Origin of the sequence: Puniceibacterium sediminis, from assembly GCF_900188035.1 — a bacterium.
In the GTDB taxonomy this organism is placed as follows: domain Bacteria; phylum Pseudomonadota; class Alphaproteobacteria; order Rhodobacterales; family Rhodobacteraceae; genus Puniceibacterium; species Puniceibacterium sediminis.
In genome coordinates, this window is the sequence record NZ_FZNN01000012.1 from 1 (window position 1) to 57,671 (window position 57,671).

The window sequence follows — 57,671 nt, forward strand, 5'->3', positions numbered from 1 at the left end:
GCCCTCATCATGGCGGCGTTGTGCGCTGCCTTCATCCCGAAACACAGGCCGTCAACTTCCCAAATCTTCGTCGGATCAGGTTGTTCAGCCTGAACCCATTAGCCGCAATCCTGAACACCGTTCTTGCGCGCGCATCACTCGCCAACTCAGGGGAATGTGATCCCGGTGCCGCCCACACCCCGGCATGGTATTACGCAGCATCGCCCGAGAGGGGCCCCCAGGTTCAACGGACCATCGGCACGGCGATGTAGTATCTGAACTGTAGCGCCCTCCGCCTCCGGCACAGGGTCGAATAATCGGGCAACGTACAGCCAAGGTTCGCCATCTCCAACAGGCTGGCCACCACGCCCGTCGTTTGCCGCAAGGCCAGTGCGAACAGGACCTGATCATCAGGCAAACCGGATCGCCGCATCGGGCTACACGTCGGGACGGCCAAGGCAACCACCAGCCGCCTCATTTCCTTGTCCCGCCCCCCTCTTAGCGCTGCAAAAGCGCCCACCGGGCGACGGATCAACAACGACCCGCGCGTCCTCAACGCCGAATTGTAACTGGACCAATTCGCCGCGAGATAGCGGACAGGTGGTACCTTCTTCATGCCCCCCATCCAAGCGCTCGAATTTACGACCTTTACGCGTCCCGGTCACAGTTTTGCAATAATTTCATTCCACAAAGGACAACAGTGTGTAGGAGAAACCACCACATCCGGGGCTATCCCGCTGCAATTCATTCCAATCCGCTATCTGAATACCGACATTAATTGCATCACCGTTTTATACTACCAGCCGCCTTGACGACTGCGGCGAGCAGTTCTGCGCGTTGAACCGGTTTCATCAATCGAATATCTTCAGGCCTTAGTCCGTTTCCATGAACTGTCGCCTCGCTTGCATAACCAGACATGAAAATGATCGGCAGGCTTGGCCAACGCTCTCTTAGCGCTTTGGCAAGCCCGGTACCCTGTAATTTCCCTGGCATAACGATATCGGTTAACAATAAATCAAAAGATGGGTTTGCCTCAAAAGCGGTAAAAGCCATGTCACCAGATACTGTCGCCGTCACGTGGTAGCCTGCAAGTTCCAAAATAGTCACTAGGGTTGCGCGAACAGCATCTTCGTCTTCCGCAACAAGTATTTTCTTCCCACGACCTGACGCTTGATTGTCATCAAGCAAAGGTTTGACAGGCTCTTCCAATTCCGATTTCGAAACCGGAAAATATAATTTGAATGTCGTTCCCTCCCCAGTCTCGGTATAGACCTGGACGGTTCCAGCCGATTGCTTCATGAAACCAACGGTCATTGACAAGCCAAGGCCTGACCCGACCCCGGGCGGCTTCGTCGTAAAGAATGGCTCGAAAATAGAGCCAATGACGTCGGCCGCTATACCCGGTCCGTTGTCGCTAACTGCCAGCATGACATATCGGCCTGGGGCCATCTCTTCTTGTCGCATGTCTAGATAGGTTTCATCGATCCGGACATTAGCCGTCTCGATTGTCAATTTTCCGTGCCCATTCATCGCGTCACGCGCATTCAAAGCCAAATTCAACAGAGCACTTTCCAACGAGGAACGGTCTGCTTCGATCGGCCATAATCCAGCAAGGAGCGACGTTTCGATCTCGACGCTTTCCGGCATCGCGCGGGCCATCCAGTTTTTAGCCTCACGAACAACATTGTTGAGATCAAGAACCACGGGTGTCAGAGGCGCTTGACGCGCAAAGGCCAACATATTTTTGGTTAGATCTGCTCCACGCAGTGTCGCCGAAATCGCCGCGTCGATCATGTCTTTTTGCGCCGAAGGTTTCTCATCGTCGCGAAGTAGTTCGAGATTTCCGAGGATCACAGCCAGCAGGTTGTTAAAGTCATGCGCCACGCCGCCAGTCAACTGACCTATGCTTTCGTTCTTCTGCGCTCTGCGTGATATTTCGCGTTCTTTTTCCATTTTTTGCTGCAATTGAACTTCGCGTGTTGCGTCCAAAACGATTGCTTTAACAAGGGTTCTACCGTCTTCAGTCGCGAAATCGCCGTGAAAGTCCAGCCAACGCGAATGCCCGTCGCGGCTCGTAATCATGTAGCGGTAATGGATCGGTGAAATGGTTTCGCTCGCTCGTTTCACGGCCTTCAGAAAAGGACCAAGATCTTTGGGGTCGTGCATTTGAGCAAGCAAGGAGGGATTGGCAAGAAGATCTTCGTCAGTATAGCCCCAAATATCCACGCATTTGGGACTGATGTACATGAGTTTAGGTTTGTCCCATTCCGTTATGTCATAATCGACGAATGCGCCTGGCAGCTTTTCTGCGATCAACGCCAAACGCTCTCGTGAGTTTCGGGCTTGATGCTCTGCGTCACGGATGTCTGTCATGTCAGAATTTATACCCGTGACACGCTTGACACTTCCCTTTGCATCCAGCTCTGTCACCCATGTCGTTCGGATAAATTGAAGTGTTCCGTCTTTCCGAATTGCGCGGAAATCTGATTTGCCTCGAAGCTGCCCTTCCGTCCAAGCGTTTCGCATCTCTTCTCGTACGCGTTTTAAATCATCCGGGTGGAATAGCGGTTCCAACTCCGAATAGGGAACCATACCTGGTTCCCGGTTCAGGCCGAGCATCGCGATCATTCCCGCATCATAGTAAGGTCCAGGTTCGCCTACCTCCTGAACGAACAAACCGACCCCAGACGCGCGCATGGCCAAGTCCAGCCTCCTCGCCATTTCGGCAGTTTGGTTGGTGTTATTTGCTGCGCGGATTGCGAAGTTCACGATCTGCCAGGTGACTAATATAGACAGAGCGCCACTGACGATGAAACCCAACGCGATCGGGGCGAACGTCGCATAAGGGTTTCCAGATTCAATCGTCCCGGCAAGAAATAGCAATGGCAATATATGTAGCACTGAAAAACCGGCCACAAGATAGCCAATCTCGGTCTTTGGTATATTCGGCCAATTCTGCAAAGGGCGGAGATAGCTAACGGCCAATCCAACGGCCGGAATGGCGAGGTTCATGAAGACGCCGATCATTGGCGCAGCCCCTCCGAACCATATCCTGTAAGCTGCCCCAGTAAGTCCAGCAATCAAAGCGCCTATTGGACCACCAAGATAACCCGCAAATATGAGCGGCCCAGATCTGGCATCAATCGGAGTCGTAAATGGCTCTATCAATATGTTACTCGAACCAAGTGAGACAACCGAAACCCCAAAAAATACGCCAATAAAAATCTGTTGTGTTCGTCTTCTGCTTTTGAGTCGATCATTGGTAAGGGTTACATAAATCAGCACACCCGCCAGCAACAACGACGTAAGGCTTTGCAATAGAAATGCGAACACTATTTCTCTCTTTCTGCGACTTTGTGGCACGAACCTGGTGACGCACGTGCTTGCCCTTCTCCGGGATGATTTTATCCTACGGCCTCTGTGACAGGTATGCCAAGAGCAGCGTAGCGATTGAGCACAGCGATGCAGAGGTGATTTCTGCGGCCTGGAGATCACAGACACGTGCCATGAGGCTTTGGCCCATGAGTGTCACGCAATGCATCTTAACGTCGACGCGGCTTCGGCCTTGGTATCCGGTCAGCTTTCGCCTCAGCCCCCCTGCTCAACGATATCAAAGCTACACACGCCGGGTCAGAACTGGTTTTCCCTTGCATATCAGGCGATAAACCGATCGTCGATCTCAAGAAATTCTGGGCATCAGTACTATTGCAGGCGGGTATCAGCGACTACCGTATTCACAACGACCGCCACACGCACGCCTCGCAACTTGTCTCCAGCGGGATGAGCCTAGCGATCATCGGGAGCCTCCTTGGTCACACGAACCCAATGACGACCCAGCGATGTGCGCATATGGCTGACGATCCCCTTCGGCAAGCAGCTGAGATCATGCTGAGAAGATGAAACCGAACGGCTAGAGTTTCCAGACTTGCCTAGAATCACCGCGCGAATGCCCTACCAAGGGGCGGAATCGCATCCGGTTCTTACCCGACTTTCGAACGGGAAGTGATCGATCCGGAACGCCGGTTGCTCGAGCGGCGCAGCTTGGAGGAGCGACAAAGACCTGCCATCTGTACATCGCTCAGTTAAACAGGTTACGCATGAATGGGAGCTCCTTGCGAAGTCTGAGTCACGCAAATAGCCTGAAATTAATGGGCCCGCAGTCTGGCAAATTTGCTAAACTCCTCCCAGAGTCGCAGTTCTGACTTTCGCAGATCAGGAAGGGAGGCAGCTGCAGATTTCTTTGGTATTTCCGCCTTGTTACAGGCGAGCATATTGGAACCACTGGCATTCAGGGGCTTCCTTGCGCGGCAGGTCAATCCGTAACGCATAACGTAGTCAAGAAGTGCTTCCTCAAGCTCCTGAAGATAATCGGCTTCGATGACTACGAATTCTGACTTTTCGCTCACAACGCAATTCCTTGCTGTCTTTCCACATTGTGGTGTGGAGGTGGTCAACTCACTTTGAGCCTTAGGCTCAGCACTCATACCCAAATGAAATCGACGGTCAGCAGGTCCCAAACCGAGGGGAAGCCGGTTCGATTACCACCGCTGAACCAGCGCCCACTTCGGATCGTTCGGCATCCGTTGTCTCTGGCTTCCAGTTTGGGAAAATGGCACGATCACAGGCCCGCCTGACGATGCGCTGCGCGGGATCTGCATTGTGTCGAATGTTACGCATTCAGGGCAGCCTTTATCCCGGCTACGTCACTCGAGCAGTTCCGTAAGTGGCAAATCCCAGCTAGCTTGGCCGTGTGGACAAACGATACCGCGTACCGACCGGTGGGATGATATTCCCATTGTTTGGCGTTGGTGTGTGCTGGCTAGAAACGCGACCAGAGAGAATGCCGAGTATCTGACCAGCCTTCATTTCATCAGATTCTCTCGCCGATAAACTGCTGAGAAAATGCCTGAACGCAGGCGAGCCCGTTGCGTTCCCAAACAAGCTTGCCCTGAGCAGTACTGAAGGCACCCGTCCTGACGCAGGCCACTTTTTCTTGGTGACCCCCCGTCGCATTATGATTGACGCCTTCCGGGATTCTAAACTGTGCGATCATTTCCCATCCTCCTGTTTGATGACTCAATAATTGCATTATTTTTTGACCTCCTCACGCTTTCGGTCGGGTATTCGATGTATTCTTTCGTATAGCGCCCCCGCCTTTCACCACGGGAAACGCAAATAGAGAAAGATCGACAGCCTCTGAGTTCATACTTCCCACACCTCGATCACCCGCTATGGCGGGGAAATATTTTCTTCATGTGCGTATCGAATTCATTCCAGGTGATAACGGCCCTATTTCCGGCGTGTCCGTGATAATAGGAGCGGCCGGTCGAAGTGGGAAAACCGGCCCAAATTCTTGCTAGGTTCTCCATGAACCGGTGGCGGCTGATCTGACCCGCCATAAAGCCGCTATACCCGGCATCTTCCAGCAGAATATCAGCGAGAAGATCCTGCACGTGGTCGGTGAATAGCGTGTCTCTGGTTAGCCCAAGTTCATGCACCAGACTTTTCAGGGTCGACGGAATGAACTGATAACGCCCAATGGCATGGGGCTGACCAGGAGTAGCTGAAATCCATTGGTAAATTTCACCAATCGTCATTTGCGTGGGGCGCTTTCCGGGGCGGACCCTGGCCCCATTCTGGACCGCGTCATAACCGCTGCGCCCCGACTCGGCCCAACCGATAAGATGTTTGAGATGTGCGGAGGATCCGGCACCCGCACCAATGGGAATATCCCGCCCGGGTTGACCCGAAGACTTCTTGATCATTGAGGAATTCAGATAGATCCGGCTCTGCGTTTCGGTCGTCGAAAGGGTGAATTCAATCCCACCGCCTTTCATCGATCGAAAATTAGTAAGCGTGGCTGTTTCTGCCTGTGCATTCTCTGTTGCAAACACCGCAACCAGAGAAAGAGCGACAACCGTTCCCTTCAAATTCATTTTCGTCTCCATTTCACACATCCAGTGATGAGGAGATTTTGACATTTTCGATAATTCAAATCATTCGCGCAAAAGATAATGCGCGCGGCAAAAGCATAGGTGCCCCCGCGCTATGTATATTGCCGTGCCCCAAAGGGCGGCGGGTCAGGGCCATATCTCACCATATCGACCGACCGTGCCCGTCATAAAATCTGGCCACGCCGCAGATGCGCTTGCGGCGTGGCCCTTCCTGGCAACTGGTGGATGTCTCAGTTGCCGAGGAATCCGTCGAGCTGATCCCAGAGGGAATTGTCGATCAGCAGGTTGAAGCGGAAGTAGAAGCCTTCTTGGTAGAGCGCGCTTTGCCCCGCCAGCCGCCCGTCCGCCTTGTTGTAGCCAATGGCCAGAAGCGTGCCCTTGGTCGGCACAAACCCGAATTCGGCACCCAGTCCGCTGCTCGTATTACCGGCATCGTCCCACAGTTGCGCCACGTTGGCACCGATCTGGAAGCGGTTCTCGCCGAATTCATAGCTCAGACCCGCCTGTACCAACTGCGTGGTGGCGCTGGCAGAGGTGCCGCCGGAGACGTCGATCTTTTGATGCTGACCAGCGTATTTGCCGTTCAAGCGCAGATCTGCATCGACCTCGTATGACGCATCAACCGACCACAGATGGCTTTCCGTCCGGTTGTGCTTTTCCTCCAGGCGATGCTCGTACCAGGCCAGAACTTCCAACCGTGGATCGCTTAGCGGGCGGTAGGCAACCCCGGCGCGGGTGCGCATGCGGCGGTGATCATTGCCATTGCGCTGGTCGACGGCAACCCGGGTGCGGCCCAACACAGTCAGATCGGGCGTGACCTTGCCCGCCAACCCAAGGCTGGCATAGTAGGTGTTGCCGGAGTTTTCGAAGGTCGTATCGAAATCCGCATCCCCTACCCAGTCGCCATCGCCTGATCCCCATTTCATGCCAACCGCTACACTGGTCAGTTCGGCTTCGTTGGCGTCCATCATGCGCGAATGTTCGATGCCAAGGTCGAGCGTCGTCGTCTCGTTCAGCTTGAAGTGCGCGTTCAGGCCCTGGTGCAGAGTTGTATCGATTTCGCCCGCGCCCCGGGTCAGCTCGGTGCGTCCGCTAAGCCATTCGTTCAGCTCGAAGGTAAAGCCAAGCGTTGCGCGGGACATCACGACGTCATCGGCAAAATGCACCTCAACCTCGTTATAGACGCGCCAGCCCTGCTTGGGTTCACGGTAAAGGCCAAGTGTCAGCTCGGTCGGCGCTTCGCGACCACTCAGCGGCTGATGCAGCTCTGCCTCGATCACGGTGTCGGGCCGGTTCAGCGGAGTCCAATGGGCACCAAGGGTAAGAGACGTTTCCGCATCGGTTACATTCTGGCGACGGTCCTGCCGGTATTCGAACCCTATGTCGCCGCGCAGCTGCTTGCTGATCCGACGCGAATAAAGCGCCTCAACCGTCAGCCTGTCGGTATCGTTGATCCGGTCGCGCACCATTTCTGCGCCAAGCGCGATGTCGCTTTTGCGGTCGATCTCGTAACCATAGCTCAACCGGACCTGAGTGGTGCCCGGACGGGCCAAACCGCCACGCGCCAGGAAGTTCTCGCCGGTGTGGATTGCCTCAAAGCTTAGCCACTGACTCTCTGTCTGCAACTCATAGGACAGCCGCGCGGCCCCATCGACTTCGCCACGCGAATCCTCGGATCTGGCCAACTCTGCCTCCCAGATGCCCCCGACCTTGTCCTCGCGGCGGATGTATCCGGATTGCAGCCGCTCCCGGGCCGGGTTGCCGATGGGGGCATCGGCATGCACCACGCGGGCACCGATGGTCGTCCGCTCGCCCACGGCATAATTTGCTTCGCCACCATAGAGCCAGTACGTCTCGGCGCCCTCGGCCTCCACTTCGTAGGTCACGCGGATCGACACCGGATTGCCATCCGGGTCGAACTGCCGGATGGGGGTATCAAAGGTGATCGTGTCGCGAAAGAAGTCGAGGATGTAGTCAGTGCCCCGGCGCATGGGTGTCGAGGTCAGGATATCGCCCCCCTGCTCGTCGCGAACCAGGATTTCGACCCGCTCGGAACCCTGAACATAGCCGCCAAGGTCGAGGTCATAGGGACCGGAAATGCCGCGGCCGCGTATTTCTTGCACCATTTGTTCCTGCGCGGTTCGCGCGCCAAAGACCGTGACAGACACCTTGTCGTTTTCCCAATGCGCTTTGGCACCGGTGGCGACGCGGCGCAGCCCGTCAAGCTTGAACGCGCTGGCCTCTGGTTCGATGGCGATATCGCCATAGAGGATGTAGGAACGGCCCTTTTCGACCTTTACGAACAGGTTTCCAGACGATTGCGCATCTTGACCGCGTTCGGAGTTGTCGCCGTAAACCGGGTAGTATTCGTCGCCGCGAATGTCGCGGAACAGACGGTCTTCGGTGTCGCGGTCCGAACTATAGCGCAGGGTCAGCAGCGCGTCGCCACGGATCGCCCCCTTGAGGTAGACCTCGCCGCGAACACCCGTTGCGGTATCCTCGAACGAGCTGAAACGATCCTTGTCCAGCAACGCCCCATTGTTCTTGCCCAGTGCCACCGCTCCTTCGATGACGCCGATCAGGATCCGTTCGTCCAGATCCGGGGTAAAGGTGATTGTCGCCTCGGCGCTGCCAAAGTTTCCGGTCACGGTGATGCGGTCCGGCCCGGCAACCTGCGGCGGGATCAGGCCGAACGTGGCCTCGCCATTATCAAGGTAAGCCTGCACGCCCGGGGTGCCGGGGCGAATGTCTGTCACATCCCACAAGGCACTGCGCGCGTGCAGTGTCACCGTGCTCGAGGCCGGAACCGGCAGCCCGCGCGCATCCAGCACACGTACCACAACCGGCACCACAGAGACGGGCGAGGCTGAGGCCGTTTCGGGCAGGATGATCTCGAACCTGGCGGGTTTCCCGGGGGCGATCAGGGTGATTTCCTTGCGGACACGTTCGATGCCGAAACCGTCCTTGCCGACCAAGCTCAGGGTGTTCTTGCCCGCGCCCAGTTTCACGGCGATGTATTCCAGCGCCTGGACGTTGTTCTTTTCCCAGTTGGTGCGTTCACCCACCCGGTCAGAGCCAAGCTCGCGACCGTTCAGCATCAGCGCCAGCGTCAGGTCAGCCTTGCCCTTGACCCGGATATTCTGGGTTGAGCGCACAACCGTCTGACCGTCCTCAAGGTCGACAAAGCCCGGCTTGGAATCGAGCGTCTTGATCATCGCATCCAGCGACTGGCGACGCGCCAAGGCCTGGGCCTTGGCGGCGACATCTTCGCCTGCGACCTGTTCATCGATCAGCATGCCGGGGGTCAGCTGGGTTGTCGTCGCGATCCCCTGGTCACCACGGGACGATCGGACCGGCGCACGCTGGCCTTCGATCGGCAGATCGGCGGCGGTCAGCGAATTTGCCTGCTGGTTCTCGTCAAAATGCGCGCGCCTCTTTGCAACCTCTGCCAGAGCTTCAGCCGTGCATTCGGCCACTGCAAAGTGTTCTGCGCGCATCTCACCCTTGCGCAGCGGGATCAGACGCGAGCCACCACGCTTTAGATCATTGGTACGGGTCACAGTCACTTCGGTGCCAGCGGGCAAGGTTTCGTTCTGCACCAGAAAGGCATGGGTCACCGGGCGCAGCCCATAAAGCGAATATTTGCCGTCGATATCGGTTACAACCGACAGACCTTCCTGCGTCACGATCCGCACACCCGGAATGCCGGGTTCGCTGATGTCGCCACGGATGCCGTTGGCGTCGCAGTCCATGAAAACGGACCCGATGACCGTCCCCTCGCGGGCAAAGACTCCGCCAGAATTGTCGAGCCGCACCATGGCGCGCGCAACGTTCGACTGGCGCGGCGTTCCTGTGCCTGCCTGACGCCCCGAAAGAACCGCGGTGTTTTCGTTGCGACCCTCGCGGGCGGCAGCGGTGAAATGCATCACATAGGTCAGCTCGTGATCCGACAACGGCGCAAGCATTCCAAGATCAAAGAGCATATCGCCACCCTGAGCATCCACCGGATCCGCAAGCGGTTCGCCATCCAACACAACAGAACCCGGAACCAGCGTGACGCCGCGGGACGGCCGGTCCAGAATTTCGGCGCCGATCAGCGCCTGGTTCATGTTGTTGGCGAATTCCAGCGTGTAGATCACGAACTCGCCATTTCCGACAGTCTCGCGGTCAGTGGTCTTTTGCAGCGACAGCGGCGCGCCGTAATGTGGGTCCACTGGAATGTCCGAAACATAGACCATCCCGCCCGCGTGATCGAAGGCAGCGCCATAGCCAGCTCTGGCCATCAGACGGCCAAAACCGGGGAAATCCATCCGGACCGAGGGGAATTCCCAGTCCGGTGCGTTGACAACCTCGTAGCGGTAGCTGCCCGCAGGCACGTCGCCAAAGGCAAAGAAGCCGCGCGGGTCTGTCACAGCGCGCGCCATCTCGGTACCCGAGGTCGCATTGACCAGTGCGATGTTTACGCCGTCGACAGGTGCGTTGGTCACGGAGTTGAACAGGAAATTACCCGGATTGATCAGCAGAGTATCTTCCAGCATGGCACCGCCGCACTGGGCTGTCGCAATCAGAGTATCACCGTCAGTGGTCGCCATCACCTGATCGCCAGAGACTGCATTGTCCATGCGGGCAAGCGGTACAACAGTGGTCAGGAACACCCCGGAATTGCTGGCGGATTCGGTTGCGGTCACGGTTTCCACGTCGCCGCTCGAAAGGCTGCGCAGCGTGACCGTGGTGGTGTCCACGCCAGTGGTCAGGTTACACGCGCCAGAGTTCAATCGCAGACGGGTATCACGACCCGGAGCCCCGAAGGCCTGCCCGTCCCCGGTTTCCGGATTTTCGAACCGTAGGACACCGGAACCCGCGTTGTTTCGGGTAAAGACGGTCGTGTTGGAAGTGAGGGCCGCGCTTCGTTCTTCGCCATCCAGATAAACAACAGCTGTATTCAGAATGTCCACGTCCCCCAGAACCTTCGGCACGCCGACTGAAAATGACGGATCGGTCGACAGACCGACGGCATATTCGCCTTCGAGGAAAAAGCCGATAGCATCGACCTCTTCTGCCTGCCGCGGCTGTTGGGTTAGGTAGTCATGTTTGGGATCGCCGCTGCGATGGAACAGCGCCACCATGCCGCCCGCGTTGGAAATGCCGCGGAAAACGGTGTTTAGCGGGATCATGTCGCGCACCAGAACACCGGTGCTCACAGCGCCATCGATGCGCAGCGGCTCGCCGTCGATGGCAGAGTAGCCTGCAACGGCAAGTTCGGAATTGTTGCGAACGTGCAGGGTGTAGTCGATTTCGGACGCCGTGTCGGTTTCGCGCACAGACTGATATTTTTCGATTTCAAGCGCACCACTTACGATCCGCGTCACGCCTTGCGCCTCTCCGCCAAGGCGCAGCCGCCGGTTGGCCCCACCGTCGACCAGCGCAGTCACGACAAGGGTCGAATCCAGCGTTTCGCCCGGTGTAACAGTGTGAGGAACCCGGAATTCATAGATTGTCTGGACACTTTCACCCATGAGCAAAGGAACCGGCGCGGAAAGATCAAAGGCACGCTCGTGGTCGTCTACGCGGCCGTTGCCGTTCAGATCTGCCACCAACTGGCCCCCAGTCATGCCGTTCTGCATCGTGAGCAATGCGCCAATCGGGACGTTGCCGTTGTTGCGCACCTCGAAATAGTATTGCGCCATCGCGCCACGGCTCAGCAGCAGATCGGAGTAGCCGGTAACCTCGACATTCGGGACCGAAAAAACCTGCGCCTCGACCGGGTTGGAAACCACCGTTTCCATGATCCCCAGGGCGTTGTTGAAATACGTCGCTTGGGCGATGTTGCGGATAAGGGTGCCACCGGGGGCCGGGTCGGCCATCGAGGTCTGGGGAAGAAGAGCAAGCATCAACACGACGGTCTGGATCAATGTCGCAGCGCAAAGGCCTGCTGTCCGAAGAAAACTGCGCATCAGCCTGCTCCTTGAAAAACGGATTTGGGGGGATTGAGAGGAAAAAGGCGCCCCCGGTCAGGGGGAGGGCCGAGGGCGCCTGGGTCCGCTTAGTTGCTCACCTGAACGGTGAACTCCAGCCGGGCGAACCCACCGGGCAGGACCGAGCCATGGTCGCTCGATACGCTGGTCGAAGTGACCGTTGCGGTGCTGCCTGCCGGGAACAGGCTCTCTGCACAAAGGCCGCCACAGTTCGTAACCGTGGTGTAGGCTGGTGCAGCGTCAGAGATGGTCACGTCAGCCGCCGCGGAAGAGCCCGTGTTTTCGGCCTCGATCATGTAGCGGATGCACTGGCCAGGTTCGACGTCCTGACGGGTCTTGGTGAAGGTGCCGACGGTGCCGTCACAACCCGCATCGACATACTGATACTTGCTCAGCGTCACGTCGCCCGAGATGATGGTGATCCGGTCCTCAGCCGTGTTGTCAGTCGTGTCGCCATCGGTTGCCGTGCCACCATTCAGCGCCGTCCCAAGGCTGAGCGTGCCGATTTCTGTCACACCCGACGTCGCCGTCGACGGGGTCTGCACACGGTAGATCAGCGAGATGCTGTCGCCCGGAGCAAGCCCGTTGACACCAGCCGACACACCATCGGTCAAGTCGTCGAAGTTGTCGATCACCGGCTCGGAGGGATCAATCACGCCATTGCCGTTCATGTCCCAGAAGATCGCGCCGGAAAAGTTGCTCAAACCGCTCTCCAGGATCGCGCCTTCGGTGATGGCCACGTTGCCTTCGTTGGTGACAGTGTGGGTCATTTCCACGATGCCACCGGGTGCGGCCTGTGCGGTCTGGTCGTCGATGATCTGCACGTCGTAGATCTCGTTGACTGTGACCTGGTTGACGATGCGGTCACCCTGCCCCGAAACCGACGAAACCAGCGCGATATCGACCAGCGTGTCGCCCGGAAGCGCGTCGTCGGTCGGTGTCACGATAACCTGGAAGGTCGTGCTGCCACCGGCGGGAATGGTGCCGGTGTTGGAGGCAACGCTGCCATCGGCTGCGCGGAATTCGACCGTCCAGCCTGCGGGAAGTGCCTGAGCCAGCGACAGGTTGAAGCTGTCCGAGACGGGGCCTTCGTTCTGCACCGTCATGTCAAAGGTCACCGGCTGACCGGGGTCGGTCGCAGTGGTGATCCACGGCGCTCCGGCATTGGTTGGCGCAGCACCGTCGCCTTCGAAACCTGCCACAGCGTTCTCAAGATCGACCGAAGACGCAAGAACCGCGCCAGTGAATTCGGCTGTCGACACGTCCGAAACCCCGGAACCGTCGGAAGTTGTGGTAACTGTCGCTGTGTAGTTGGTGGTCGCGGTCGGTGTGAGGTCGGTCGGCAGCGTCGCGATCAGGGTTACCTTGGCGCTTTCGCCGATGGCCAGCGGGCCAACCGATCCGACAACCGGGGTTACACCGTCAGCGCCGACAAAGCGGAAGGTCGTGCCAGCCGGGTAGTCGACGTTGGCAACCTGCAGCGACAGGCTGTCTGACTGGTTGGACAGGTTCGTCAGCACGAATTCCTGACGGATCACGCCGCCCTGATAGACATCGCCGCTTTCGGTCACGACATCGTTGTTTGCCGCATCGTCATCGGTTGCCGATGCGATGGCACCGTTTGCCGACCCGTCAGCGTTGATCGCCGTATCAGCGACCGAAACCGCGTACTGGTTATCGACGACGATGGACGCTGTGTTCGACGGCGGGAATGAAACGCCGTCCACGTCCTGACTGGCAACGTTGGTAATGACACCTGCATTGGCTGTGTCGGCAACGACTGCCTGGAAGGTCACGCTGCCCGAGCGGCCCGAACCGACCGAAGACAGGTTGAAGTTGACCGTCTGACCGTCGTCATAATCCCAGGCGATGGTTTCGCCCGATCCGTTGGTGCCGTCGACAAGTGTCGAAGCATTGTCGTCATCCAGCGGCGCTGCCGCGTCGGACCAGCGCGCCGAACCCGGCACATAGGACAGGTTGCCGTCCAGAACGTCCTGCACAACATAGTTGTTGGCAGCCGCCAGGCCCGTGCTCGAATAGGTCAGTGTGATGGTGACTGTGTCGCCTGCGTCGATGATGCCCGGATTGCCGCCCGATGCGGCGTCGGCGACCATGGACTTCACCAGTTCCACAATGGCGTCATTCGAAATCGTCAGCGTGTCGGTGTTTGTGCTCAGCTCAGTGCCATCAAGCGCCGAAATCGCGGTGATGGTGATCGTGTCCGTGCCGGTCGCATTGGACGGAACCGACGCTTCGATCACGACGCCGAATTGTTCGCCGGGGGCTAGGGTCGGGGTTTCGGTCAGCGGTGTGGCGCTGTCGGCAACACCGTCCATGTTGGCGTCCGGGTAGAACACCAGTTGCGAGGTGTCGAGCGTGCCGGTGTTGTCCTCGACCGCGGTCAAAAGGAAGCTGTCCGACCCGTTACCTTCGTTGGTGATGATGTGCGGCAGGAACGCCTTGCCACCCGGCGCGATGGTTTCAGTGTTGTCCGAGGTCAGCGTGACGCCTGCAACCTGCTGCACGATGGTTTCGACCGTGTTCGAGGTCACGGTGATCGTGTCACCGGCCGAGTTGGTATAGGTCGCAACGGCCTGGTTGCCGATGACCGACCCTGCTTCGGGCGCGGCGCCAAAGGCTGCGGTCCCGAAGACAGCGCCGATTGCCGCCGCACTTGCGGAACGCATGAAGATGGAATGATACGTCATTGTTGGATTTCCTGGTTCTGGAGGTTTGATTTAAAGGGGGAAGTATCAGTGGCGTTGGATCACTCGACGCGAACGCGGTAGCTGTTGAAGGCCGTTTCACCGGCTTCGAGTGGTTCGGAGAATGTCCAGCGGACAGCAGCCACCTCTTCTTCAGGCAGCGGTTCCTGTTGCAGGACGCCATCGGCATCGGCGACCATGCGCATCGCGGGCAGCGTCGACCACTCAAGGCCTTCCTGCTCGGGATCAAGTTCGGCCTGAACTTCGAACACAGCCTCGATCGAAGTGGTTTCGCCACCCAGGGTCAGTGAGACGCCTTCGGGCACCGGTGCCGCGATGACGATGCCCGCCATCGCGTCATCGGTCATGTTCTCGTGGCTCAGTTGGTAGTGGATGACTTCGCCAGGGCGCACCGAAGCGCGCTCGACAAGTTTCTCCTGCCCGCTTTCGTCCTTCTCGACGATCAGGAAAGAGAAGTTACTGGAAAGGGCGTCTGCAGAGGCAGAAACACCGACCATCGACAGCGCCATCCCGATTAATGCAGCTCGGGATATATGGGGGATATGACTGAACATTTATGTTTCCCATGTAGGCCGAATTTATATCCGGCAATTGCAATGAACGGGCTCAGCACAAGCGCCGTTGTTTGCAATATTCAGGGAGTTAAAAAATAATGCACTTGCCTAGAAAGGTAGGAAATCGATCTAAAATAGACCGCGCTATACCTTGGAATACACTCGATAGACATACGTACCGAAAATGGCTAAGGCAGGCACCCAAAACACCTCACCATTATCCACAATAATATAAAAAAATCAAATACATAACAAACTCACGCCAACGGCGCACCCATTAACCCCGCTCTTTATATTCTTGCGCACCACATGTAATAGGATTGGCATTTAACCAAAAATCTGACCTTTGGTACATACGAAATATACTTTCACTTTGCCCCCTAACCCAATAGCGGAAAAACAATACGGCCGATGCCTTTATTTCCACGGCGCATACTATTTATTCGCCTGAGTAACAATGCATCCTCAAAGGCAGATAAAAATGAATAACGGCATACTGGTTATAGACGATTCCGAATCGTCGCGAAAAAACCTCAAAGCGATTCTTGCGGGGCTGGGGTTCAATAACGTCATGACCTCTGGCGACGCGTCAGAAGCAATGTCCATTATCCAAAAGGATGCCACCACAGCCGATCTCATTCTTATGGATCTCGATCTGTCCGGCGGGATTGAATTCTGTGCGAGCGTCAAGTCGCTGTCGGACTGGCAGGATGTTCCGATCCTTGTCATGCAGGGCACCGGGAGCAAGGCATCGCTGTCAGAGGCTCTTTTTGCAGGCGCGAACGATTATGTTGGAAAGCCATTTGACCGGACAGAATTGCGTGTGCGCATCAACAATTATCTGCTGCTGCGATCCGAGGTCAGCCGCCGCTGCGCCACTGAACGTGATCGGCGGCTCAAACCGGCGCCCAGGAACCTGATAGGGTCCCCTGAAATGCCCGGGCTGATGTTGGGAAAACACGGTTTCCTTGCCGCCCTGAAGGGGCTGTCGCAACGGGCACTTCCAAAGCTTGGGTATTTTGCCCTGCGCCTGAACCCGAATGTGGCCGCAGCTGTAGGGATAAGCGAATTTGAAACAGAGGCGCTGATCGGCTATCTGGGCGAACAGATCGCGACCTTCCCCCTTCCCGGCGCAGATCTGGTGGCCCATTGGCAGGACGGAACATTCATCTGCGCAAGCCTCACGCAGGACCAGCCCGAACTCGCGCGGCATGCGGCCCTTCTGAACAGGGCTTTGACGGACAGTCTGAACCTGTTTCCAACGATGGAGGAGGTTTCCGACAAGATCGCCAGCGCGACTGCCGCCCCCGGCAGCTTTGAAACTGTCGCCGACGGGATCGGCAACGTCATGCGCGCGCTTGAACTGGACGGACTGCAAACAGGGCAGATGGCCGCATATCAACTACAGGCTGCGAACATCCCTGTACCGCCAAGGCACTGAAGGGACGCTGGCAAGCGCCCCCCCCAAGTCCCAAAATTCGATTGTCCGTTGCCCATAGACACACTTAGAACGCAAAGCCTTCCGAAGGACCGCGTGCGAGGTCAGGCAAATCCGGCGTTGCGGGCAATCATCGCGGCATCTGTGCGGTTTCTTGCATCGAGCTTACGGCACAGCGTCTTGACATGCAGCTTGATCGTCACTTCCTGAAGTTCAAGGTCGCGGGCGATTTCCTTGTTGGATTTCGCGCCCATCAATCCGCGCAGGACCTGTCTTTCCCTTTGGGATAGATCCTTTTCGAAATCTGTCTCGTCGGGATCGTCCTTGCCTGACATGAAATTCACCGGCGCATAGGTTTCCCCCGCCGCCATGAACCGCACGGCATTGACCAGAGATTTGGCGGGCAGCGTCTTGGGCAAAAAACCAATTGCCCCCATGGCCAGCGCCTGCTCCGCAATTAGCCGCGTCGCCGTGCCGGAAATAAGACCGACAGGTTTGCCGCCATTGGCGTTCAGGGCGATCTGCAATCCCTCAAGCCCCTTCATTCCGGGCATGGTATAGTCAAGGAGTACCAAATCAAACGGGCCGTCCGAGCGGATCTTCTTCAGCGCTTCCTGCAAATTGCTCGCCGAAACGGTCTGTGTCTGACCGTCCGCATCCAGAAACATTGCGATGGTCTCTCGAACCATGTCGTGATCATCAGCAATCAGAATTTTCAAAATCATTAAAAGTCTCCTCCGGGCGACCATCTGGCCACTGTCAGGATAGAGATAAGACAAAATAATCGCAAAGAACACATGCGCCGCGCCTCCAGACGGCGCTCCTATCCAGCGTTTCCGCCGACTATACCTTCGTATAGGAGGTATAGTCTTATCCTCACTCGTTCGCTGTCCGGAACTACCATAAGGTCATCCCCAATATCGGATGGATAGTTAGGAGATACGAAATGGCAGGCCAACGGTTATTCACGAAGATCTTTGCGCTGATCTGCAGCGTGACATTTGCAACCGCCGCCAGTGCGCAGGATGTTGTCCTGAACGTGGCGGTGGGAGAGGAACTCCACCAGCTCAGCCTTGAAGACCTGCAGGCGCTTCCAGTTTCATCGTTCCAAACCACGACAATCTGGACAGAAGAGCCGCAGGCGTTCAAGGGCGTCTCGCTCAAAGCGCTGCTGGATTCGTTTGACGTCGTTGATGGTACGATAGAGGCGACGGCGATCAACGACTATTCAGTGACAATCCCCATGTCAGACGCCACCGCTGACGGCCCGATCATCGCCTATCTTGCGAATGGTGAACCAATGTCGCGCCGCGGAAAGGGGCCGCTGTGGATCGTCTATCCTTATGATAGCGACCTGAAATATCAGACCGAGTCGGTTTATAGCAGGTCGATCTGGCAGCTCGATAGGCTTACAATCAAGTAAGCTCGTGCCAAGGGAGCATTGATGAACGACAACAAGCAGGGTGGCCGGGACCGCCCATGGGCCAGATACCTGTTGGTTCTGGCCCTCTTTGCCGGGATACTGATCGCGGGTTATATCGCGTTCAATGTGTGGAACAGGATCCGGGCGCTTGATAGCGCGCAGAAGGATCACGCCGAATGGGTGTTTTCCCAGCTTGAAGTCGAATATCTGAAGCTTGACCGCGCCCTTGATGGCGCGCGCTCCGGGGACGCTGCGGATATCGAGAACCTGCGCAAACGCTTCGACATTTTCTACAGCCGCGCCGAGATCGCCGCGCGCGTGCAGAACATCGGCGATGCCACGCCCGAGATTGACCGCCTGCGCCGCCTGCTGGATGCGCAGACAGGATTGATTGATGATGACGACACCCGGCTTTTCAACGGGCTCGATGATCTGCAAAGCACTCTGCAAGAAATAGAAGATGTCCCCCGGCAGATTGCCCTGACCTCGATTTCAATCGCCGCAAAAGCCTCCGAGGCGGAACGCCATCAAATCGTCCGCCTGATGGAAATGCTTTTTCTGATCGTCCTGATCGTCACAATTGCACTGATCATTGCGATCCTGCGGCTGTCGCGTCAGAAGATCATCCTGAACCGCACCTCCCAGGAAGCCGAAGAAAACCATCTGCGGCTGGCGACGACACTGCGCGCCTCTTTGGATGCGGTCGTGGTGATCGATGACACCGGGGTGATCCAGGATTTCAACGGCTCTGCCGAAGGCATCTTTGGCTTTACGCGTCAGGCCGCAATGGGACGCAACTTCATCGACCTTTTGATACCGCCGAATATGCGGGACGAACAACGCCGAAATCTTGGCAGGTTCCGCTCTACCGGCGAGATGCGGATTGCGGAGACCGGGCGCCAGGAAACTGAAATGGTCGATCAAGATGGCCGTGTCTTTCCTGTCGAATTGTCCGTATCGCTTGCCCGTTCCGCGGAGGGGCCGATTTTTGTCGCTTATATCCGCGACATCACGGACAAGCGGCAGAAGGAACAGGAGATTGTGCAGGCGCGCGACGAGGCACTTGCTGCCTACCGCGAAAAATCCCGATTTTTCGCCATGATGAGCCACGAGATGCGCACCCCGCTGAACGGTGTGCTCTCGGCGATCCACCTTCTCGACGATGGGCGCCTCGATACCGAACAGCAAAAATTCCTGGATGCCGCGCTGACCTCCGGGGATATTTTGCTGGGCCATATCAACGACGTGCTTGCCATCGAACGCAGCGAGGCCGACGCGGACGACCAACAGCTGCAGCCCTGCGACATGGCTGCGCTGACATCCGGCCTGATCGGCACCATGGAGCCGCTGGCCAAGACGTCCAGCACCCGGCTCCACCTTGATCAGGGCGGGCTGAATGATCGGCCGATCATGACCGACCCCCGCGCGATTCAGCAGATTTTGGTGAACCTTCTCAGCAACGCGATCAAATTCAGCCCTGATGGCGACGTCACCCTGCGTGCTTTCTACCGACAGACCGGGGATGACGGCATGAGCTTGCACCTCGAGGTCATCGACGATGGCCCCGGCATTTCCGAGAAGGACATCAATCGCATTTTCGAAGATTTTGTCTCACTCGATAGCCGCTACGAACGTCGCACGGGCGGCACCGGACTGGGCCTTGGGATTGTCCGCCGTCTGGTCCAGCGTCTTGGGGGCGACATCCAGTGCCAATCCGAAGTCGGCAGCGGCACGCGGTTTACTGTGCGTTTGCCGGTCGCAGAGGCCTCAATGTCAGCCATTCCCGCGCGTCCCTCCCCCCGCACGAACCAGACAAGCCAGTCCCCGCTGCACCTCCTGGTAGTCGATGACAACGAAATCAACCGGGATCTTCTTGAGGCGATGCTCAGGCGGCTCGGGCACAGAGTCACGGTTGCCACAGGGGGCCAGCAGGCCGTCGATCTTGCCACGCAATCAAGGTTCGATGCCATTCTGATGGACATCTCGATGCCCGGCATGAACGGTGTTCAGGCGACGCAGGCCATATTGGCTGCCAACGGGCCAAACCGGTCGACCCCGGTCATTGCGGTCACCGCCCATGCGCTGCCCAACGAACGAGAAGAGTTCAAAGCCGTCGGCATGTCAGGATTTCTTCAGAAGCCGCTGGATAGCAAGGCGCTCAAATCCACGCTCGCCAGCCTGCGCCCCGGTGAGGGTGCTTCCCAGCCCTCCGTGATCTCCGAAACGCAAAGGGCAAATGACGCTGAGCGACCCTTCCTGAACGAAACCCAGATGCTGGAACTGCTCGAACTCCTGGGTCGCGAGAAGCTGTCGGAGCGGATAACGACCCTTGCCCAGCGCGTCGATGCCGAACTCCCCGCCCTGATGGATGCGCAGGCGGTGCGGGATCTGCAAACACGATCCCACGCCTTGGCGGGCATGTGCGGCATGTTCGGCGCTGAGCGCCTGCATGACTTGCTCAGCGATATCGAAACCGCCTGCAAGGACGGTAATGCACAACGAGCGCACGATCTGGTCAAATCTGTACCGTCAACCTGGCATCACACGGATTCCGCCTTGCGCCAAAGAATTCTGCAATAGAACCATGATTGTGCCTGGGGCGCTCCCTGACAGATATCTGCCACCATGGCGCTCGGCCCGGGGCTGCCATACATATCCATCCGCATAGGCATTTTATACCACCGCCCCCGCGCGTTCGACGCAGGGTTGGCCTAAGGTGGTGACACTTCCCTCGTAAACTGGATGTCAGAACCAACAGAAACAGAACGGCTCCACGCCCGTTCAGCAGCGGCACTATGCCCAAGTGGCCGCACGTTTCTCATCACTCACGGATGTTGTTTTCTGACCGGCCGCTCCTCTTCTTCTCCTCCGGGGAGCGGCCCTTTTTTTCCAATCAAATATTCCTCCACGACCCGGCCCGCAGGCGCATCGCGTCCGCCCTTGGCCGCCAAAACCGCGGGTCCCGTCACTGTCGCCACAAACTACCCCAAAGCATAGCGGCCTATACGCGGCGACATTCCAACTGCCCGTCCGCACCTTCGCGTACACCCCGGCAAACGGCGACAATGGGCGGAATCGAAACTGGTCATGGCGACATCATTGGACTGGAGCGCCCCATGCGCGGGGATCCAGCCCGAAGTTCCCAAAACCGAAAAGACCAACCCAGTGTCAAACCAAAAGGTGGATGAAGTGCTCAAGCCCGTGTCAAACCGATTTCTGCGTATGCTGTGCAGCGGCACAGCTGCGATTACGGTACTGTCGTCACCTGCGCTGGCCGAAACCTGCTCGGTGTCTCCGACCTTTGTTAACTGGATCACCCCGGGGACTCTGGGCGGCCTGAACGTGGATCAATCCGCGACCCTGCAATGGGGATCTGCCGCGACCGATATTTCTATTTCAGGGCCGCTGTTCATTTTCGGCGGCGAGACATCAATCACGAGGATTTCGGAATATCCCGATTCACGGGGTACCTATTCGCTGAATTTCGGGTCGCCCGTCGTGCACGATCTCAACATTTTTGTCGGGAATGTTGGACGAAACGGGTTTCAGCCGCTTGAATCCGGGATCGTCGGCGATTTCAACATGACGCTGTCAGGTGGCGGAACTGCCGAAAACCTGTTCGGAGCCGTCACACCGCTCGACAATCAGGGATACTTCCAGATCTTTGGGTCAGACACGGAAGGCATCGCACAGACAGCCCTGACCGGCACTGGGGCCGACGGTCTGCCGCTGGATGGCAAGTTCTGGGTCCATGATCCCAACCTTGTTCCTGGTGACATCAACAACGGCGGCGAAGATCAAGCTTACGGCATGATTGACCTCGCCTATACCGCGCCGACCGTGGTTTCGGGCGGGTCCGACACGATCACTCAGCTGACGTTGCGCCAGGTCGGTGTCGGTGTCGGCCCGACTGTGACTCTCGGGGTTCAGGCGCGCCTGCGGTCCTGCATCAACGCCGCTGATGACGACTTTTCCTCCGCCCCGATTGCCAGCGCCTCAGGCGGAAGCACCGGCAGCGTTCTAGGCGATGACCTCCTGAATGGCGGAGGCGTCGACACAACGCCACTGCTTGGCAACGTCGATCTGGCGGTGGTGTCCCTGCCCACGCCCGCGGTGGGGGCCATCAACCTCGCCACAGACACGGGCGAAATCACCGTAGAGGCAGGCACCACGCCCGGCACCTATTTCGTCGAATACAGCCTGACGGACCGCACAACCGACGGCACGCCGACGAACACCGATACCGCCACAGCGACGGTGGTTGTCGGCGGAGCGGCCGCAGGTACAATTGTGGCCGTCAACGACGACTATACATCAACCCCCGTAAACGCCGCATTCGGAGGCAGCGCTGGCGAGGTCCTGACCAACGACACGGCGAATGGCATCCCTGCCCTGTTCCCTAACGTGACGCTTTCAGTCCTGACCCAAGCCGTTCCGGCGAGTCCCGGTGACCCGGTCCCCACCCTCGTGACGTCCGGCATCGATGCGGGGCGCGTCGTCGTGCCATCCGGAGTGCCCGCCGGAGTTTACACGATTGACTACCTGCTGTGTGATGCCGTCAACTCAGCCGATTGCGATACGGCCACCGTCACCATCGCAGTGTTCGAAGGCAACGGTCTGGATTTCGGTGATGCGCCGCTCAGCTATCTGATCCCCACGCACGCCGTCGCTTCCACGCCGACCATATATCTTGGCGCGGTTCCTCCTGACACCGAACTGGTCGCGCAATCCGACGGTACAGCCACGGGCGACGATATAGCCGACACCAACGACGAGGACGGCGTCACCTTTCCCATCCTGACACAAGGTCTGAGCGTGACGCTGGACGTCGAGGTGACCGGCAACGGGTATCTTCAGGCTTGGCTGGATTTCGACGGCGACGGCCTTTTCGCGACCGCCCCGGTCGAACGGATCGCCACCGATCTGCGCGACGACGGAACCAGTGACGACAATGTGGCCGGTGACGGCATAATTCAGATAAATATCACGGTGCCGGACGATGCGACCACCGATCTGACCTTTGCCCGCTTTCGCTATGGCAGTGAACAGGGTCTTGGCACCACCAGCTTTGCCGTCGATGGCGAGGTCGAGGATTATTCACTAATCATCGCCGCCGCAGACCTCGTCGACCGTGGTGACGCGCCCGCCAGCTATGGCGATCCGCGCCATGTGGTTGTGCCGCAGATCTACCTTGGCAGCGCGCTGCCCGACACAGAGACCTCTACAAGATTCTCGACGGATGCCGATGGCGATGATCTGTCAGGCAGCGACGATGAAGACGCGACAACCTTTCCCCAGCTTGTCGCGGGCACCACCGTCCCGCTGACCGTCCAGACCCACGAGACGCTGAGCGTTCAGTTCGACCTGGGCCTGCCGGTGCTGGTGCCGGGCATCACCAACCTGCAACTCTGGATCGACTTTGACCAGAACGGTGTGTTCGATACCTCCGAACAGGTGGCCGTCGATTACCGCGATGGCGGGACCGGCGACACCGATGGCACCTTTAACAATCAGATCAGCCTGAACATTCCCGTGCCGACGGATATCGGCAACGGCACCACCTATGCCCGCCTGCGCTGGTCCACCACCAGCGGCATCGCCGCCGATCCGTTCGACGGGCTGAACATGGATGGTGAGGTCGAGGATTACCTGGTCACCCTGTCCAACCCCAATGGGCCGCTGACCTGTTCGTCGAACTTCTACATGGTCGCCACCGAACCTGCACAGAACCTGCCCGCGCTTGACGAACTGTCGATCAGCGAAAGCGGCGGCATCTACACGCTCAGCCACACGGACCTGCCGCCCGACTACACCGGCAACTACCTTGTCACCGGCTGGGGCTATAACGAGCTGGACGGCTATATCTATGGCGTCGGTCAGTCTCCGCGGAACCTCTACCAGATCAACGCGTCTGGTGCCGTGCGCGCCGTGGCCGACATCTCCGGGCTCAGCCTCGAATCTCCCGACACCAGTTCCGACATCCTGCCAAATGGCATCATGATCTACATGTCCGGCACCGATTTCAGCCGCTATCAGCTGCTCGATATCAGCGACCCGGCGAATCCGGTGGCGCTTGGGGTGCTGACAGCCGAAGCCGGTGCAGCCTATGGCCGGGATATGGCCTACAATCCGCGCGATGGGCTGATTTACTTCGTTGATACGTCGAACAACCTGCACTCATTCGATCCCAGGAACGGCGTGCCAGGGGCTATCACGGTCGATCCTGTGGCCAGCCTCCCCCTGCCCGCCGGAAAGTTCTCGATCGACATCGACTCGGTCTGGTTCGACGGCAGTGGTTTCATGTACGCCTTTGACAACCAGTCGCGGCAGGTCTTCGCGCTCGAGGTCGGCTCGGTCGGCGCCCGCCCTGCAAGTTACCAGTTCATCGAAGTGCTGGGCACCATCGACAACCTCACATATCAGGGCAACGATGGCGCCTCCTGCCGCGCGCCCGGTCCCTTTGTGTCGTCGATTTTTGCCGAGGGCGCGATTTCCGGCACGCTCTATCAGGATGCCGACGGATCCGACACGCGCGATACCGGGGAACCCGGCCTGCCCGCAGGCATCACTGTCACCCTTCATGACGACAACGGCACGCCCGCCGATCCCGCCGATGACACGCTGGCCTTAACAACGGAAACCACCGCTGACGGCAGCTATGCCTTTGGCACGGTCGACTCCACCCTGACCTACCGGATCGAAGTGGACACGACCGATCCCGAGATCCCCGCAGGCCTGACCCTCTCAACCACCAACCCACTGACTGGCGTTGCCGTCACTACCGGGGCCGAAACCACGGATCAGGATTTCGGTTTTGTAGCCGCCCCGACCGCCGCCGATCTGTCGCTGAGTAAAAGCGTCGTCAGCGCGGCAAACGGCCTGCCGGTCACGCAGGCCACAGCGGGCGAGGCACTGGATTTCATCCTGACTGTCACCAATGACGGGCCGGGCACCCCGACAGGCGTGCAGGTCCGCGACCTGATGCCTCAGGGTTTTGCCTATGTCTCGGACGATGCCGGGGCTCAGGGTGACACCTACGACACCGGCACCGGTATCTGGGCGCTTGGCGATGTGCCCGCGGGCAGCAACCAGACCCTGACCATCCGCGTCACCATGCGCGATAGCGGAGAGCACACCAACACCGCCGAAATCGTCGCCAGTTCGCTGCCCGACCCCGACAGCGACCCAGCCGTCGGTGCCCTGGTGGATGATCTCTCCGATGGGCTGGCCGATGATGACGAAGCCTCTGTCACCCTGGCCTTCACAGGCACCGGCGCGACGCTCTCGGGCGTGGTGTTTCTGGACAATGGCGCCGGGGCCACAGCCTATGACGGCGTGCAGGAAGGGGCCGAAGCCGGCACCGATCGCGCCGTGGTCGCGGTCTATGACAGCGCCGGTGCACTGATCGGCTCGCCCGCCGTCGCCGCTGATGGCAGCTGGAGCCTGACGCTCCCCGATGGCTACACCGATGCGGTCACCGTCTCGGTCCTCCCCGACGCAGGGCTGCGCGCAGTGTCGGAAACCGCAGCGGCCCTGCCCGGCCTTGTGAACACCGATCCGCGCGACGGCAGCTTTACCTTCACCCCCGCCGCAGGTACCTCCTACAGCGACCTGAGCTTTGGCCTGATCGTCGAGGCGCGTTTGAACCTGGACCAGCAGGCCGCGATCCGCCCCGGTCAGGTGGTGTCGCTGCGGCATGAATATGTCGCGGATGCCACGGGATCGGTCAGCTTTATCGTCGAAAACCAGACCAGTGCGACCCCCGGTGCCTTCTCTACCGGGCTGTTCCTGGACACCGACTGCGACGGCACCGCCAACACGCCAATCACGGATCCGGTGGCGATTCAGGCCGCGACACTGCTGTGCATCGTCACGCGGGTCTCCGCATCCTCTGCAGTCAGTCCAGGGGCCTCTTACAGCTTTGATCTGGTCGCCGACACATCCTACGGCGCCTCGGGTCTGAACGAACAGGACCGCAACACCGATCGGGTGACCGTGGAATCATCGCAGGGCGCGCTGAAACTGACCAAGACGGTACGCAATGTCACGCAGGGATCAGCCGAAGGTGTCGCCAACGCCGCCGCGGCCGGTGATGTGCTGGAGTACCGTATCTACGTGCAAAATGCAGGCACCCTGCCCTCCTCGGATATCATCATCTATGACAGAACACCGCCCTACACAGTTCTTGCCAACGCGGTGCCCAGCCCGGTTGACCTTGGTGGCGGCGTCACCTGCATCAGTTCGCTACCGGGTACGGACAGCTCTGGGTATGCGGGCGATCTGCGGTGGAATTGCACAGGCAGCTATCAGCCGGGCGCGGATGGATCTGTGACCTTCCAGATCAGGATTTCCCCGTGAGTTGCATGCTCGCGCAACTCAGCTAAGAAATCTCCCGATCCAATCCGGCAGCTCTTCTTGCTCTCACTTCGGCAATTTTGCAGATTTCGTGCGGAGCCAATAGGCAATCCGAGGCGCGGTATAGTGGCTTTGCAGTTCACTTGGGATGCGACGGCTGAAGTAAAACACACCGTCCTTAACAAAGGTGAACGTGGGCGAATTGGTCTCCGACATGGTCTACGGCTCGTAGCAGTGGCTACGAGCTGGAGCGAAACCTATGTGTTATCTGGATCAATGGTGCCCCCACACGGACTCGAACCGCGGACCTACTGATTACAAATCAGTTGCTCTACCAGCTGAGCTATAGGGGCACTTGCGGCGCAGGCATACCCAGACCGGGCCAATCGTGCAAGAGGCTTTTTTACCTGTTTGCACGCGCCAGCAGGCCAACCGCAAACAAGCCCACCAGGATCACCAAAATCGCCGGGGGGGCCGCGCCTCCGATGTTTTCAAGACTGGCCTGTTCGTGCACCCGTGTCGCCAGCGTATCAAAGTTGAACGGACGCAGCAAAAGCGTCGCGGGCAGTTCCTTGACGCAGTCCACAAACACCAAAAGCAACGCCGAGGCGACCGAGGAGCGGATCAGCGGATAGTAGACCGCGCTCAGCGTCTGCCCCTGTGTGCGGCCCAGCGACCGCGCCGCAAGCGCGAGATTCGGCGACACCCGGCCCATGGCCGCATCCGCCGCCCCCTGCGCGATTGCAAAGAACCGCACGCAGTAGGCCAGCACCAGCGCAAAGGCCGATCCGGTCAGCACAAGGCCGATGTCATAGCCGCTCACACGTTCGATAAAATCTGCCAGGGTGTGATCGATCCCCGCCAGAGGGATCAGGATGCCGATCCCCAGCACCGCCCCCGGCGCCGCATAGCCGATGGTCGTGACAGGCAGCAGCAACCGCGGGATCTGACGTCCCGACAGCCGCACGCCGTAGACCAGAAAAATCCCCCCCGCCACCGTGATCAGCGCCGCGATCCCGCCCACCGTCAGCGTGTTGCGCATGGCCGCAATCAGCGCTGGATCGTTCCAGCGTGCGCCATTGTCCAGCACATGGCTCAGCAGCACCCCGACCGGCAGCGCAAAGCCAAACAGAAACGGCAGCGCGCAGATCACCATGGTCGCGATACCGGCGAACCCTGGCAACCGCCGACGCGGGACCGGGCGATGACGCGACGACAGGTTAAAGAACCGCATCCGCCGACGGCTCGACTTTTCCAGCGTGACCAGCAGGATCACCAGTACCAGCACGACACAGGCAATCTGCGCCGCGCCGCCCGCATTGCCACCTTGCAGCCAGACGCTGAAGATACCCGTGGTCAGGGTCTGCACGGCAAAGTAGTCGACGGTGCCGAAATCGTTCACCGCTTCCATCATCACGATGGCAACACCTGCGGCAATCGCCGGACGGGCCAAAGGCAGGCCAACGCGATAGAACCGCCCCCATGCGCCTGCCCCCAGCGACTGGGCCACCTCTTCGGCGCTGCCGGACTGTTCACGGAACGCGGCCCGGGCCAGCAGATAGACATATGGGAAAAGCGATGCCGCCAACACCAGAACCGCCGCCCCCATCGATCGGATCTCGGGGAACCAGTAGTCCCGCGCCGAGGACCAGCCAAAGACATCGCGCAGGGCGGTCTGCACCGGTCCGGCATATTCCAGAAAATCGACCAGGGCGTAGGCGCCCATGTAGCCGGGGATCGCCAGCGGCAAAAGCAGCAGCCATTCCAGCCAGCGCCGCCCCGGGAATTCATACCGGCAGATCATCCAGGCGGTACCGGTGCCGACCACCGCCGACAACAGCCCGACCAGGGACATCAGGATGGCCGTGGTTTTCACATAGCGCGGCAGGGTGGTTGAAATCAGGTGCGGCCAGATGTTGTCCGACGGGAACAGCGCGATCCAGACCACCGCAAGGATCGGCCCGACGACGATGGCGGCAATTACAATAGCGCCAATCGACCAGGGGCTGGGGCAAAATCTGGCAAGACGCCGCAGCAACGTCGCCGGGCTGTCAGAGGTGTCGGTCACGGACATGGGCGGACGGGCTCCGATGCAAATACGGGGTCACATGGCATGACAAGCCGTATAGGGCAGCGCGCGCGTTTCAAAAACCCCCCGGTTACCGAGGATCTTTCACACTGGCTCGCAGGGATCGGGTCGCCGTGGCGATATGGAAACGTAGCGATCCACAGCTTTGCGCGGATCACATCCAAGCCCGACCGCATTCCTGTGCGCCGCCCCCTCGCACAGAGGATGAACGGCGGCGTTCAGCCACTGAACGCCAACGAACGGGGACGAGTCCGGGCAAACCCATACGGCAGCCATATCAAAACCATACGGTTTCCATACGCTTACCATATGCCGGTTTACGACATGCCAAGCGCTTCCTTGTACATCTCCATCACCGCTTCTTCTTCGGCGATATCGTCAGGCTCACGCTTGCGCAGTGCAATTACCTTGCGGATAACCTTGGTGTCGTAACCACGGCCCTTGGCCTCGGCCATGACCTCTTTCTGCTGGTCGGCGATGTCTTTCTTTTCCTGATCAAGCCGTTCAATACGCTCGATAAACTGGCGCAATTCATCTGCCGTCACGCGATAGGTTGCATCTGCTTGCTCGTCACTCATCTGCTCTCTCCTGGGCGATTGGCCCTCTCGATAGCGCGGCCCGCCCACCCCATCAAGGGGTTGCGGCAGCACCGGCAATGAATTACCGCGCGCATGTATAACGGGATGAAAGGCAGTCTGATGGATGTTCTGATCTGGACGGGTGCAGCACTTTCGGTGCTGGGACTTGTCGGACTAATGTGGTGCATCGTCAAAGTCGCCCGCGCCCGCCGCGCCGGGCTGTCGGATGACGAGTTGCGCGCCGCCGTGCATCGGGTGCTCCCTTACAATTTCGGCGCGCTTGGCCTGTCGGTCATCGGGTTGATGATGGTCATTCTTGGGATATTCCTAGGCTAACGCCTGACGTGCAGCCACGCCCATGCCAGATTCCCGCCTGACAAGCGGGGGCGCATCCGGACCAAAGCCTGCGGTATTTGCGTTGACAGGTGCCCCGTCCCAAACGCCGCAAGCCGTCTTATATCGAAAGCGACCGCCATTCACCCGGCCCTTAAATGCCCCGCCTTGATGCCACAACCCGCTCAGATGGGCATGTTGTCGAAAAAATCTTCCGCCTCTTCCTGGCTCTGTTGCCTGTGGCGTCCGACAGTGCTGCGCGGAACGGATCCATTGAAACCGAGTGTCAGAACCATCCGTTCCAACCGGGAAATCATGTCCTTGCGCGTGTCGGCATCGACCTCCGAAATATCGTTTTCAAGTGCGTCAATCCGGCGCTTCAGGGTCTGTTTGGTCATGATAATGCCTCCCTATGGTATGTCGTTCTCACTGGTTCAGTGCCGATAGACCTGTTGCCCACCGATCTACACGTCAAGCTGCCGGTACACCTCTTGCCCGCGCGGATCGCGCGGCTTTGAAATGGAATCGGCGTGGAAACCGGTATGCGCCCTCTCCTGCGGGCACACGCCCTTAACGTGTGTACCACGATGCGACGTCATAGCGAGTCGATCAAGACTTTCGTCGCGGTTTTTGCTTCAAATGATCAGAATTGTGTCAGATCGCCTGTGCCACCAGCCGAAATATTAACGGGCGACGCGAAAAGTGCTTGAAACACATTCAATTTTCATTATGTGTTGACGGAATTAGGAGTGTTGAACATGAAACCAGACGTAACAGGCTTTTTCGACGACGCGACGAACACAATTTCCTATGTCGTGAAAGACCCGGAAGGCAGCGCATGCGCGATCATCGATTCCGTTCTGGACTTTGATCATGCCTCTGGTCGCACCGACACCCGCTCGGCGGACAGGATTATTGCATACGTACAGGATCACAACCTTGACGTGCAGTGGCTGCTGGAAACCCACGTACACGCGGATCATCTTTCGGCCGCCCCCTACATTCAGGAAAAGGTCGGTGGCAAGATCGGTATCGGCGACCGCATCACCGTGGTGCAGGAAACCTTTGGCAAGGTCTTCAACGAAGGTACTGAATTCCAGCGCGACGGGTCACAATTCGACGCCCTGTTCAAGGAAGGCGACAGCCTGCACATCGGCCAGCTTCGGGGCGACGTTCTGCACACACCGGGCCATACACCGGCATGCCTGACCTACGTCATCGGCGACGCGGCCTTTGTGGGCGACACGCTTTTCATGCCGGACTTCGGCACCGCACGCTGCGACTTTCCGGGGGGATCCCCGACCACCCTCTATGAGTCTGTGCAAAAGATCCTGTCACTGCCCGACGCAACCCGTATCTTTGTCGGTCACGACTACAAGGCACCGGGGCGCGATGACTACGCTTGGGAAACCACTGTTGCGGCGGAAAAGGCCAGCAACGTGCACGTCGGCGCGGGCCGCGGTCTGGACGATTTCGTGGCAATGCGAAGCGCCCGCGACGCACAGTTGGGCATGCCGAAACTGATTATCCCGTCGTTGCAGGTGAATATGCGCGCGGGCCACATGCCGGATGCGGATGCGCAGGGGAACGTCTTCCTCAAGGTGCCAATAAACAAACTGTAAGCCTGCGGGCTTTGAGGAGTGATCATGGAAATGGACTGGATCCGTGGCCTGCTGGGCGGGCTACTTATCGGCACGGGCGGCGCGGTTTACCTGCTCGCCAACGGGCGGGTCATGGGGGCAAGCGGCATCATCGGCGGAATGATCGACGGCACGGGGCGCAATACCGCCGCGGAACGGCTGAGTTTTCTGGCCGGGGTGATCGCCCTGCCCCTGCTGCTCACGCTGGCCTTTGGCGGCGTGGCCACCCATATCACCAGCAATCTTGCTGTGCTGGTCGCGGCGGGGCTGTTGGTCGGTATCGGCACGCGCATCGCCAATGGCTGCACCTCTGGACACGGGGTCTGCGGCATATCTCGGCTTAGCCTGCGCGGCATCGTCGCCACCTGTTTCTACATCGGCGCCGGGGGCATCACCGTATTGTTTTTCCGCCACCTGCTGGGAGTGATCTGATATGCGCAATCTCTTTGCCCTGCTGGCGGGCAGCCTTTTCGGCGCCGGTCTGCACATATCCGGCATGACAGACACCACCAAGGTGCAAGGCTGGCTGGACATATTCGGCGCCTGGGATCCGACGCTGGCCTTTGTCATGGGCGGCGCGATCATCCCCATGGCCATCGCATGGCAACTGGCCCGCATACGCAAGTCGCCACTGGTCGGCGGGACCTTTCCACCACCCTCGGAACCCCGGATCGGTCGCAATTTGGTCATCGGGTCGGTGCTCTTCGGGATTGGCTGGGGATTGGCGGGCATGTGTCCCGGCCCCGCCATCGCGTCGATCACTTATGGTGGCCCTGGTGTCATTGTATTCATAGCGGCGATGCTGGCCGGGATGTGGCTCGCGCCAAGGATGCGGTCCTATCTGGACAGCGCCGTTCCGGCAGAGTAATTGAATCACATGCAAATCCGTCAAATCACACCTAAATACCACGTCTCACCGCAGATCAGCGTCGAGGATGTTCCGGCGATCAAAGACGCGGGGATCACGACCGTGATCTGCAACCGCCCCGATAGTGAGGTTCCGCCCAGCCATCATGCGACAGCGATCAAAGCCGCCGTGACAGCGGCGGGCCTGCAGTTCAAGGAATTGCCGCTGACGCACCAGACGATGACTCCGGAAAACATAGGCCAGCATGCGGCATTTATCGAAGGGTCCGAAGGGCCGGTTCTGGCATATTGCGCATCAGGCACGCGCAGTTCTGTCGTCTGGGCGCTGGGACAGGTTGGCACGCAGGACACCGATACGATTTTAAGCTCGGTGTCCAAGGCGGGCTACGATCTTGAAGGTTTGCGGCCGACACTGGAAAACCTGCGCGAAAGCTGACCGGAGCGCGCTGCGTTTCTGCGGCCTCTTTAGGCTGACCCCCGAGAGGCATCCGACCGGCTGCAGTGTTGCCTGAACCTCAGGCCGCTCAACGGTTAAGGCGTTGGCGCAGACGGTCGCTTATTTGTCATCCCATTCCGTCTCCATCGCGGCCATTGGGAAATCCTCACCGCCCTCTTCCATAGCGTCGGCATCGAAATCAAAGTCTCCTCCGCCGCCAAATTCCGTGTCGAAATCCAGCGCTGGCAGGTCGGGCAGATCTTCTTCTGCTTCGGAGAAGTCAAAATCTGCGCCAGGCAGGTCAATTTCCGTTTCGGGCAGATCCATCCCACCGCCAAAACTGAGTTCGCCAATATCTTCTTCGGGGGGCGCGGCAAAATCCATCACCGCATCTTCCACATCCGCCTCAGCCTCCAATTGCTGAACACGTTTGATCCCGGGAGGGAGGTTCAGGCGGATGGCACGAAAGCCGTTCATCTGCCCCAAACGCCCCGCGGCAAGTCTGTGACCCTTTGCAGCCACCAGCTCGGCCTTTTCCAGCGCCTTGTCAGGCAACTCGATAAGATCACCGGGCCGCAATGCACTGGCCTTGCTCAGCGGCATCCGGATTCGGGCCAGAATCGCCTCGATATGGGCGGGTACAAGCATCATGCGCGGCTCATGCGGGCCGGGTTCCGACGCGGCCGTCGGATTGGGTGCAATGGAAATCTCGCGCTCGGGCAGCATGATCTGTATTTCGCCCCGGCGTGTCCCGGTGTCCAAATCCAATGTGACGCGGAAGGCACGGAACGTTGCCGCTTCAAGCAGCAGGCTCGCGGTGCGTGCATCCTCGACAATGGCACCAAAACGAAATCCGCTGAGCTGAACAAGATCAGGATGCCCCGCAAGATTAGATTCGAAACGTTCCAGCGTGCCGTCGATCAAGGGTGCCATCATGGCAGCGTCTGTCGGCGTCAGCGGCCGATCCTCGATCGGCATCCGGGTAACTTTTGAAATGGTCTGAATCTCGATCATGCCGGTCATGATCTCGCGGTCGAAGGAGGCAAGGCCACGCGCGCCTTCGGGTCCTTCCATGAGAACCAGCAACAGCCCGGGCGCAAGCATCTCGATACACCCGTCCTGATCAAGAACTTCCTGCTGGACCCCTTGGGTGACCAGCGCCAATTCCCACAGAACTTCAGATGTCCGGCACAATGCCAGGCGCAAGGCCTTGGCAGGCGACATGGCGCGGGCCTCAAAGGCCCGGCGCGAGGCGCTGGCCTTCTGGCCCAGAACATCCTGTCTTGCCGCTTCACCCATAGTTCAAATTGCCCATTTCCTGGCTGTCTGCCTTCAGGTTTATGCGCAAATTTGGTTACCAACAGCTTTAACAGAACAACCTAATTACGCAGGCACGACAAAGTTCCTGGGCAGCTCGACCCTGAATGCCGCCCCGCTGCGCCCCGGCAGATAAGTGATATGACCACCCAGCCGGGTCATGATCTGTCGGCTGATGGCCAGCCCTAGGCCCGCACCGCCCGCCTGTCGGTCGCTGACACGCGCGAATTTTTCAAAAATCATGTCCTGCGCTTCGGCGCTGATGCCACTGCCGTTGTCAATAAAATCGATCACCAGCAGGCCTTTCTCTTCGCTCACCCGAATCTCCAGTTCCGGCACGTCGGCGTCGCAATATTTACGGGCATTGGCGATAAGATTGATAAAGACCTGACTGAGGCGGTCCAGATCGGTGTTCAGCATCACCTGCTCTGCGCGTACGTCCCGGCGGATGCGCAGGTCGTGCCCGCCGTCATTGGCTGCAGCGGCCGCCCGATCAAGAAGATCGGAAAGCAGACCTTGACGCAGGTTCAGATTCACCTGCCCATTTTCGAGCACGCTAAGATCGAGCAGATCGTCCAGCAGTCGAGTCAGCCGGATCGCCTCGTCATGGATGATCGACGCATATTTATTCTGCTCCGACGCCGTCAGCCCGCTGGTGTCGCGCAGAATCTCTGAAAATGCCCGGATTGAGGTCATAGGCGTGCGTAGTTCATGACTGATCTGGCTGAGGAAGGCATCCTTTTGCACCGAAAGCCGGGTCAGTTTCTGATTCGCCTCACGTAACTGGCGGGCTGTCCGGCTTAGTTCGTTCGACTGCGTCTCAAGCCGGGAAGAATATTCCATCAGCTGGGCGCTTTCGTCTGCCACCGCCATCAGGTCTTCGACCGAGACGGACATGCCGCCGACAATCTGCCCGACCATCGCATGGGCAGTCGCGGCCCCGACCGAACCCGAAAGTTCCTTCTCCAGTGTCTCGAGGAAATCCGGGCTGGGATCTGGGAGCATGCCCCTTGCGCCCTGCCTGCGTGCCTCGCGTTCGAACAGCGCCTGCGCCTCTGGCGCACCAAGAATGCGCTGCGCCATGATCATCAGATCTTCTGCCTGCGCCACGCCGCCGGACCAACTGCGCGGCCCCCCCGAATGGTCAAAGACATTGACGAACTGCGCGCCCTGCAACCGTTCCAGCGGCGAGGGAAAACTGGCCAGCGAAAAGGTGATGAACGCAATGACGTTGAACGCAATGCTCCACAGGAACGCGTGCAACAGCGGGTCAAGTCCCGAGATCCCGAACAGGGCCTGCGGGCGCAGCCAGGCCAGGCCGAACAACCCCTGGGTCATGATCATATCGGAGAGGGCGCCGTTGCCGATGCTGGGCAGGAACAGCGTATAGAGCCAGATGGCAAAGCCAATGATCAGCCCTGCCAACGCGCCCACCCGGGTTGCCCCGCGCCAGAAAATGCCGCCCAGCATTGCGGGTAGCACCTGCGCCACCCCGGCAAAGGAAACAAGTCCGATGGTCGCCAGCGCGGTTCCCCCGCCCGAGAGCGAATAATATATGTAACCAAGCGTGACGACCCCCGCGATCGACAACCGCCGGGACAACAGCACCACATGGCGCACGTCGCCCGACACGCTGGCGCCGTTGCCGGTCAGGCGCAGGAAGATCGGCATGACGATATGGTTCGACACCATTGTCGACAGCGCAATCGCCGCAACGATCACCATCGACGTGGCTGAACTGAAGCCGCCCAGGAACGACAGCACCGCCAGCCCCTCTTGTCCGGTTGCAAGCGGCACCGTCAGAACAAAGAGGTCAGGGTTTGATCCGGCGGGCAGCAGATCAAGCCCGACCACGGCGATCGGCACGACAAACAGGCTCATCAGCATGAGGTAGAGCGGAAAGGCCCAGCTTGCTGTGCGCAGATGGCCTTCATCATCGCTTTCGACCACCAGCACCTGAAACATGCGCGGCAGACACAGGAACGCGGCAGCCGAAAGCAGAGTCAGCCCGGCCCAGCGGCCGCCATTCATCTGCCAGTGCCCCAGTTCCGATGCGTCGATGCGGTCCAACGTCTGCGCCACCCCGCCGGACAGGCCCCAGACGACAAAGATTCCGACGGCCATCAAAGCGGCCAATTTCACCACCGCCTCAACCGCGATGGCCATGACAACACCGTGGTGGCGTTCGTTGGCATCCAGGTTCCGGGTGCCGAAGATCACGGTAAAGATCGCAAGACCAAAAGCGACCCAAAGCGCGGTATAGCTTCGCGCGCCTTCCTCGGGGGATGGCACCCCCGGCTGGGCGAAAACCTCAAAGCTGAGCGTGACCGACTGCAATTGCAGCGCAATATAGGGTGTCGTCCCGATCACGGCGAGGACAGTGACGCAGATCGCCAGCAGGTTCGATTTGCCATATCGCGAAGACACAAGGTCAGCGACCGATGTGATCCGTTGACTGCGCCCGATCCGCACCAGCTTGCGCAGCACCCACCACCATCCCACCATCACGATGCTGGGACCAAGGTAGATCGTGAGGTATTCAAACCCCGACCGTGCCGCTGACCCAACCGCGCCATAGAATGTCCAGGCCGTGCAGTAGATCGACAGGGAAAGCGTGTAGACCAGCGGCGCCTTGAGCCATCTCACCTGCCCCCGCAGCGCAGAACGTTCGGCGACAAAGGCCACGGAAAACAGAAAGACCACATAGGTCAGGCAAACCGCAACCAGCGCGTTAAGCGTGATCATCCCCCCGCCCCTGGCTCATCCCCGCCCAGACGCAGCCGCAGCGACACGACAAAGGCCGCCAGAATCAGCGCCATCCAGACGCCAAAGATGTAGATCAGCGCGCCTGAACTCGACACGGTCTCTTCGTCTCCAATGCTCCAGAGCAGCGGCACCGACCAGAGAAGCAGCCCCAGCACAGGCAGGAAACGGGCGGCATCCATCAGGCGCCTGAGCCGATAGGATTGCCGCTGCAGGAATAGCGGCGATCTGGGCCGATCCGGAGTCAGGTCACGGGCAGGCTCGATCATGTGGCTCCGCCGACCGGTGCCACAAGAGCGTGAACCGCGTCGAGCACTTCGGCATTGCTGAAAGGTTTTGTCATGAAGTGGCTAACACCGGCGCGTTCGGCCAGCTCACGGTCCTTGGTCTGGCCCCGCGCGGTCAGCATCAGGATCGGCAAGCCAGCAGTTTCCGGGAGTTCGCGTAATTCGCGCAGGATGTCATAGCCGCTCTTGCCGGGCAGCATCACGTCAAGGATCACCACGTCGGGCTTGCGTTCCAGCACCGCCTCGACCGCGGTGAGCCCGTTGGAATGTGTCTTGACCGTCCATCCGTCGCGTAAAAGAATAAAACTGATAGCCTCAATGATATTGGGCTCATCCTCGATCACAAGGACCTGCTTGGCCATTCTCGTTTCTCCCCCCTGATGGCATCGCGCAACTTTGTGTCGTCTTTTTGATGCCTGTGTTCTTTATCGCCTTTGCGCTGCCACCTGTCAAAAGCCGATCTGCCCCCGCCCACTCAAAATCGACGGCTCGCGGCGGGCATCGCACCCTGTACGCGGACAGATCCGACAGGTTGTGCCGACCGGCAGCGACTGATCTGACTCGGATCCCGTCTGTGGCACGATCAGCATATGGGACTGGAACAGTGGTTCCCGATTCACCTGTGCGGGGCCTGTCGGCGAGGCTATGGCAAAGGTGCGGAAGATGTGTGCCGGTTGGCCGGGCTGTTCGACGGTCTGGCCCAGCAGCATCATCGGGCGGCTCAGCGCCTGATAAAGCGGCCAGAGCGGACAGCCGGCACCGAACCGGGGCATGGCGAAATTCCTGAGCGGCTTGCGGTAAGTCAGGCTGCCCGAAGCATCGCAGATCGCCAGGCCGACCGGTTCGGGCAACACATCAGACGGCAGGCTGGCAAGACGACGCATGGCAAGACCGGTATCCACTTCGCAACGCTGTGCCAAAGCTATGGGATCGGCGCCAGTTTCCGCGACCACATCCGATAGAACCGACAACGGCAGTTTTGCGGCATCTGCGGCATAGCGGACGAAACTGCGCAGAAGCATGGCGCGTGCCGGTTCGGACCTACCGGAGCCAAGATGTTCGGCCACCTCTGCAGGCGTGCCTTCGCCGGTTTCAAGCTCGGCTATGTGATGATCCGCGGCATCGAAAATCGCATCTACCTCTTCCTGAGGCACGCTGGGGTCCGACGATGTATCCTCCGCCGCCTCAAGATAACTCACCAAGGATCGGCTCGTGTCGGCCAGACGGGCGGAATCCTCGTAGATGTTGCGGTGAAAGCGTTCCTGCCACTCTGGATCAATCTCACCCGGTTCAGCCAGAATGGATGCGGCAGAGCGGATCGCAGTCACAGTCGTAAGCATTTCATGCAGTGATGCGGCAAGGTGGGGATCGTGCGTCATGCGGTCGGTCAGGGCTTCGACAGTGCGTTCCAGAGTGGCCATGCGTTGTCGGCTATCCGCCAGCAGGTATGCCCAGCCGGGAAACCGCCCAGCGAATTCCTCCGCACGGTCCAGTTCCGCCGCCTTGCCACGTGGGTCTGATGCCGCCTCGCGCAGGGCCGCGATCAGTGTCGCCTCGGCCCCCTCAGTCAGCAAAGAGGGTTCGACATCAAGAATGCCCGCCAGATCAAGCAGCAACTTTCCGCCGATTCTGCGCCGGTTGTGTTCGATGAGATTCAGATAAGAAGCTGAAATCGCCACGCGGCGTGCCAGATCGACCTGCTTGATGCCTGCGATGATCCGCCTCTCTCTGATCCTGCTACCGGTTAGGGTGTCCCGCCCCATTGGGGAAATCCTTTCGCTATCAACGTCTTTCTGCACTGCGACATAAAAATCCTTACAAATTACAGATGGATGTTGTGCATTACTTTACAAAATTTCTGATGCTTTCAAAGCAGTTGTTGCGAAATTTTCGAACTTACCCGCATACTGAATTTGCACGTAACGGTGCACGCGTCTGTGGGAAGAGGAGCCTGCATTCGCATTTCACCAAATGGGAGGATGCTAATGTCCAAAATGAATCTGACACGTCGTGGCGTGATCAAGACCGGCGCTGTCGCCGGCGCAGGGCTCGCTCTGCCGACCTATCTTTCGGCGGCTGCACATTCGGGTTACACCAACGCCCCAACGGGCGATACTGTCACGCTTGGCTTCAACGTTCCGCAGTCCGGCCCCTATGCCGACGAAGGTGCGGACGAGCTGCGCGCATTCGAACTCGCTGTCGAGCACCTGAATGGTGAAGGCGACGGCGGCATGCTGTCGACCTTTTCCTCGAAGGCACTCGACGGCACCGGTATCCTGGGCAAGAAGGTCACATTTGTGACCGGCGACACCCAGACCAAGTCGGACGCGGCCCGTGCATCGGCCAAGTCGATGATCGAAAAAGACGGCGCCATCATGATTTCCGGCGGCTCGTCCTCGGGCGTGGCTGTTGCTGTGCAGGGTCTCTGCCAGGAAGCGGGCGTCGTGTTCATGGCGGGTCTGACCCACTCGAACGACACCACAGGCAAGGACAAGAAGGCGAACGGTTTCCGTCACTTCTTCAACGCCTACATGTCGGCAGCGGCGCTCGCGCCAGTGCTCAAGAACCTCTACGGTGCTGATCGTGCGGCCTACCACCTGACCGCCGACTACACCTGGGGCTGGACACAGCAGGAATCGATCCAGGCCGCGACCGAAGCGCTTGGCTGGAGAACGGTCAACAACGTTCTGACGCCGCTGGCAGCAACGGACTTCTCGTCCTACATCACGCCGGTACTGAACTCGGGCGCAGATGTTCTGGTCCTGAACCACTACGGCGGAAACATGGTGAACTCGCTCACCAACGCTGTTCAGTTCGGCCTACGCGACAAGCAGGTAAACGGCAAGAACTTCGAAATCGTCGTTCCGCTCTACTCCGAGCTGATGGCGAAGGGTGCCGGTGCCAACATCAAGGGCATCGTCGGCTCGCAGAACTGGGACTGGAAGCTCGAAAACCAGATGGGCGCCAAGTACACGGGCACCAACGCCTTTGTGCAGTCCTTCGGCAACAAGTACGGCTTCCCGCCGTCCCAGGCCGCCCAGACATGCTATGCGCAGACGCTGCTTTATGCGGATGCCGCGGCACGTGCCGGCACGTTCAACCCCTGCGCCATCGGCGAAGCCCTTGCAGGCTTTGAATTCGACGGTCTGGGCAACGGTCCGACCCTGTATCGTGCCGACGATCACCAGTGCTTCAAGGACGTGCTGGTCGTGAAGGGCGCAGAGAACCCCGAGGACGAATTCCACCTGGTGGAAATCGTCGAGGTCACACCGACCGAGCAGGTCACCTATGACCCCAACCACCCCATGTTTGCTGGTGGTGCTCTGGGCGCCTGCAACCCGGGCGCATAAGCTACTTGCCTCTAACCGGCCGCGCCCCCCGCGCGACCGGTTTATCTGCACCCTGCCCGCAATCGGGCGGGGTGCTTCCCCACATAACAATCGCATAAAAGGGTGGGACCATGGACGCCATCATTCTGCAAATCCTGAACGGCCTCGACAAGGGTTCGGCCTATGCGCTGATCGCGCTGGGTCTGACACTGATATTCGGTACGCTCGGCGTGGTGAACTTTGCCCACGGCGCGCTGTTCATGATCGGATCGTTCTGCGCCGTTACCGTGCAGCGGATCCTGTCGGTCAGTTTCAAAACTGTCGATCCCAGCAAGACAGATTTTCTTGGTAACCCGTCGACCTATGACACACCCTACGTGGTGCACTGGTTCGGGCCCGAGTTTGGTGCCGGGATCATCGACTGGTCCGTACCACTGGCCATCCTGTTCGCCATCCCCATCATGATCGCCATCGGTTTCATCATGGAACGCGGGCTGATCAAGCATTTCTACAAGCGTCCCCACGCGGACCAGATCCTTGTGACCTTTGGCCTGGCCATCGTGCTTCAGGAAGTCATCAAGTATTACTACGGTGCCAATCCGATCCAGACCGGCGCGCCTGAGGTGTTCCGTGGTTCGTTCGATTTCGGCGTGCTGTTGGGCTTTGATCCCAATGTGATCATCTATCCTTACTGGCGCCTCGTGTATTTTGCCTTTGCCGCCGTGATCATCAGCGCAGTCTTCGCCTTCCTGCAGTTCACCACCTTCGGGATGGTGGTCCGCGCCGGCATGGCCGACCGCGAGACAGTGGGTCTGCTGGGCATCAATATCGACAAACGGTTCACCATCATGTTCGGCCTTGCCGCGGCTGTCGCGGGCCTGGCGGGCGTCATGTACGCACCGATCAACGCGCCAAACTATCATATGGGTATGGATTTCCTCGTTCTCAGTTTCGTGGTGGTCGTCGTCGGAGGCATGGGATCGCTTCCCGGTGCCGTTCTGGCCGGCTTCCTGCTGGGAATTCTGGAATCCTTTGCCTCGATGACCCAGGTCATCGACCTGATCCCCGGTATCAATCAGATCATCATCTATGTCGTCGCGATCATCGTATTGCTGACCCGCCCCCGTGGCCTGATGGGCCGCAAAGGCGTGATGGAGGAGTAAACAATGTTCGGACTCGAGAAAAAAGACGCGACCCTTCTGCTGATCGTGGCCGTGCTGACCATGTGCGCGCCGTTTATCCTGAACCCCTTCCCCAGCGACTCGGGGCTCGCGCAGTTCAACGCGGGCTACCCGGATCTTATGCAGCGGTTCGTGATCTTCGGGATCTTCGCCATCGGCTTCAATATCCTGTTTGGCCTGACCGGCTACCTTTCATTCGGTCACGCCGCCTTTCTGGGGGTGGGTTCCTACTCTGCCGTCTGGATGTTCAAGCTGCTCAGCATGAACGTGATCCCGGCAATCCTCCTCTCGGTCATTGTCGCGGGGGCCTTTGCCCTGATCATCGGCTTTGTCAGCCTGCGCCGGTCGGGAATCTACTTCTCGATCCTCACGCTGGCCTTCGCGCAGATGTCCTTTGCCCTGGCCTATTCGGTGCTGACGCCGATCACCAACGGCGAAACCGGCCTGCAACTGTCGCTGAACGATCCGCGCATTCTGGGCACCTCAATCTCGGCTGATGGCGGGATCCCCGTGACCCAGCTTTTCGGGATCGAGATGCGGTCGACTTACGCAATGGACGTCGGTCCGTGGCTGTTCCAGTTCAACGCGGGCTACTATCTTTGTGCCATCCTGCTGCTGCTGGCATTTTACCTCTCCATCCGCATCTTTCGCTCGCCCTTTGGCCTGATGTTGCGGGCGGTGAAATCCAACCAGCAACGGATGAACTACACTGGTCTGAATGCGCGCCCCTACACGCTGGCAGCCTTCGTGATCTCGGGTATGTATGCCGGTCTCGCCGGTGGCCTCCTCGCCTCTATGGACCCTCTGGCCGGTGCCGAGCGTATGCAGTGGACCGCATCCGGCGAAGTTGTCCTGATGACCATTCTGGGTGGTGCAGGCACGCTGATCGGCCCGGTTCTGGGTGCAGGCTTCATCAAGTACTTTGAAAACATCTTCTCCAAGATCAACGACAACGTCCTGCACCAGTGGTTTGCCTTCATGCCTGACGGGCTCGAAGACTTCATGGTGACCATCGTCCACCCCTTTGTGGGCAAGGGCTGGTCGCTGACGCTGGGCCTGATGTTCATGGCGGTGGTGATTTTCCTGCCCGGCGGCCTTGTCGAAGGTGGTCAGAAGATCGGCAAACTGTTCCGCCGCAAGAAGGCTGCTGAGGATACGTCCCCAGCCGCCAAGACACCCGCAGAATAAGGAGGCACGTCATGGGCATTCTCGAAGTCAAAGACGTCAACAAACGCTTCGGCGGCCTCCAGGCCCTCGGCAACGTCAATCTCTCGGTCGCGGACAACACCGTGCACGCCATCATCGGCCCGAACGGCGCGGGCAAATCCACCCTGCTCAATTGTCTTGTGGGCAAGCTGATCCCCGACACCGGGTCGGTCATGTTCGCAGGGCAGTCCGTGCTGGGGCGCAAACCGTTCGAAATCAACCAGATGGGCATCAGCCGCGTGTTTCAGACGCCTGAGATCTTTGGCGATCTGACGGTGATGGAAAACATGATGATCCCCTGCCTTGCCAAGCGCGACGGATCGTTCCGGATGCACGCCATCGAATCGGTTCTCGACGAAAAGGCGCTGCGTGAAAAGGCCGAGTCCATGCTCGAAGAGGTCAAGATGCTGGACAAGCGCAACATGCATGCAGCATCCATGTCGCGCGGTGATAAGCGGCGCCTGGAAATGGCTATGTGTCTGGTCCAGGAACCGCGCCTTTTGCTACTGGACGAACCCACAGCCGGCATGGCGCGGGCCGATACCAACAACACCATCGACCTGCTCAAGGAAATCAAGGCGCGCGGCAACATCACGATGTGCATTATCGAACACGACATGCATGTGGTGTTTTCGCTTGCCGACCGGATCACCGTTCTGGCGCAGGGCACCCCCCTGGTCGAGGACACGCCGGAAAACATCAAGGGCCACCCCAAGGTACGCGAAGCGTATCTGGGCGAGTCGGCCTGAACAGGAGGGCAATCAGATGAACGTCAAACCAGACTTCTCAAAGCACGCCAACCATGCGGAAACCGCCCCGGCATTCCTGTCGGTCTGGGACATCCACGCCTACTACGGTGAAAGCTATATCGTGCAGGGTGTGTCCTTCAACGTGCACGAAGGCGAGATCCTCGCTCTGCTTGGCCGCAACGGTGCCGGCAAGACCACGACCCTGCGATCCATCGCGCGTCTGGCCAATCCGCAGGTGAACAAGGGCGAAATCTGGCTCGATCACCAGCCCCTGCACAGGATGAGTTCCTATCAGGCGTCGATGGCGGGCCTTGGCCTTGTCCCCGAAGACCGCCGCATCATCCCCGGCCTCACGGTCGAAGAGAACCTGCAGCTGGCCCAGATCGCCCCGCCCATTGGCTGGTCGCTGGAACGTCTTTACGAACTATTTCCCCGCCTTGGCGAGCGGCGCAAACAGGAAGGCGTGACCCTGTCGGGCGGCGAACAGCAGATGCTGGCCATCGCCCGGGCGCTCGCGCGGGACATCAAGGTGCTGCTGCTGGACGAACCCTACGAAGGACTTGCTCCGGTTATCGTGGACGAGATCGAAAAGACCCTGCGCATCGTCAAGGAGCAGGGCATGACCACGATCATCGTTGAACAGAACGCCGTGCGGGCGCTGCAATTGGCTGACCGGGCCGTGATCCTGGACACCGGGTCGATCGTATTCGACGGAACCGCGTCCGAAGTACTTGAAAACGAACAGCTTCGCGCGGAATACCTCGCGATCTGAACTGATAACCGGCCCCCTGTACGACCAAAGCAGTCTTGCAAACGGGGGCCGGGCCGTTTTCCCTGCCCCCAAATTGGAGGAGCCTAAAATGCTAGATAAATCCTATCCCCCCGCCGCCGAGATGGTAAAATCCGCGCATATCGATGCCGCGAAATATGACAAGATGTATGCGGCGAGTGTTGCCGACCCCGAAGCCTTTTGGGGCGAAGAGGGCAAGCGGCTTGACTGGATCAAGGCCTATACGCAGGTCAAGGACACCGATTTCACACTCGGCAAGGTCAAGATCAACTGGTTCGCCGACGGCACGCTGAATGTCGCGGCCAACTGCATCGACCGCCATCTGGCGGACCGCGCAAGCCAGACCGCGATCATCTGGGAACCCGACGACCCCAAAGAAACCGCTCAGCACATCACCTATCAGCAACTGCACGACAACACCTGCCGCATGGCGAACGTGCTGCGGGATCTGGGTGTCAAACGTGGCGACCGCGTCATCCTGTATCTGCCGATGATCCCCGAGGCGGCCTATGCCATGCTCGCTTGTGCGCGCATCGGCGCGATCCACTCCATCGTCTTTGCCGGGTTCAGCCCCGACGCCCTGGCGGCGCGCATCAACGGCTGTGACGCAAAGGTGCTGATCACCGCGGACGAGGCCCCGCGCGGCGGCAAAAAGACGCCGCTCAAGACCAATGCCGACAAGGCGCTGCTGCACACCAAGGACACCGTCAAATGTCTGGTGATCAAGCGTACCGGCGGCCAGACCACCTGGACCGAGGGGCGCGATTTCGACTATACCGCGCTGGCACAGGGCGCGGCGACGACCTGCGAACCGGCGGAAATGAACGCCGAGGATCCGCTGTTCATTCTCTACACCTCTGGCTCTACCGGGCAGCCGAAAGGCGTTGTACACACCAGTGGCGGATATCTGGTTTACGCCGCCATGACGCATCAGATCACTTTTGATTACCACGACGGCGACGTCTTCTGGTGTTCGGCTGATGTGGGCTGGGTCACCGGGCATTCTTATATTGTTTACGGGCCTTTGGCGAATGGCGCGACAACCGTGATGTTCGAAGGTGTGCCGACCTATCCCGACGCCAGCCGGTTCTGGCAGGTCTGCGAAAAGCATAAAGTGACGCAGTTCTACACCGCCCCCACGGCGATTCGCGCCCTGATGGGTCAGGGCAAGGAATTCGTCGAAAAATGCGATCTGTCCTCGCTGCGGCTGCTGGGGACGGTGGGCGAACCGATCAACCCCGAGGCATGGAACTGGTACAATGACGTGGTGGGCGGCGGGCGCTGTCCGATCGTCGACACCTGGTGGCAGACGGAAACCGGCGGCCACCTGCTGACCCCCCTGCCCGGTGCCCATGCGACCAAACCGGGCGCCGCGATGAAGCCGTTCTTTGGCGTGATGCCCGTGGTGCTGGAACCGACGACCGGCGCGGAAATCCATGAATCCCCGACCGAGGGCGTGCTTGCCATCAAGGACAGCTGGCCGGGGCAGATGCGCAGCGTCTGGGGCGATCACGACCGGTTCGAGAAGACCTATTTCTCGGACTACAAGGGCTACTATTTCTCGGGTGACGGCTGTCGGCGGGATGCCGATGGCGATTACTGGATCACCGGGCGTGTCGATGACGTGATCAACGTTTCGGGCCACCGCATGGGCACGGCCGAGGTCGAATCGGCGCTGGTCGCACACGAATGCGTCGCAGAAGCCGCTGTGGTCGGCTACCCGCACGAAATCAAGGGCCAGGGCATCTACTGCTATGTCACCCTGATGAACGGGGTCGAGCCGACGGACGAGCTGAAGAAGGCGCTGCGCGGCTGGGTGCGCGAAGAAATCGGCCCCATCGCTTCACCAGACCTCATCCAGTGGGCCCCCGGCCTGCCCAAGACCCGCTCCGGCAAGATCATGCGCCGCATCCTGCGCAAGATCGCAGAAAACGACTACGGCGCCTTGGGCGACATCTCAACACTCGCCGACCCGGACGTCGTCGAGAATCTCATCGACAACAGAATGAACCGGAGGTGAGGCGTTGGATGGTACAGTGACGCCCGTGGGTGCCCCGGTTCTGATTCTGCTTGGGCCGCCCGGGGCGGGCAAAGGCACGCAAGCCCGTATGCTGGAAGAAAAATTCGGCATGGTCCAGCTGTCGACCGGCGACCTACTGCGCGCCGCCGTCAAGGCAGGCACCGAGGCTGGCAGACAGGCGAAGGCCGTCATGGACGCGGGCGGGCTGGTGAGTGATGACATCGTCATTGCGATCCTGCGCGACCGGCTTGATGCGCCGGACACCTTACAGGGCGTTATTCTCGACGGCTTTCCTCGAAACACACCTCAGGCCGAGGCGCTGGATCTTCTGTTGGCCGAACGTGAGCAGAAGATCGACGCGGCCATCAGCCTTGAGGTCGACGACGCGGAAATGGTCACACGTATCTCTGGCAGATACACCTGCGCGGAATGTGGCGAAGGGTATCATGACCAATTCAAAATCCCGCAAAAGCCAGGCGTCTGCGATGCCTGCGGCGGCACCGACATGACGCGCCGTGCCGATGACAATGCCGAAACCGTGGGCAGCCGACTGCAGGCCTATCACGAGCAGACCGCCCCACTGGCACGTTATTACCGTGCCAGAGGCGCATTGCACTGCATTCCTGCCATGGACGGGATCGACGATGTCGCGGCCCGGCTTCATGCGATTGTGACCTCGACCCGAGCGTAACAAAAGCCCCGTAGCGGGCCAAATGTCGGCAAGCGCACCGAAATTTCTTCGGAGCGTTTCGCTGCCATTTTTGAAATTGAGCGTTCCGTGCGCCTTGCGCAAGATGGCCGGAGCGCCCAAAAAACGATGCAGATCAGGGACAACGCAGTAATTACTGCATGAGCTTGAACCCTCGCGGTGCATCAGGCATGGACGCCGAGCCGCAAAATGCGCAGATTTGAAACAATGAGTATCGCCTGTTGAAGGGCAAGGTATCCGAATGAGAGGGAATTGACGTGCTTGCGCACCTGACAGGCATGAGGAAATCCGAGTTATGATCGAGCGCAATGGCTTCCGTTTCCGGGTTTTCCGAGTGTTTGCAGTTCTTGCCCTTACGCTGGTGGGTGGGTTGCAGGCCGCGCTGTGGATTGGCAGCAGACGAACCCTGGACATCGGATCCGAGGCCGGATTCGCCTTGGTGGGGGTTGCCGGGACCGGGCTGATCCTTGTGCTTTGCGTCGCGGCCTGGCTCTATTTTGATGAGCGGATTGCAAAGCCGTTGGAACGGCGGGCCTTTGCACCGGTCACGACGGATGTCCGCCCCACACTCAGCCAAGAAGACATCGCCCTGCAGGACGCGCGCCGCATGGCCCGTGCCATGGCCCTCCTGGAATCGGACAAGGCCCAACTGATCAGGCTGATCAGCGAAATTCCCGGCGCGATACTTGTGATCAACACTGCGGATCAGATCGTGCTTTATGACAGTCAGGCAGCAGATCTTCTCGCCCGACTGGGTGTGCCACGTCTGAACGCCCCGCTCGGTGACTATTTAGAGGCCACCGGCCTGTCGGCTGCGCGATCCAAGATGCAGCGCACCGGGCTAGAGGTGCGCTTCACAGCGAGTGCCATCCATTCTCCTGACAGCCTCAGCGTACGCCTGCGTCCTCTCGACAATGGCAATGCGCTGGTCATTTTTCAGGAAACAGAAGCCTCCGGGGGGGCTACCTTGCCCGGCCCTCTTGTCTATGACTTTGCGCTGATGGCTCCGCGAAACGGGCAGGACATCGACTCTATGTCCCTGAACGCGCTGACATATTTGGTCCTTTCGACAGAAACGACCGGCCTTCTGCCGCACCGCGACAATATCGTGAAGATCGGCGCCGTCCGAATGGTCGGCTCGCGCATCCTGCGGCGGGAAACTTTGGAACTGCGGATCGACCCAGCATCTAAAAACGCGGGCGAAACATCTGAGGATGGGCGGATGGGCATCCTTGAAGCCAGCGCGGAATTGCACAAATTTGCCCATGATGCGGTGATCGTGGCCCACAACGCCCCACTGCGCATGGCCTTTCTGCGGCACCATGCGGGTGTGACCTGGGACCATCCACAGATCGATCTGGTGCTGCTATCGGCGCTGCTGTTCGGAGATGGCGCGGATCACAGCCTGAGGAGCCTGGCCAGTCGGACGGGTGTCGGCCCGTCCCACGCATTGTCGCGTGGCGGTCTGGCCCAGGCGATTTTGGCTGCAGAAGTGTTGCAGCGCCTTATGCCGATGCTTGCAGCGCGCGAGTTGGACAGCCTTCGCGAACTGATGGATGCGTTGGACCAACACGCGGACAGTCTGGAAAAATTGCATTGATCCGCCGAGGCAGTAGCCCCGGTGAAGATAAAAAAGGCCCGAATACCGGGTCGTGATCGGTATCTAGGCTGCTTTTATCACGAGATCGGCGACAAGGATCCCATCGTATCCCCCGGCACAGATCGACACCAGCATCCCGCCGGCGCGTATGTGATCGGGATGCGCCTCATAGGCCAGATGCGCCGTGCGGTCGGTGAAGGTCACCACAAAACCGTAGGGATAATCCGGCGTCTTGCCCTCGTAATCCGCATTCGGTCCATGGTCGAAGGCCAGAAGTCCCAGTACCTTCCCCTGCAATCCGTCAAGAAGCTCAAGCGCCTCAAGCAGGATGGCCTTGTCGTGCCTCGGGGGTAGGTTCAGCAGCACAATGTGACGGATCAACTCGAGGTACCTTCAGGGTCTATGCCAAGGCTCGTTTCACGCGCCGCAAGGGACACCGGTGCGCGGCGCAAGGCGGGCGGGCGCTGCCCGGTTTCGACCCAGTCAAGCAGCGCTGCTGCAGCATCCCGACCGAATTGCGCGATATCGCAGTCGACCGAACTGAGGCGTGGCCAGACCTGATTGCATTCTTCAATGTCATCAAAGCCGACGATCCGGAAATCCTCACCCACTCGGCGGCCCAGCCGTGCGAACCCGGAAAGAAGACCCAAGGCGACCTGATCGTTGAAGCAGACGGCGGCGTCGATTTCAGGCGTTTCGCGGCTGATCTTCTCGGCGATCTCTGCACCAAACGCCCGTGTGGCGCGGCCATGAAACGAAGTTGGCTGTACCCCTGTGCCAATCAGTGCTTCAAGATATCCTGACATCCGTTCGGTCGTGACCGCCCTGTCCTCCAAACCGCCGACAAAGGCGATGTTGCGGGCGCCCTGTTCGATCAGGTGCTGGGTGGCGAGCAGCCCACCACGGGCAAAGTCGAAGGTCGCGAAGGGAAACAGATCGCCGCGCGGATCGACCTGACGGAGGACCTGCAGGCAGGGGATGCCCGCCCGTGCGATCTGATCAAAGGTCTCCGCCTCCTGCCCGTAGGCGGGTGAGATGATAAAGGCCGAAACACCGTGTTCGATCATCGAGCTGACCATCTGCGCCTGAAGCGCGCCGTCCTCATCCGAGTTCGAAATGACAGTGGCGTAGCCCTGCGCGGACAGGGCCATCTGCACGGATGTGGCAAATTCGGTAAAGAACGGGTTGCGCAGGTCGTTGATCACGAGGCCGATCAGACCGACGGACGATTTGCGCAGGTTGGCGGCAGCGCGATTGTAGACATAGCCGGTCGCGGCCATCGCCTCGCGGACCTGCTTAGCTGTGTCTTCCTTGACCGTAGGGCTGCCGCGCACGACCAGCGAGACGGTGGATTTCGACACACCGGCCGCGCGGGCCACATCTAGGATAGTTGGTCGGCGTGTGTTCATCTTACTCAATCCCGTGTAGGGTCAAAAGGGTAGTCATCCTGATTTTCGCAAGGTCCGGACGGGCAAGCAAGCCTGCACGGTCTGCCAGACGGAAGATTTCTGCGTAGTGTGTAATCGCACGGCTGGATTGAAAGCCCGCGGGCATGATGAAATGCTTCTGCGTGCCGTTCAGCCAGGACAGAAAGGCGATCCCGGCCTTGTAAAACTGCGTCGGCGCGCGAAAGATTTCCCTACTAAGCGGCACGGTGGGGGCCAGCAGCGCGTGATACCGTTCCAGATCGTTCATCGCCAAGGCTTCGAGCGCGCGCGAGGCCGCCGGAGCGATGGCGGCGAAGATGCCAAGAAGCGCGTGGGAATAATGGGTGCAGTCGCCTTCAATCAGGGCGGCATAGTTGAAATCGTCACCGGTGTAGAGACGCACGCCACTGGGCAGCCGCTTGCGAAAGGCCTCTTCATGCGCCTGATCCAGCAGGGAAATCTTGATCCCGTCAATCTTGTCGGCATGTGAATTGATAAGAGTCAGCACCGTTTCCGTCGCCGTGGCCACGTCGGTGCTGCCCCAGTAACCGGCAAGGGCTGCGTCGAACATGTCGCCTAGCCAGTGAAGCACCACCGGTTCCCGCGCCTGTTCCAGAAGCTGACCGTAAAGAGCGATGTAGTCGACCGCACCCGCCTTGATCGCGGGCAAGGCGCGGGTGGCCATCAGGATAATCTGGCCGCCTGCCGCCTCGATCGTGGCCATCTGGGTTTCATAGGCCGCGCGGATCGTATCCAGGCTGGAAAGTTCCGCCAGCGCCACATGGTCCGTGCCCGCGCCACAGGCGACGCGCGGTTTCAGCGGATGGGCCTGCGCCTCTTTCATGGTTCGTTCGATCAGCTCCTTCGCAGTCAGCCAGTCTACGCCCATGCCGCGCTGCGCCGTATCCATCGCCTCGGCCAGTCCAAAGCCCTGATCCCAGAGCGTGTGCCTAAATGCGAGGGTCGCGTCCCAGTCCACCGCCGGTCGGCCACCCCATGGATCGCGTTCGCGCAGTGGGTCCGAAATGACATGCGCGGCGGCAAAGGCCGTGCGGGTCAGCGGCACATGCGGCGCACGCGGGATAAGCGGCGTTCCGGACTGGGTATAGTCCGACAGGGTTCCGTCGAGGTTCGGCAGGCGCATGAATCAGATTCCCGTGTCTTCGCGGATCATGTCGGCGGCTTTCTCCGCAATCATGATGGCAGTTGCATTGGTATTGGCTGAAACGAGACGGGGCATGATGCTTGCATCTACCACCCTGAGCCCTGCTATCCCGTTAAAGCGCAACCGTGGGTCGACCACAGCGTCCGGGTCAACACCCATCCGGCAGGTGCCCGCCGGGTGGTGATCGGTCTTGGCATGGGCCGCGGCATACGCCGCCAGATCGTCGTCCGTCGTCAGGTCCGGCCCCGGCAGACGTTCGGCCAGCACATAGGGTTTCAGTGCCGCCTGTGACATGATCTCGCGGACCATGCGCAGACCCCTGATCGACATTTCCTTGTCATAGGGATCAGCCCAGTAGTTCGGATCAATCAGCGGCGCGGCGCTGGCATCATCCGACGCGAGCCGCACAGTGCCCCGGGATCGGGGCCGCAGATAAGCCGAATTCAGCGTCACCCCGCCGTGGGGCATGTGATCCACACCGGCCTCAATCCCCGATCCAAGCCCAAGGTGGAACTGGATATCGGGCGATCGCGCGTCTTTGTCAGCATACCAGAAGCCGCCGGTTTCAAACAGGGACGAGGCGACGGGGCCGGAATGGTTGATCAGGTACTGAAGCCCCGCAACGACAGACCAGAGCGGTTTGGCATATTTGTCATAGGTAAAATCGCCGCGACATTCGCAGATCGTGAAGAGGTCAAGGTGATCCTGAAGGTTCGATCCCACTTCGGGCTGATCGAACACCACGGGCACGCCAACTTCGGTCAGATGATCCGCAGGCCCGATGCCCGACAGTTGCAGCATTCGAGGAGAGCCAATCGCGCCCGAGGAAAGCAGAACCTCTGTTCCGGCATGGATTTTTTCACCACCGGCAAGCTCGACCCCTGTGGCGCGGCCCTGTTCGACCATGATCCGGCGTACCTGTGTACCCGTCCGCACGGTCAGGTTCTTGCGATGGCGCACCGGGTCCAGATAGGCGACCGAGGTCGAGGAGCGGCGCACATTGCGCTGGGTCAGCTGGTAATATCCCACCCCGTCCTGACGCTCCCCGGCCATATCCATGTTGCGTGGGATTCCCATCTGTGCGGCTGCGTCGAAATAGGCATCACAGATCGGCAGCGGGGCGGAGGGTTGCGATACCCCCAGCGGGCCGCCCTTGCCGTGGTAGCGGTCGTTGTAGGTGTCGTTGTCTTCGGCCTTGCGGAAATAGGGCAACACGCTTTCATAGGACCAGCCGATACAGCCCAATTGCCGCCATTCGTCATAGTCCTGCGCAGCACCACGCGTGTAGATCTGCGCATTGACCGACGATCCGCCGCCAATCACCTTTGCCTGAGTATACCGCAGCCTGCGTCCGCCCAGATGTTCCTGCGGCGTGGTGAACCAGCCCCAGCTTCCGATACCCTTGGTCATCTTGGCGAAACCGGCGGGCATCTTGTAAAACGGGTGCCAGTCGCGACCGCCTGCTTCCAGCAGCAGCACGCTGGCCTTGGTTTCGGACAGTCGCGCGGCAAGTACGCAGCCAGCCGAACCGCCGCCGATGATGATGAAATCGTATGTCTGTGCCATGTGCCTCAAAGCCTTGGGATAGAGAGGCCACCGTCCAGCGGAATGACCGCTCCGGTGGCGAATTGCATGTCTCCGCGCGCCAGCGGCAGAACGGCCTGGCCGATGTCGCCGGGCATGCCCCAGCGGCGTGCGGGGACAAGACCGGCTTCGATCCGGGGGGTATAGCTGTCCTGTACCCCGGCGGTCATGGGGGATGCGATGATGCCGGGACGCAGTTCAAAAACCCCGATCCCCGCCTGCGCAAGCCGCACAGCAAAGAGCTTGGCCATCATCGCAGCCCCCGCCTTGGACAGGCAGTATTCTGCGCGCTCGACCGAGACCATTTCGGCGCTGGCCGAGGTCACGAAGAGCATGGACCTGTAGGGATCGACGGGCTGCACCAGCAGGTTTCTGGCCACCGCCTGAGCGAGGAAGAAAGCACCGCGCAGGTTGATATCCATGGTGAAATCATAGTTCTCGGGCAAGAGGTCGAGCATGTCACCGCGCACCCGCGCCGGGACGCCCGCGTTCGAAACATAGGTGGTGATCGGCCCGGCCTGATCCAGAAGCGCGCCGATCCCGTTAAGATCGGACAGATCGTGGCGGATGTAGCGGGCGTTTGGCCCCAGCTGTGCCAATGCGTCAACCACAGCCCCGGACTCGGGTGCGGCCTCGGCCGCCAGCGTCACCTGCCACCCGGCATCCGCCAGAACCGAAGCAATCCCAAGGCCAATGCCCTGCTGTCCGCCGGTGATCAGCGCATGGGGCGTCATGTCCATCCCTCCGAAATCGCATCGGCGCAGCGCAGAGCGTGGGCGGCCACCGTCAGCGACGGGTTCACGGCCCCCGACGTCGGCAGCACGCTGGCATCCGCGATAAACAGGTTCTCGTGGTCATGCGTGCGGCCCCAGATATCTGTGACCGATCGCGTCGAATCCCAGCCCATCCGCGCCGTGCCGCATTGATGCGACGGCGTGCGGCGGTCGAACGCCTTGGACAGCACAACCGGGAACCCGGCGCGGCGCATCACCTGTTTCATCTTTGCGACCAACGCCAGATGTGCCTCCCAATTTGACCGCCGCCAGTCGAGCCTGATCTGACCATCCTTGACGGTCACGCGGCTGTCGACATCGGGCAGGTCTTCGGACATGAGGTAGAGATCAATGCTCCGGTCGGTGATCCATTTTGCGATTCGCAGAGGTATCCCCGATTGCGATGACAGGATCGGGGCCGAAATCTTGCCCAGCAACTGCACATTTCCCAGCGGTTCGCCATACGGGCCCCCGTCCAGGTAAAAGTCGTTGACCGTCAGTGTCTTCTGATAAACGGATGGATTGCGGCGCAGCGGATGCAGCGCCAGCATCGCAGAGGCGTTGTGGTTCATGAAATTCCGCCCCACCTGATCCGAGCTGTTGGCCAGCCCTGCCGGATGGCGCGCATCCGCGGACCGCAGCAACAGCGCCGCCGTATTCACCGCCCCCGCCGCCAGCACCACCACAGGCGCGCTCAGCGTCTCGCCCAGGCCATCGCGCGTCACTTCCAGCCCGGTGATCCGGCCGTTTTCGTCCGCCAGCAGACGGTCCACATGCGTGCCGGTCTGGAGCGTGACATTGGGGTACTTCAACGCCTCGGCCAGGCCACAGCTTTCGGCATCCATCTTGCCGCCGCAGGTGTCGGGATGCCCGTCCCAGGGCGTTTTTCCACCAGCCAGCCAGCGGTCCAGATCAACTCCCAGCGGCAGCGGGGACGGATGCAGACCAGAGGCCCGCAACCGCTGCGCCAGGTCGGCAATCACAGGTTCGTCCGGGACGGGGGGATGCGGATAGTCCCCCGCATGGGGTGGCTCACTTGGATCTGCCCCCAGTGCCCCGCGAACCTGATACAAGGCTTCGGCCCGGTCGTAATAGGGGGCGAAGTCGTCATAGGACACCGGCCAGCCAGCGCTGGTCCCGCCCATATGCGAATTCAGCGAAAAGTCCGCCTCGCGGAAGCGGAAAAGCACGGCACCGTACATCTTGGTATTGCCGCCGACAAAGTAAAAGTTGCCGGGGTTGAATGCGCGGCCCTGCCCGTCCAGCCAGCTTTCCTTGGGGCGGAAATGCCCGCGCGCAAAGATTGCGGTCGCATCACGCGCCTCGGGGCTGTCACGCAGGTGTTCGCCCCGTTCAAGGATCAGGATCTGTCGGCCCGTCGGTGCAAGGGCGGCGGCGATCGTCGCCCCGCCCATGCCCGATCCGATCACGATGATCTCTGGCTGCGGCATGGCTGTCAGCCCTTGACCCAGTTGTCGCGGCCCGGGGTGACCCGCATGGTCAGAGTCTTCAGTTCGGTAAACTCCTCAAGGCCATAGCGACCCAGTTCGCGCCCCTGCCCGCTTTGTTTTACGCCGCCAAACGGCATTTCCGGGAAACCGTCCATCCAGGTGTTGGTCCAGACCGTGCCCGCCTGCACCTTGCGGGCGAATTGCAGGCAGGTGTGCATATTGGTGCTCCAGACCCCTGCGGACAGACCGTAAGTGGCACCATTTGCAAGCTGGATCGCCTCGTCAAAGTCGCGGAAGGTCAGCACGGCCAGTACCGGGCCAAAGACTTCGTCCCGCGCGATAGGCATATCCGGCGTCACCCCGGTCACCACGGTCGGCCCGTAGAACTGCCCCGGCAACCCGTCGAGAGTCAGAGCCTGTCCACCCAGCGCGACCTTCGCGCCGCCGGATTGTGCATCGCGCACATATCCCGCGATCTTGGCCTGATGCTCGGGCGAGATGATGGCGCCAACCTGAGTGTCGGGATGCAGCGGATCGCCAAACGGGACCTTGCGCGACAGGGCGACGATCTTGTTCGTCAGCGCCTCGGCGACGTCCTCGTGCACGATGATCCGGCTGCCGGAATTGCAGCATTCTCCCGCGTTGAAGTAGATCCCGAAAGTGATCGCATCCGCCGCCGCATCAAGATCCGCATCGGGAAAGATCACCTGAGGGTTCTTGCCGCCAAGTTCGAAGGACAGCTTTTTCAGCGTCCCCGACGCCGCCGCCGCAATCCGTTTGCCAACCCCGGTGGAGCCGGTGAAAGACACCATGTCGACAGAGTCGTGGGCCGACATAAGCGCGCCAACCGGATCGCCAAAACCCAGCACGATATTGACCACGCCCTTGGGCAAACCGGCCTCAATCAGCATCTCGCCCAGCATGACGGTGGTGGACGGGGTCATTTCAGATGGTTTCACCACCGCCGTGCAGCCAGCCGCCAGCGCAAAGGGCAATTTCTGGCTGACGATCAGGAAGGGGAAATTCCAGGGCGTGATCATCGATACCACGCCAATGGGATCGCGCAGCACCACGCCAAGCATGTCCGGCCCCAGCGAATTGTGGCTGTCCCCGTGAATCGTGCGCGCAAGCGAGGCGGCATAGCGCCAAAGGTCTGCCGCGCCTTCGATCTCTGCCCGGGATTGGCTGATCGGCTTGCCGCTTTCCAGCACCTCCATCACCGCGATTTCTTCGCGTCTCGCGTCGATCAGGTCGGCCACCTTCAGCAGCAGCGTTGCGCGATACTTGCCGGATGTTTCGGCCCAGCCCGATGTGTCAAAGGCGCGCCGCGCGGCTGCAATAGCGGCCTCGGTCTCGGTCACGCCGCCCTTGGCAGAGGTACTGACAAGGGTGCCATGCGCGGGCGAGTGGCGTTGGAACGTCTCGGCAGAGTCCGTCCATGCGCCGTCGATCAGGTGCCGACCAACAAAGGGTTCGGGCATGGCAACAGAGGCGGAGTCGATCAGGGTCAGGTCATTCATCATTCAGCGTCCCGGAAATTCTGGAGTACGTTTGTTGGCAAAGGCATCGACGCCTTCGGCCTTGTCTGCGCTGGCGCCGATCATGGCACCGCCAAGGGCTTCGATCATCGCGCTGCGATCTTCGCCCACGGCCGCGTGGATCTGGTATTTGGCAACTTCGGTGGCCATCGGGCTGGTCTTGCCCAGCTTTTCGGCGATCTCCCGTGCCATAGCTTCGGGGTCGTCGCTGACTTCGGCAACGAATCCCAAGGCATGCGCGCGCTCGGCGTTCAGCCGACGTCCGAACAGGGCCATCTCCTTGACCACCGGTTCGGGCAGCAGACGGGTCAGCCGCTGGGTGCCCGACCAGCCCGGAACGATCCCGACCTGCGTTTCCGGCAGCGCCAGCGTCGCGCGTGGGGCCATGATGCGAATGTCGCAGGCAGTGGCGAGTTCAAGGCCGCCACCAAAAGCATGGGCACCGATAGCGGCAATGGTGGGATGTGACAGCCGTGCGAGCCGGTCGAATATTCTGTGCCCGTCACGGACCCAGTGGCGGGCGAAATCAAACGGGCTTAGCGCGCCCCAGGCGATTATATCGGCACCCGCGCAGAACGCCTTGGCCGGGCTGGCGGTCAGGATCACGCAGCGGATGGACCGTTCCATTTCCAGTGCGGCACAATGCGCATCCAATTCACGCAGCATTTCGGGCGTAAAAGCATTCAGCTTGTCCGGGTTTTCCAACCGCAGCGTCGCGATCGGGCCATCTATGGTCAGGCTCACACGGCTCATAAGGTCAGCCCCATCGGCCCGGTGCCAAGCAACGAGAGCGGCATCGTGGTAGCACCCTCGGCAATGCGAACGCGGCCTTCTGACGCCTGAACGATATCGCGCTCTGGAACGATCCCGGGCATGATCTCATAGGCCTCAAGCCCCGTTTCGGTCAGCCGCATCACGCAGCGTTCGGTGATATAGACGACTTCCTGCCCGGTGCGCAGGGCGCGCTGGCCGGCAAAGGTCACATGTTCGACTTCGGAAACCATCTTGGTGAATTTGCCGGGTTTGGCGACGCGCAGGCCGGTATCGGTCAGCTCCAGACCTGCAGCCGCCTCAAAATATCCGGAAAAGACAATCTTGCGGGCGTGGGCGGTAATGTCGACGAACCCACCGCAACCCGCTGTCAGATAGGGTTTCTTGCCCAGTTTCGAGACGTTCACATTGCCCTTAACATCAACCTCAAGGAACGACAGGAACGACACGTCGAACCCACCACCCTGGAAGTAGGTGAACTGGTTGGGGCTCGGTACAAAGGCATCGGCGTTGGAGGCGCAGCCAAAGGCAAAGCCCATCAGCGGCATCCCCCCGACAGCACCCTGTTCGATGGCCCAGGTAACGGCGCCGACCTCACCCTCCTCAAGCAGAATACGGGGCACCATGGCCGAGATACCAAAGCCGAGGTTGGCCGTCTGCCCAC

44 protein-coding genes, 1 tRNA gene and 2 pseudogenes (1 of these 47 running past the window's edge) are annotated in these 57,671 nt (G+C 59.8%); 18 read left to right on the plus strand and 29 right to left on the minus strand.

The window, feature by feature from the left end; genetic code table 11:
- Positions 1 to 218: 218 nt before the first annotated feature.
- From CHB75_RS22505 to CHB75_RS22110, 3 genes and pseudogenes are all read right to left on the minus strand, one after another.
- Positions 219 to 382, minus strand: a pseudogene (locus CHB75_RS22505) (transposase); the annotation flags it as partial.
- 380 nt (positions 383 to 762) lie between these two features.
- Positions 763 to 3,312 carry a PAS domain-containing protein gene (locus tag CHB75_RS13245; protein ID WP_176439137.1) on the minus strand — a complete coding sequence of 850 codons (2,550 nt, stop codon included), beginning with the start codon at positions 3,310 to 3,312 and terminating at the stop codon, positions 763 to 765.
- 71 nt (positions 3,313 to 3,383) lie between these two features.
- Positions 3,384 to 3,571 (minus strand): annotated as a pseudogene (locus CHB75_RS22110) (IS5/IS1182 family transposase); the annotation flags it as partial.
- Between the two features lie 44 nt (positions 3,572 to 3,615).
- Between CHB75_RS22110 and CHB75_RS22115 the strand changes: the two are divergent.
- Positions 3,616 to 3,879: a tyrosine-type recombinase/integrase gene (locus CHB75_RS22115; protein WP_425439504.1), complete on the plus strand. Its 264-nt coding sequence runs from the start codon at positions 3,616 to 3,618 to the stop codon at positions 3,877 to 3,879.
- Positions 3,880 to 4,124: 245 nt separating this feature from the next.
- On the opposite strand, the gene CHB75_RS13255 is transcribed toward CHB75_RS22115, so the two are convergent.
- From CHB75_RS13255 to CHB75_RS13280, 6 genes are all read right to left on the minus strand, one after another.
- Positions 4,125 to 4,385 (minus strand): hypothetical protein, encoded by a 261-nt coding sequence (locus tag CHB75_RS13255; protein WP_089271247.1) that lies wholly within the window; start codon positions 4,383 to 4,385, stop codon positions 4,125 to 4,127.
- A gap of 464 nt (positions 4,386 to 4,849) precedes the next feature.
- Positions 4,850 to 5,032: a hypothetical protein gene (locus tag CHB75_RS13260; protein ID WP_089271249.1), complete on the minus strand. Its 183-nt coding sequence runs from the start codon at positions 5,030 to 5,032 to the stop codon at positions 4,850 to 4,852.
- 169 nt (positions 5,033 to 5,201) lie between these two features.
- Complete coding sequence (locus tag CHB75_RS13265; RefSeq protein WP_245840967.1) at positions 5,202 to 5,915, minus strand: lysozyme family protein; 714 nt, start codon at positions 5,913 to 5,915, stop codon at positions 5,202 to 5,204.
- Positions 5,916 to 6,163: 248 nt separating this feature from the next.
- The gene (locus CHB75_RS13270; RefSeq protein ID WP_089271250.1) at positions 6,164 to 11,887 is read right to left on the minus strand and encodes a hypothetical protein; all 5,724 of its coding nucleotides are present in this window, start codon (positions 11,885 to 11,887) and stop codon (positions 6,164 to 6,166) included.
- A gap of 89 nt (positions 11,888 to 11,976) precedes the next feature.
- The gene (locus tag CHB75_RS13275; RefSeq protein WP_089271252.1) at positions 11,977 to 14,616 is read right to left on the minus strand and encodes a beta strand repeat-containing protein; all 2,640 of its coding nucleotides are present in this window, start codon (positions 14,614 to 14,616) and stop codon (positions 11,977 to 11,979) included.
- Positions 14,617 to 14,675: 59 nt separating this feature from the next.
- A complete protein-coding gene (locus CHB75_RS13280; protein WP_089271254.1) occupies positions 14,676 to 15,188 on the minus strand; it encodes a hypothetical protein in 513 nt (170 codons plus the stop codon).
- A 481-nt stretch (positions 15,189 to 15,669) separates the two neighbouring features.
- Between CHB75_RS13280 and CHB75_RS13285 the strand changes: the two genes are divergently transcribed.
- Positions 15,670 to 16,629 (plus strand): response regulator, encoded by a 960-nt coding sequence (locus tag CHB75_RS13285; protein ID WP_176439138.1) that lies wholly within the window; start codon positions 15,670 to 15,672, stop codon positions 16,627 to 16,629.
- Between the two features lie 101 nt (positions 16,630 to 16,730).
- Here CHB75_RS13285 and CHB75_RS13290 read toward each other — a convergent pair whose 3' ends face one another.
- A complete protein-coding gene (locus CHB75_RS13290; RefSeq protein ID WP_089271258.1) occupies positions 16,731 to 17,351 on the minus strand; it encodes a response regulator transcription factor in 621 nt (206 codons plus the stop codon).
- A gap of 221 nt (positions 17,352 to 17,572) precedes the next feature.
- Between CHB75_RS13290 and CHB75_RS13295 the strand changes: the two genes are divergently transcribed.
- The 3 genes from CHB75_RS13295 (at position 17,573) to CHB75_RS13305 (ending at position 26,407) form a co-directional block, all read left to right on the plus strand.
- The gene (locus CHB75_RS13295; protein WP_089271260.1) at positions 17,573 to 18,049 is read left to right on the plus strand and encodes a putative pterin-binding protein; all 477 of its coding nucleotides are present in this window, start codon (positions 17,573 to 17,575) and stop codon (positions 18,047 to 18,049) included.
- A gap of 21 nt (positions 18,050 to 18,070) precedes the next feature.
- The gene (locus tag CHB75_RS13300) at positions 18,071 to 20,629 is read left to right on the plus strand and encodes a hybrid sensor histidine kinase/response regulator (RefSeq protein ID WP_089271262.1); all 2,559 of its coding nucleotides are present in this window, start codon (positions 18,071 to 18,073) and stop codon (positions 20,627 to 20,629) included.
- Positions 20,630 to 21,214: 585 nt separating this feature from the next.
- Positions 21,215 to 26,407 carry a DUF11 domain-containing protein gene (locus CHB75_RS13305; RefSeq protein ID WP_176439139.1) on the plus strand — a complete coding sequence of 1,731 codons (5,193 nt, stop codon included), beginning with the start codon at positions 21,215 to 21,217 and terminating at the stop codon, positions 26,405 to 26,407.
- Between the two features lie 63 nt (positions 26,408 to 26,470).
- Here CHB75_RS13305 and CHB75_RS22415 read toward each other — a convergent pair whose 3' ends face one another.
- From CHB75_RS22415 to CHB75_RS13320, 4 genes are all read right to left on the minus strand, one after another.
- Complete coding sequence (locus CHB75_RS22415) at positions 26,471 to 26,620, minus strand: DUF6538 domain-containing protein (RefSeq protein ID WP_342745309.1); 150 nt, start codon at positions 26,618 to 26,620, stop codon at positions 26,471 to 26,473.
- 61 nt (positions 26,621 to 26,681) lie between these two features.
- Positions 26,682 to 26,757: transfer RNA gene (locus CHB75_RS13310), tRNA-Thr, on the minus strand.
- A gap of 50 nt (positions 26,758 to 26,807) precedes the next feature.
- Entirely contained in the window at positions 26,808 to 28,478 is a 1,671-nt protein-coding gene (locus tag CHB75_RS13315) for an ABC transporter permease (protein WP_089271266.1), read from the minus strand.
- Positions 28,479 to 28,810: 332 nt separating this feature from the next.
- A complete protein-coding gene (locus CHB75_RS13320; protein WP_089271268.1) occupies positions 28,811 to 29,071 on the minus strand; it encodes a DUF2312 domain-containing protein in 261 nt (86 codons plus the stop codon).
- 120 nt (positions 29,072 to 29,191) lie between these two features.
- On the opposite strand from CHB75_RS13320, the gene CHB75_RS13325 reads away from it, so the two are divergent.
- Complete coding sequence (locus CHB75_RS13325; RefSeq protein WP_176439140.1) at positions 29,192 to 29,407, plus strand: hypothetical protein; 216 nt, start codon at positions 29,192 to 29,194, stop codon at positions 29,405 to 29,407.
- 182 nt (positions 29,408 to 29,589) lie between these two features.
- Here CHB75_RS13325 and CHB75_RS13330 read toward each other — a convergent pair whose 3' ends face one another.
- Entirely contained in the window at positions 29,590 to 29,802 is a 213-nt protein-coding gene (locus CHB75_RS13330) for a hypothetical protein (RefSeq protein WP_089271270.1), read from the minus strand.
- Positions 29,803 to 30,162: 360 nt separating this feature from the next.
- Between CHB75_RS13330 and CHB75_RS13335 the strand changes: the two genes are divergently transcribed.
- The 4 genes from CHB75_RS13335 to CHB75_RS13350 are packed head-to-tail and all read left to right on the plus strand — an operon-like array spanning position 30,163 to position 32,347.
- On the plus strand, positions 30,163 to 31,026 hold the full coding sequence (locus CHB75_RS13335; protein ID WP_089271272.1) for an MBL fold metallo-hydrolase: 864 nt from the start codon (positions 30,163 to 30,165) through the stop codon (positions 31,024 to 31,026).
- A 24-nt stretch (positions 31,027 to 31,050) separates the two neighbouring features.
- Positions 31,051 to 31,476: a YeeE/YedE family protein gene (locus CHB75_RS13340; protein ID WP_089271274.1), complete on the plus strand. Its 426-nt coding sequence runs from the start codon at positions 31,051 to 31,053 to the stop codon at positions 31,474 to 31,476.
- Between the two features lies 1 nt (position 31,477).
- A complete protein-coding gene (locus tag CHB75_RS13345; protein WP_089271276.1) occupies positions 31,478 to 31,912 on the plus strand; it encodes a DUF6691 family protein in 435 nt (144 codons plus the stop codon).
- A gap of 9 nt (positions 31,913 to 31,921) precedes the next feature.
- Entirely contained in the window at positions 31,922 to 32,347 is a 426-nt protein-coding gene (locus tag CHB75_RS13350; protein WP_089271278.1) for a protein tyrosine phosphatase family protein, read from the plus strand.
- Positions 32,348 to 32,467: 120 nt separating this feature from the next.
- Here the strand turns inward: CHB75_RS13350 and CHB75_RS13355 are convergent, their stop codons facing one another.
- The 5 genes from CHB75_RS13355 to CHB75_RS13375 all read right to left on the minus strand — a co-directional run bounded on the left by CHB75_RS13355 (position 32,468) and on the right by CHB75_RS13375 (position 38,477).
- Entirely contained in the window at positions 32,468 to 33,646 is a 1,179-nt protein-coding gene (locus CHB75_RS13355; RefSeq protein ID WP_089271280.1) for a FliM/FliN family flagellar motor switch protein, read from the minus strand.
- An 84-nt stretch (positions 33,647 to 33,730) separates the two neighbouring features.
- Positions 33,731 to 36,409, minus strand: a complete 2,679-nt coding sequence (locus tag CHB75_RS13360) for an ATP-binding protein (protein WP_089271282.1) — start codon at positions 36,407 to 36,409, stop codon at positions 33,731 to 33,733.
- Complete coding sequence (locus CHB75_RS13365; protein WP_089271284.1) at positions 36,406 to 36,696, minus strand: hypothetical protein; 291 nt, start codon at positions 36,694 to 36,696, stop codon at positions 36,406 to 36,408. The genes CHB75_RS13360 and CHB75_RS13365 overlap by 4 nt, the downstream gene beginning before the upstream one ends.
- The gene (locus CHB75_RS13370; protein WP_089271286.1) at positions 36,693 to 37,076 is read right to left on the minus strand and encodes a response regulator transcription factor; all 384 of its coding nucleotides are present in this window, start codon (positions 37,074 to 37,076) and stop codon (positions 36,693 to 36,695) included. Before CHB75_RS13370 ends, CHB75_RS13365 begins: the two co-directional genes overlap by 4 nt.
- Positions 37,077 to 37,163: 87 nt before the next feature.
- Positions 37,164 to 38,477, minus strand: a complete 1,314-nt coding sequence (locus CHB75_RS13375) for a helix-turn-helix domain-containing protein (protein ID WP_089271288.1) — start codon at positions 38,475 to 38,477, stop codon at positions 37,164 to 37,166.
- 222 nt (positions 38,478 to 38,699) lie between these two features.
- Here CHB75_RS13375 and CHB75_RS13380 point away from each other — a divergent pair, with 222 nt between their 5' ends.
- The 8 genes from CHB75_RS13380 (at position 38,700) to CHB75_RS13415 (ending at position 48,298) form a co-directional block, all read left to right on the plus strand.
- Positions 38,700 to 40,064 carry a substrate-binding protein gene (locus CHB75_RS13380; protein WP_089271290.1) on the plus strand — a complete coding sequence of 455 codons (1,365 nt, stop codon included), beginning with the start codon at positions 38,700 to 38,702 and terminating at the stop codon, positions 40,062 to 40,064.
- Between the two features lie 110 nt (positions 40,065 to 40,174).
- Complete coding sequence (locus CHB75_RS13385) at positions 40,175 to 41,206, plus strand: branched-chain amino acid ABC transporter permease (RefSeq protein WP_089271292.1); 1,032 nt, start codon at positions 40,175 to 40,177, stop codon at positions 41,204 to 41,206.
- A gap of 3 nt (positions 41,207 to 41,209) precedes the next feature.
- Positions 41,210 to 42,412 carry a branched-chain amino acid ABC transporter permease gene (locus CHB75_RS13390; protein ID WP_089271294.1) on the plus strand — a complete coding sequence of 401 codons (1,203 nt, stop codon included), beginning with the start codon at positions 41,210 to 41,212 and terminating at the stop codon, positions 42,410 to 42,412.
- Positions 42,413 to 42,423: 11 nt separating this feature from the next.
- Positions 42,424 to 43,179: an ABC transporter ATP-binding protein gene (locus CHB75_RS13395; RefSeq protein ID WP_089271296.1), complete on the plus strand. Its 756-nt coding sequence runs from the start codon at positions 42,424 to 42,426 to the stop codon at positions 43,177 to 43,179.
- Positions 43,180 to 43,195: 16 nt separating this feature from the next.
- Positions 43,196 to 43,951, plus strand: a complete 756-nt coding sequence (locus CHB75_RS13400) for an ABC transporter ATP-binding protein (RefSeq protein ID WP_089271298.1) — start codon at positions 43,196 to 43,198, stop codon at positions 43,949 to 43,951.
- A gap of 88 nt (positions 43,952 to 44,039) precedes the next feature.
- Positions 44,040 to 45,989 (plus strand): acetate--CoA ligase, encoded by a 1,950-nt coding sequence (gene acs / locus CHB75_RS13405; RefSeq protein ID WP_089271300.1) that lies wholly within the window; start codon positions 44,040 to 44,042, stop codon positions 45,987 to 45,989.
- A gap of 4 nt (positions 45,990 to 45,993) precedes the next feature.
- Positions 45,994 to 46,680 carry an adenylate kinase gene (locus tag CHB75_RS13410; protein WP_089271302.1) on the plus strand — a complete coding sequence of 229 codons (687 nt, stop codon included), beginning with the start codon at positions 45,994 to 45,996 and terminating at the stop codon, positions 46,678 to 46,680.
- Positions 46,681 to 46,993: 313 nt separating this feature from the next.
- Positions 46,994 to 48,298, plus strand: coding sequence for a 3'-5' exonuclease (locus tag CHB75_RS13415; protein ID WP_089271303.1), 1,305 nt, complete (start codon positions 46,994 to 46,996; stop codon positions 48,296 to 48,298).
- A 63-nt stretch (positions 48,299 to 48,361) separates the two neighbouring features.
- Here the strand turns inward: CHB75_RS13415 and CHB75_RS13420 are convergent, their stop codons facing one another.
- The 9 genes in view from CHB75_RS13420 to CHB75_RS13460 are tightly spaced (at most 5 nt apart) and all read right to left on the minus strand, a layout consistent with a single transcriptional unit that may run on beyond the window.
- Positions 48,362 to 48,679: a Dabb family protein gene (locus CHB75_RS13420; RefSeq protein WP_089271305.1), complete on the minus strand. Its 318-nt coding sequence runs from the start codon at positions 48,677 to 48,679 to the stop codon at positions 48,362 to 48,364.
- Positions 48,676 to 49,707, minus strand: coding sequence for a LacI family DNA-binding transcriptional regulator (locus CHB75_RS13425; protein WP_089271306.1), 1,032 nt, complete (start codon positions 49,705 to 49,707; stop codon positions 48,676 to 48,678). Before CHB75_RS13425 ends, CHB75_RS13420 begins: the two co-directional genes overlap by 4 nt.
- Before the next feature lies 1 nt (position 49,708).
- Positions 49,709 to 50,869: a dihydrodipicolinate synthase family protein gene (locus CHB75_RS13430; protein WP_089271308.1), complete on the minus strand. Its 1,161-nt coding sequence runs from the start codon at positions 50,867 to 50,869 to the stop codon at positions 49,709 to 49,711.
- A gap of 3 nt (positions 50,870 to 50,872) precedes the next feature.
- Positions 50,873 to 52,456, minus strand: coding sequence for a GMC family oxidoreductase (locus tag CHB75_RS13435; RefSeq protein ID WP_089271309.1), 1,584 nt, complete (start codon positions 52,454 to 52,456; stop codon positions 50,873 to 50,875).
- Between the two features lie 5 nt (positions 52,457 to 52,461).
- Positions 52,462 to 53,208, minus strand: a complete 747-nt coding sequence (locus CHB75_RS13440; RefSeq protein ID WP_089271311.1) for a 3-ketoacyl-ACP reductase — start codon at positions 53,206 to 53,208, stop codon at positions 52,462 to 52,464.
- Positions 53,205 to 54,698 carry a GMC oxidoreductase gene (locus tag CHB75_RS13445; RefSeq protein ID WP_089271313.1) on the minus strand — a complete coding sequence of 498 codons (1,494 nt, stop codon included), beginning with the start codon at positions 54,696 to 54,698 and terminating at the stop codon, positions 53,205 to 53,207. The genes CHB75_RS13440 and CHB75_RS13445 overlap by 4 nt, the downstream gene beginning before the upstream one ends.
- A gap of 5 nt (positions 54,699 to 54,703) precedes the next feature.
- Entirely contained in the window at positions 54,704 to 56,218 is a 1,515-nt protein-coding gene (locus CHB75_RS13450; RefSeq protein WP_089271497.1) for an aldehyde dehydrogenase family protein, read from the minus strand.
- 3 nt (positions 56,219 to 56,221) lie between these two features.
- On the minus strand, positions 56,222 to 56,989 hold the full coding sequence (locus tag CHB75_RS13455; RefSeq protein ID WP_089271315.1) for an enoyl-CoA hydratase/isomerase family protein: 768 nt from the start codon (positions 56,987 to 56,989) through the stop codon (positions 56,222 to 56,224).
- Positions 56,986 to 57,671 carry the 3' end of an acyl CoA:acetate/3-ketoacid CoA transferase gene (locus CHB75_RS13460; RefSeq protein ID WP_089271317.1) on the minus strand. The gene runs 886 nt beyond the window's last position, so 686 of the gene's 1,572 nt are visible here — the last part of the coding sequence; its start codon lies beyond the right edge, outside the window; the stop codon is at positions 56,986 to 56,988. The genes CHB75_RS13455 and CHB75_RS13460 overlap by 4 nt, the downstream gene beginning before the upstream one ends.

Excerpts from the sequence above, each read along its gene's own strand:
- CHB75_RS13260 (WP_089271249.1), bottom strand. The coding sequence starts at position 5,032 with ATGATCGCACAGTTTAGAATCCCGGAAGGCGTCAATCATAATGCGACG.
- CHB75_RS13265 (WP_245840967.1), bottom strand. The coding sequence starts at position 5,915 with ATGAATTTGAAGGGAACGGTTGTCGCTCTTTCTCTGGTTGCGGTGTTT.
- CHB75_RS13270 (WP_089271250.1), bottom strand. The coding sequence starts at position 11,887 with ATGCGCAGTTTTCTTCGGACAGCAGGCCTTTGCGCTGCGACATTGATC.
- CHB75_RS13275 (WP_089271252.1), bottom strand. The coding sequence starts at position 14,616 with ATGACGTATCATTCCATCTTCATGCGTTCCGCAAGTGCGGCGGCAATC.
- CHB75_RS13280 (WP_089271254.1), bottom strand. The coding sequence starts at position 15,188 with ATGTTCAGTCATATCCCCCATATATCCCGAGCTGCATTAATCGGGATG.
- CHB75_RS13285 (WP_176439138.1), top strand. The coding sequence starts at position 15,670 with ATGAATAACGGCATACTGGTTATAGACGATTCCGAATCGTCGCGAAAA.
- CHB75_RS13290 (WP_089271258.1), bottom strand. The coding sequence starts at position 17,351 with ATGATTTTGAAAATTCTGATTGCTGATGATCACGACATGGTTCGAGAG.
- CHB75_RS13295 (WP_089271260.1), top strand. The coding sequence starts at position 17,573 with ATGGCAGGCCAACGGTTATTCACGAAGATCTTTGCGCTGATCTGCAGC.
- CHB75_RS13300 (WP_089271262.1), top strand. The coding sequence starts at position 18,071 with ATGAACGACAACAAGCAGGGTGGCCGGGACCGCCCATGGGCCAGATAC.
- CHB75_RS22415 (WP_342745309.1), bottom strand. The coding sequence starts at position 26,620 with ATGTCGGAGACCAATTCGCCCACGTTCACCTTTGTTAAGGACGGTGTG.
- CHB75_RS13315 (WP_089271266.1), bottom strand. The coding sequence starts at position 28,478 with ATGTCCGTGACCGACACCTCTGACAGCCCGGCGACGTTGCTGCGGCGT.
- CHB75_RS13320 (WP_089271268.1), bottom strand. The coding sequence starts at position 29,071 with ATGAGTGACGAGCAAGCAGATGCAACCTATCGCGTGACGGCAGATGAA.
- CHB75_RS13325 (WP_176439140.1), top strand. The coding sequence starts at position 29,192 with ATGGATGTTCTGATCTGGACGGGTGCAGCACTTTCGGTGCTGGGACTT.
- CHB75_RS13330 (WP_089271270.1), bottom strand. The coding sequence starts at position 29,802 with ATGACCAAACAGACCCTGAAGCGCCGGATTGACGCACTTGAAAACGAT.
- CHB75_RS13335 (WP_089271272.1), top strand. The coding sequence starts at position 30,163 with ATGAAACCAGACGTAACAGGCTTTTTCGACGACGCGACGAACACAATT.
- CHB75_RS13340 (WP_089271274.1), top strand. The coding sequence starts at position 31,051 with ATGGAAATGGACTGGATCCGTGGCCTGCTGGGCGGGCTACTTATCGGC.
- CHB75_RS13345 (WP_089271276.1), top strand. The coding sequence starts at position 31,478 with ATGCGCAATCTCTTTGCCCTGCTGGCGGGCAGCCTTTTCGGCGCCGGT.
- CHB75_RS13350 (WP_089271278.1), top strand. The coding sequence starts at position 31,922 with ATGCAAATCCGTCAAATCACACCTAAATACCACGTCTCACCGCAGATC.
- CHB75_RS13355 (WP_089271280.1), bottom strand. The coding sequence starts at position 33,646 with ATGGGTGAAGCGGCAAGACAGGATGTTCTGGGCCAGAAGGCCAGCGCC.
- CHB75_RS13360 (WP_089271282.1), bottom strand. The coding sequence starts at position 36,409 with ATGATCACGCTTAACGCGCTGGTTGCGGTTTGCCTGACCTATGTGGTC.
- CHB75_RS13365 (WP_089271284.1), bottom strand. The coding sequence starts at position 36,696 with ATGATCGAGCCTGCCCGTGACCTGACTCCGGATCGGCCCAGATCGCCG.
- CHB75_RS13370 (WP_089271286.1), bottom strand. The coding sequence starts at position 37,076 with ATGGCCAAGCAGGTCCTTGTGATCGAGGATGAGCCCAATATCATTGAG.
- CHB75_RS13375 (WP_089271288.1), bottom strand. The coding sequence starts at position 38,477 with ATGGGGCGGGACACCCTAACCGGTAGCAGGATCAGAGAGAGGCGGATC.
- CHB75_RS13380 (WP_089271290.1), top strand. The coding sequence starts at position 38,700 with ATGTCCAAAATGAATCTGACACGTCGTGGCGTGATCAAGACCGGCGCT.
- CHB75_RS13385 (WP_089271292.1), top strand. The coding sequence starts at position 40,175 with ATGGACGCCATCATTCTGCAAATCCTGAACGGCCTCGACAAGGGTTCG.
- CHB75_RS13390 (WP_089271294.1), top strand. The coding sequence starts at position 41,210 with ATGTTCGGACTCGAGAAAAAAGACGCGACCCTTCTGCTGATCGTGGCC.
- CHB75_RS13395 (WP_089271296.1), top strand. The coding sequence starts at position 42,424 with ATGGGCATTCTCGAAGTCAAAGACGTCAACAAACGCTTCGGCGGCCTC.
- CHB75_RS13400 (WP_089271298.1), top strand. The coding sequence starts at position 43,196 with ATGAACGTCAAACCAGACTTCTCAAAGCACGCCAACCATGCGGAAACC.
- acs (WP_089271300.1), top strand. The coding sequence starts at position 44,040 with ATGCTAGATAAATCCTATCCCCCCGCCGCCGAGATGGTAAAATCCGCG.
- CHB75_RS13415 (WP_089271303.1), top strand. The coding sequence starts at position 46,994 with ATGATCGAGCGCAATGGCTTCCGTTTCCGGGTTTTCCGAGTGTTTGCA.
- CHB75_RS13425 (WP_089271306.1), bottom strand. The coding sequence starts at position 49,707 with ATGAACACACGCCGACCAACTATCCTAGATGTGGCCCGCGCGGCCGGT.
- CHB75_RS13430 (WP_089271308.1), bottom strand. The coding sequence starts at position 50,869 with ATGCGCCTGCCGAACCTCGACGGAACCCTGTCGGACTATACCCAGTCC.
- CHB75_RS13435 (WP_089271309.1), bottom strand. The coding sequence starts at position 52,456 with ATGGCACAGACATACGATTTCATCATCATCGGCGGCGGTTCGGCTGGC.
- CHB75_RS13440 (WP_089271311.1), bottom strand. The coding sequence starts at position 53,208 with ATGACGCCCCATGCGCTGATCACCGGCGGACAGCAGGGCATTGGCCTT.
- CHB75_RS13445 (WP_089271313.1), bottom strand. The coding sequence starts at position 54,698 with ATGCCGCAGCCAGAGATCATCGTGATCGGATCGGGCATGGGCGGGGCG.
- CHB75_RS13450 (WP_089271497.1), bottom strand. The coding sequence starts at position 56,218 with ATGAATGACCTGACCCTGATCGACTCCGCCTCTGTTGCCATGCCCGAA.
- CHB75_RS13455 (WP_089271315.1), bottom strand. The coding sequence starts at position 56,989 with ATGAGCCGTGTGAGCCTGACCATAGATGGCCCGATCGCGACGCTGCGG.